General features: G+C 52.0%; 59 protein-coding genes, 1 pseudogene and 1 riboswitch (2 of these 61 only partly in view). Of the genes and pseudogenes, 17 read left to right on the top strand and 43 right to left on the bottom strand.

What is annotated here, in order from left to right:
• The 11 genes and pseudogenes from RAC89_RS17405 to RAC89_RS17350 all read right to left on the bottom strand — a co-directional run.
• A protein-coding gene (locus RAC89_RS17405) for an IS110 family RNA-guided transposase (protein WP_306612462.1) crosses the window boundary here: on the bottom strand, positions 1-710 show its 5' portion. 418 nt of this gene lie to the left of the window's left edge; 710 of the gene's 1,128 nt are visible here — the first part of the coding sequence; the start codon lies at positions 708-710; its stop codon lies off the left edge, out of view.
• 178 nt (positions 711-888) lie between these two features.
• Positions 889-2,033, bottom strand: a pseudogene (locus RAC89_RS17400) (IS3 family transposase).
• 413 nt (positions 2,034-2,446) lie between these two features.
• Complete coding sequence (locus tag RAC89_RS17390) at positions 2,447-3,346, bottom strand: glycoside hydrolase family 43 protein (protein WP_306614968.1); 900 nt, start codon at positions 3,344-3,346, stop codon at positions 2,447-2,449.
• Between the two features lie 19 nt (positions 3,347-3,365).
• On the bottom strand, positions 3,366-5,024 hold the full coding sequence (locus RAC89_RS17385) for an MGH1-like glycoside hydrolase domain-containing protein (RefSeq protein WP_306614966.1): 1,659 nt from the start codon (positions 5,022-5,024) through the stop codon (positions 3,366-3,368).
• Positions 5,025-5,085: 61 nt separating this feature from the next.
• On the bottom strand, positions 5,086-6,417 hold the full coding sequence (locus RAC89_RS17380) for an ABC transporter substrate-binding protein (protein ID WP_306614965.1): 1,332 nt from the start codon (positions 6,415-6,417) through the stop codon (positions 5,086-5,088).
• A 119-nt stretch (positions 6,418-6,536) separates the two neighbouring features.
• Positions 6,537-7,376, bottom strand: coding sequence for a carbohydrate ABC transporter permease (locus tag RAC89_RS17375; RefSeq protein ID WP_284644706.1), 840 nt, complete (start codon positions 7,374-7,376; stop codon positions 6,537-6,539).
• 7 nt (positions 7,377-7,383) lie between these two features.
• The gene (locus RAC89_RS17370; RefSeq protein WP_306614963.1) at positions 7,384-8,301 is read right to left on the bottom strand and encodes a carbohydrate ABC transporter permease; all 918 of its coding nucleotides are present in this window, start codon (positions 8,299-8,301) and stop codon (positions 7,384-7,386) included.
• A 99-nt stretch (positions 8,302-8,400) separates the two neighbouring features.
• Positions 8,401-9,960: a response regulator transcription factor gene (locus RAC89_RS17365; protein WP_306614962.1), complete on the bottom strand. Its 1,560-nt coding sequence runs from the start codon at positions 9,958-9,960 to the stop codon at positions 8,401-8,403.
• A complete protein-coding gene (locus RAC89_RS17360; RefSeq protein WP_306614961.1) occupies positions 9,932-11,755 on the bottom strand; it encodes a cache domain-containing sensor histidine kinase in 1,824 nt (607 codons plus the stop codon). The genes RAC89_RS17365 and RAC89_RS17360 overlap by 29 nt, the downstream gene beginning before the upstream one ends.
• Before the next feature lie 415 nt (positions 11,756-12,170).
• A complete protein-coding gene (locus tag RAC89_RS17355; protein WP_284644702.1) occupies positions 12,171-12,731 on the bottom strand; it encodes a PadR family transcriptional regulator in 561 nt (186 codons plus the stop codon).
• A gap of 14 nt (positions 12,732-12,745) precedes the next feature.
• A complete protein-coding gene (locus RAC89_RS17350) occupies positions 12,746-14,320 on the bottom strand; it encodes an MDR family MFS transporter (protein ID WP_306614960.1) in 1,575 nt (524 codons plus the stop codon).
• A 194-nt stretch (positions 14,321-14,514) separates the two neighbouring features.
• Here RAC89_RS17350 and RAC89_RS17345 point away from each other — a divergent pair, with 194 nt between their 5' ends.
• From RAC89_RS17345 to RAC89_RS17335, 3 genes are all read left to right on the top strand, one after another.
• Positions 14,515-14,838, top strand: a complete 324-nt coding sequence (locus RAC89_RS17345) for a zinc ribbon domain-containing protein (protein WP_306614958.1) — start codon at positions 14,515-14,517, stop codon at positions 14,836-14,838.
• A gap of 150 nt (positions 14,839-14,988) precedes the next feature.
• Positions 14,989-15,891: a LysR family transcriptional regulator gene (locus RAC89_RS17340; RefSeq protein WP_284644699.1), complete on the top strand. Its 903-nt coding sequence runs from the start codon at positions 14,989-14,991 to the stop codon at positions 15,889-15,891.
• Positions 15,892-15,916: 25 nt separating this feature from the next.
• Positions 15,917-16,726 carry a histidinol-phosphatase gene (locus RAC89_RS17335; protein WP_306614956.1) on the top strand — a complete coding sequence of 270 codons (810 nt, stop codon included), beginning with the start codon at positions 15,917-15,919 and terminating at the stop codon, positions 16,724-16,726.
• A gap of 58 nt (positions 16,727-16,784) precedes the next feature.
• On the opposite strand, the gene RAC89_RS17330 is transcribed toward RAC89_RS17335, so the two are convergent.
• The 3 genes from RAC89_RS17330 to RAC89_RS17320 all read right to left on the bottom strand — a co-directional run bounded on the left by RAC89_RS17330 (position 16,785) and on the right by RAC89_RS17320 (position 18,136).
• Positions 16,785-16,970, bottom strand: a complete 186-nt coding sequence (locus tag RAC89_RS17330) for a hypothetical protein (protein WP_306614955.1) — start codon at positions 16,968-16,970, stop codon at positions 16,785-16,787.
• A gap of 268 nt (positions 16,971-17,238) precedes the next feature.
• On the bottom strand, positions 17,239-17,484 hold the full coding sequence (locus tag RAC89_RS17325) for a YkuS family protein (protein WP_306614954.1): 246 nt from the start codon (positions 17,482-17,484) through the stop codon (positions 17,239-17,241).
• 55 nt (positions 17,485-17,539) lie between these two features.
• Positions 17,540-18,136, bottom strand: a complete 597-nt coding sequence (locus RAC89_RS17320) for a spore coat protein (protein WP_306614953.1) — start codon at positions 18,134-18,136, stop codon at positions 17,540-17,542.
• 156 nt (positions 18,137-18,292) lie between these two features.
• On the opposite strand from RAC89_RS17320, the gene RAC89_RS17315 reads away from it, so the two are divergent.
• A complete protein-coding gene (locus RAC89_RS17315) occupies positions 18,293-18,457 on the top strand; it encodes a hypothetical protein (protein ID WP_284644694.1) in 165 nt (54 codons plus the stop codon).
• A 29-nt stretch (positions 18,458-18,486) separates the two neighbouring features.
• On the opposite strand, the gene RAC89_RS17310 is transcribed toward RAC89_RS17315, so the two are convergent.
• The 3 genes from RAC89_RS17310 to RAC89_RS17300 all read right to left on the bottom strand — a co-directional run bounded on the left by RAC89_RS17310 (position 18,487) and on the right by RAC89_RS17300 (position 19,979).
• Positions 18,487-19,014, bottom strand: a complete 528-nt coding sequence (locus RAC89_RS17310) for a hypothetical protein (RefSeq protein WP_306614951.1) — start codon at positions 19,012-19,014, stop codon at positions 18,487-18,489.
• Positions 18,986-19,483, bottom strand: a complete 498-nt coding sequence (locus tag RAC89_RS17305; RefSeq protein WP_306614950.1) for a hypothetical protein — start codon at positions 19,481-19,483, stop codon at positions 18,986-18,988. Before RAC89_RS17305 ends, RAC89_RS17310 begins: the two co-directional genes overlap by 29 nt.
• 133 nt (positions 19,484-19,616) lie before the next feature.
• Positions 19,617-19,979, bottom strand: coding sequence for a response regulator (locus RAC89_RS17300; protein WP_284644691.1), 363 nt, complete (start codon positions 19,977-19,979; stop codon positions 19,617-19,619).
• 539 nt (positions 19,980-20,518) lie between these two features.
• Between RAC89_RS17300 and RAC89_RS17295 the strand changes: the two genes are divergently transcribed.
• Positions 20,519-21,466, top strand: a complete 948-nt coding sequence (locus RAC89_RS17295) for a cation diffusion facilitator family transporter (RefSeq protein ID WP_306614949.1) — start codon at positions 20,519-20,521, stop codon at positions 21,464-21,466.
• Positions 21,467-21,542: 76 nt separating this feature from the next.
• Here RAC89_RS17295 and RAC89_RS17290 read toward each other — a convergent pair whose 3' ends face one another.
• The 5 genes from RAC89_RS17290 to RAC89_RS17270 all read right to left on the bottom strand — a co-directional run bounded on the left by RAC89_RS17290 (position 21,543) and on the right by RAC89_RS17270 (position 27,154).
• Positions 21,543-22,679 (bottom strand): glycoside hydrolase family 88 protein, encoded by a 1,137-nt coding sequence (locus tag RAC89_RS17290; RefSeq protein ID WP_306614948.1) that lies wholly within the window; start codon positions 22,677-22,679, stop codon positions 21,543-21,545.
• 57 nt (positions 22,680-22,736) lie between these two features.
• Positions 22,737-23,798, bottom strand: a complete 1,062-nt coding sequence (locus RAC89_RS17285) for a LacI family DNA-binding transcriptional regulator (protein WP_306614947.1) — start codon at positions 23,796-23,798, stop codon at positions 22,737-22,739.
• A gap of 155 nt (positions 23,799-23,953) precedes the next feature.
• Positions 23,954-24,718: a succinate dehydrogenase iron-sulfur subunit gene (gene sdhB / locus RAC89_RS17280; RefSeq protein ID WP_284644687.1), complete on the bottom strand. Its 765-nt coding sequence runs from the start codon at positions 24,716-24,718 to the stop codon at positions 23,954-23,956.
• 2 nt (positions 24,719-24,720) lie between these two features.
• Positions 24,721-26,481, bottom strand: coding sequence for a succinate dehydrogenase flavoprotein subunit (gene sdhA / locus RAC89_RS17275; protein ID WP_284644686.1), 1,761 nt, complete (start codon positions 26,479-26,481; stop codon positions 24,721-24,723).
• Positions 26,482-26,497: 16 nt separating this feature from the next.
• The gene (locus RAC89_RS17270) at positions 26,498-27,154 is read right to left on the bottom strand and encodes a succinate dehydrogenase cytochrome b558 subunit (RefSeq protein ID WP_306614945.1); all 657 of its coding nucleotides are present in this window, start codon (positions 27,152-27,154) and stop codon (positions 26,498-26,500) included.
• 260 nt (positions 27,155-27,414) lie between these two features.
• Between RAC89_RS17270 and RAC89_RS17265 the strand changes: the two genes are divergently transcribed.
• Positions 27,415-28,305 carry a LysR family transcriptional regulator gene (locus tag RAC89_RS17265; RefSeq protein WP_306614944.1) on the top strand — a complete coding sequence of 297 codons (891 nt, stop codon included), beginning with the start codon at positions 27,415-27,417 and terminating at the stop codon, positions 28,303-28,305.
• A gap of 6 nt (positions 28,306-28,311) precedes the next feature.
• Here RAC89_RS17265 and RAC89_RS17260 read toward each other — a convergent pair whose 3' ends face one another.
• Genes RAC89_RS17260 through RAC89_RS17250 form a run of 3 tightly spaced genes read right to left on the bottom strand, consistent with a single transcriptional unit; the run spans position 28,312 to position 31,566 of the window.
• On the bottom strand, positions 28,312-29,532 hold the full coding sequence (locus tag RAC89_RS17260) for a cation:proton antiporter (RefSeq protein WP_306614943.1): 1,221 nt from the start codon (positions 29,530-29,532) through the stop codon (positions 28,312-28,314).
• A 4-nt stretch (positions 29,533-29,536) separates the two neighbouring features.
• Positions 29,537-30,199 (bottom strand): potassium channel family protein, encoded by a 663-nt coding sequence (locus tag RAC89_RS17255; protein WP_306614942.1) that lies wholly within the window; start codon positions 30,197-30,199, stop codon positions 29,537-29,539.
• Between the two features lie 14 nt (positions 30,200-30,213).
• A complete protein-coding gene (locus tag RAC89_RS17250; RefSeq protein ID WP_306614941.1) occupies positions 30,214-31,566 on the bottom strand; it encodes a TrkH family potassium uptake protein in 1,353 nt (450 codons plus the stop codon).
• 69 nt (positions 31,567-31,635) lie between these two features.
• Positions 31,636-31,775: riboswitch (cyclic di-AMP (ydaO/yuaA leader) on the bottom strand.
• 253 nt (positions 31,776-32,028) lie between these two features.
• Between RAC89_RS17250 and RAC89_RS17245 the strand changes: the two genes are divergently transcribed.
• A complete protein-coding gene (locus RAC89_RS17245) occupies positions 32,029-33,702 on the top strand; it encodes a CPBP family intramembrane glutamic endopeptidase (protein WP_306614939.1) in 1,674 nt (557 codons plus the stop codon).
• Here RAC89_RS17245 and uvrC read toward each other — a convergent pair.
• Positions 33,617-35,581 (bottom strand): excinuclease ABC subunit UvrC, encoded by a 1,965-nt coding sequence (gene uvrC / locus RAC89_RS17240; RefSeq protein WP_306614938.1) that lies wholly within the window; start codon positions 35,579-35,581, stop codon positions 33,617-33,619. The two genes, RAC89_RS17245 and uvrC, sit on opposite strands and share 86 nt — an antisense overlap.
• A gap of 102 nt (positions 35,582-35,683) precedes the next feature.
• Positions 35,684-36,001, bottom strand: coding sequence for a thioredoxin (gene trxA / locus RAC89_RS17235; protein WP_284644678.1), 318 nt, complete (start codon positions 35,999-36,001; stop codon positions 35,684-35,686).
• A 261-nt stretch (positions 36,002-36,262) separates the two neighbouring features.
• On the opposite strand from trxA, the gene RAC89_RS17230 reads away from it, so the two are divergent.
• On the top strand, positions 36,263-36,400 hold the full coding sequence (locus RAC89_RS17230; RefSeq protein ID WP_284644677.1) for a YqzM family protein: 138 nt from the start codon (positions 36,263-36,265) through the stop codon (positions 36,398-36,400).
• A 105-nt stretch (positions 36,401-36,505) separates the two neighbouring features.
• Entirely contained in the window at positions 36,506-37,012 is a 507-nt protein-coding gene (locus tag RAC89_RS17225; RefSeq protein WP_306614937.1) for a Uma2 family endonuclease, read from the top strand.
• Between the two features lie 59 nt (positions 37,013-37,071).
• On the opposite strand, the gene dnaI is transcribed toward RAC89_RS17225, so the two are convergent.
• From dnaI to RAC89_RS17205, 4 genes are all read right to left on the bottom strand, one after another.
• Positions 37,072-38,028: a primosomal protein DnaI gene (dnaI, locus tag RAC89_RS17220; RefSeq protein WP_306616119.1), complete on the bottom strand. Its 957-nt coding sequence runs from the start codon at positions 38,026-38,028 to the stop codon at positions 37,072-37,074.
• 18 nt (positions 38,029-38,046) lie between these two features.
• Positions 38,047-39,543, bottom strand: coding sequence for a replication initiation and membrane attachment family protein (locus RAC89_RS17215; RefSeq protein ID WP_373430026.1), 1,497 nt, complete (start codon positions 39,541-39,543; stop codon positions 38,047-38,049).
• A 126-nt stretch (positions 39,544-39,669) separates the two neighbouring features.
• On the bottom strand, positions 39,670-40,263 hold the full coding sequence (locus RAC89_RS17210; RefSeq protein WP_306614934.1) for an SOS response-associated peptidase: 594 nt from the start codon (positions 40,261-40,263) through the stop codon (positions 39,670-39,672).
• A 150-nt stretch (positions 40,264-40,413) separates the two neighbouring features.
• Positions 40,414-40,698 carry a YuiB family protein gene (locus tag RAC89_RS17205; protein WP_284644675.1) on the bottom strand — a complete coding sequence of 95 codons (285 nt, stop codon included), beginning with the start codon at positions 40,696-40,698 and terminating at the stop codon, positions 40,414-40,416.
• Positions 40,699-40,880: 182 nt separating this feature from the next.
• On the opposite strand from RAC89_RS17205, the gene hemQ reads away from it, so the two are divergent.
• A complete protein-coding gene (hemQ, locus tag RAC89_RS17200; RefSeq protein ID WP_306614933.1) occupies positions 40,881-41,627 on the top strand; it encodes a hydrogen peroxide-dependent heme synthase in 747 nt (248 codons plus the stop codon).
• 269 nt (positions 41,628-41,896) lie between these two features.
• On the opposite strand, the gene RAC89_RS17195 is transcribed toward hemQ, so the two are convergent.
• The 3 genes from RAC89_RS17195 to sda all read right to left on the bottom strand — a co-directional run bounded on the left by RAC89_RS17195 (position 41,897) and on the right by sda (position 43,858).
• Entirely contained in the window at positions 41,897-42,166 is a 270-nt protein-coding gene (locus RAC89_RS17195; RefSeq protein WP_284644673.1) for a hypothetical protein, read from the bottom strand.
• A gap of 3 nt (positions 42,167-42,169) precedes the next feature.
• Positions 42,170-43,360 carry an NAD(P)/FAD-dependent oxidoreductase gene (locus RAC89_RS17190; protein ID WP_284644672.1) on the bottom strand — a complete coding sequence of 397 codons (1,191 nt, stop codon included), beginning with the start codon at positions 43,358-43,360 and terminating at the stop codon, positions 42,170-42,172.
• A gap of 345 nt (positions 43,361-43,705) precedes the next feature.
• The gene (gene sda, locus RAC89_RS17185) at positions 43,706-43,858 is read right to left on the bottom strand and encodes a sporulation histidine kinase inhibitor Sda (RefSeq protein WP_284644671.1); all 153 of its coding nucleotides are present in this window, start codon (positions 43,856-43,858) and stop codon (positions 43,706-43,708) included.
• A gap of 228 nt (positions 43,859-44,086) precedes the next feature.
• Here sda and RAC89_RS17180 point away from each other — a divergent pair, with 228 nt between their 5' ends.
• Positions 44,087-44,260 carry a DUF1427 family protein gene (locus RAC89_RS17180; RefSeq protein WP_348651716.1) on the top strand — a complete coding sequence of 58 codons (174 nt, stop codon included), beginning with the start codon at positions 44,087-44,089 and terminating at the stop codon, positions 44,258-44,260.
• Positions 44,261-44,267: 7 nt separating this feature from the next.
• Here the strand turns inward: RAC89_RS17180 and RAC89_RS17175 are convergent, their stop codons facing one another.
• A complete protein-coding gene (locus RAC89_RS17175) occupies positions 44,268-45,575 on the bottom strand; it encodes a S8 family peptidase (RefSeq protein WP_306614932.1) in 1,308 nt (435 codons plus the stop codon).
• 449 nt (positions 45,576-46,024) lie between these two features.
• Here RAC89_RS17175 and RAC89_RS17170 point away from each other — a divergent pair, with 449 nt between their 5' ends.
• Positions 46,025-46,192: a hypothetical protein gene (locus tag RAC89_RS17170; protein WP_306614930.1), complete on the top strand. Its 168-nt coding sequence runs from the start codon at positions 46,025-46,027 to the stop codon at positions 46,190-46,192.
• A 305-nt stretch (positions 46,193-46,497) separates the two neighbouring features.
• Here the strand turns inward: RAC89_RS17170 and erpA are convergent, their stop codons facing one another.
• Both erpA and RAC89_RS17160 read right to left on the bottom strand, forming a co-directional pair.
• Entirely contained in the window at positions 46,498-46,860 is a 363-nt protein-coding gene (erpA, locus tag RAC89_RS17165; protein WP_306614928.1) for an iron-sulfur cluster insertion protein ErpA, read from the bottom strand.
• A gap of 54 nt (positions 46,861-46,914) precedes the next feature.
• Positions 46,915-47,163, bottom strand: coding sequence for an aspartyl-phosphate phosphatase Spo0E family protein (locus RAC89_RS17160; protein ID WP_284644668.1), 249 nt, complete (start codon positions 47,161-47,163; stop codon positions 46,915-46,917).
• 371 nt (positions 47,164-47,534) lie between these two features.
• On the opposite strand from RAC89_RS17160, the gene mqnE reads away from it, so the two are divergent.
• Positions 47,535-48,602: an aminofutalosine synthase MqnE gene (gene mqnE / locus RAC89_RS17155; RefSeq protein WP_372516732.1), complete on the top strand. Its 1,068-nt coding sequence runs from the start codon at positions 47,535-47,537 to the stop codon at positions 48,600-48,602.
• A gap of 40 nt (positions 48,603-48,642) precedes the next feature.
• Positions 48,643-49,707, top strand: coding sequence for an NAD(P)/FAD-dependent oxidoreductase (locus tag RAC89_RS17150; RefSeq protein WP_306614926.1), 1,065 nt, complete (start codon positions 48,643-48,645; stop codon positions 49,705-49,707).
• Here RAC89_RS17150 and RAC89_RS17145 read toward each other — a convergent pair.
• Positions 49,704-49,958: a YuzB family protein gene (locus RAC89_RS17145; RefSeq protein ID WP_306614925.1), complete on the bottom strand. Its 255-nt coding sequence runs from the start codon at positions 49,956-49,958 to the stop codon at positions 49,704-49,706. The genes RAC89_RS17150 and RAC89_RS17145 overlap by 4 nt on opposite strands.
• Before the next feature lie 79 nt (positions 49,959-50,037).
• Here RAC89_RS17145 and RAC89_RS17140 point away from each other — a divergent pair, with 79 nt between their 5' ends.
• The gene (locus RAC89_RS17140) at positions 50,038-50,286 is read left to right on the top strand and encodes a NifU family protein (RefSeq protein ID WP_284644664.1); all 249 of its coding nucleotides are present in this window, start codon (positions 50,038-50,040) and stop codon (positions 50,284-50,286) included.
• Between the two features lie 37 nt (positions 50,287-50,323).
• On the opposite strand, the gene RAC89_RS17135 is transcribed toward RAC89_RS17140, so the two are convergent.
• The 5 genes from RAC89_RS17135 to RAC89_RS17115 all read right to left on the bottom strand — a co-directional run bounded on the left by RAC89_RS17135 (position 50,324) and on the right by RAC89_RS17115 (position 54,440).
• A complete protein-coding gene (locus RAC89_RS17135) occupies positions 50,324-51,118 on the bottom strand; it encodes an SDR family oxidoreductase (RefSeq protein ID WP_306614923.1) in 795 nt (264 codons plus the stop codon).
• 66 nt (positions 51,119-51,184) lie between these two features.
• Positions 51,185-51,901: a Cthe_2314 family HEPN domain-containing protein gene (locus tag RAC89_RS17130; protein ID WP_306614922.1), complete on the bottom strand. Its 717-nt coding sequence runs from the start codon at positions 51,899-51,901 to the stop codon at positions 51,185-51,187.
• Positions 51,902-51,922: 21 nt separating this feature from the next.
• Positions 51,923-52,921, bottom strand: coding sequence for a DMT family transporter (locus RAC89_RS17125; protein ID WP_306614921.1), 999 nt, complete (start codon positions 52,919-52,921; stop codon positions 51,923-51,925).
• Positions 52,922-52,968: 47 nt separating this feature from the next.
• Positions 52,969-53,904: a COX15/CtaA family protein gene (locus RAC89_RS17120; protein ID WP_306614919.1), complete on the bottom strand. Its 936-nt coding sequence runs from the start codon at positions 53,902-53,904 to the stop codon at positions 52,969-52,971.
• 191 nt (positions 53,905-54,095) lie between these two features.
• Positions 54,096-54,440: a thioredoxin family protein gene (locus RAC89_RS17115; protein WP_306614918.1), complete on the bottom strand. Its 345-nt coding sequence runs from the start codon at positions 54,438-54,440 to the stop codon at positions 54,096-54,098.
• A gap of 187 nt (positions 54,441-54,627) precedes the next feature.
• On the opposite strand from RAC89_RS17115, the gene RAC89_RS17110 reads away from it, so the two are divergent.
• Together RAC89_RS17110 and RAC89_RS17105 are read left to right on the top strand one after the other, a co-directional pair.
• Positions 54,628-55,482 carry an SPFH domain-containing protein gene (locus RAC89_RS17110; protein WP_306614917.1) on the top strand — a complete coding sequence of 285 codons (855 nt, stop codon included), beginning with the start codon at positions 54,628-54,630 and terminating at the stop codon, positions 55,480-55,482.
• Between the two features lie 21 nt (positions 55,483-55,503).
• A protein-coding gene (locus tag RAC89_RS17105; protein ID WP_284644657.1) for a type II toxin-antitoxin system antitoxin crosses the window boundary here: on the top strand, positions 55,504-55,656 show its 5' portion. The gene runs 36 nt beyond the window's last position; the window shows 153 of its 189 coding nt (coding positions 1-153); it begins with the start codon at positions 55,504-55,506; its stop codon lies off the right edge, out of view.

Raw genomic sequence — 55,656 nt, 5'->3', positions numbered from 1 at the left:
GCTGTAATTAGGGCAACGCCATGGAGCCCCTGCAATGCTTGGATCATGGTCGCTTGGCATCCTTCACTCGTTTGCTTCTCCATCTCCGCTTCATATCTTCGGATCCGGTTCGTAGCTTCTTGGATGCTGTTTCGGTATTCTTGGAATACCATATCCTCACAACACCGAGAAAACCGTAAAGTATCTAACCAATTTTCATATGGCTGAGTCCACACTCGAACGCCCTTGGGCGGGTGGATCTGATGGCGAAGCAGAAACTTGGTTAAACGCTGTTTATGCCGATTCCTGTCTTGTACGGCATCTTCCCTGGCCCGAACCAAATCTCGCAAGGCTTCATCCTCGGGACGTGGTACATAGATCTCTGTCAATTCATTTGCTCTCCAGAGCTGCGCTAGACGTACAGCATCTCTCTTATCTGTTTTTATTCGAGTATTCCCCTCTAAGTCTGTTGGTGCGATGACGCTGCATTCCACATACATCTCCAAAAGCCATCGATACAAGACGAACCCCGTAGGGCCAGCCTCATAGCATATACTTAACTTTACGTCATCATCTTTCATTAACTGATTAACTAGTTTACGAACAGCCTCCTTCGTATGCGAGATGACACCATGGAACCTGACGGGTTCATTTCTATTTTCGGGGGCGATGGCTACAGCTATTTTTTCTTTGGATACGTCTAGACCAACATATTTTATGGTTATACTCATTACTAAACCGACTCCTTTTGTTTGTAGCTCTGTTTTGGAATATTGATTTGATTGCTCAATCAATTGATTTCCAAATTCACCCTACGTAATGCAAAATGGTAGTCGGTTTCGTTCATTTTAACTTACTGTACCCAAAATGTGTTCATCTGGACCTCTGTCAAGAAAGTAGACACAGAAACTATGAAACCTGGTGTTGTTCATAGTACCTCTTCTCGCACTGATGCGGGGTGAGATAACCAATCGTCGAGTGGATGCGGATCCGGTTGTAGTCGAACTCAATGTACCGGTAAATTGCATCATACGCCTGTTTTCGGGTGTGAAACTTTGTTTGGTACACGAGCTCTTTCTTCATTACGCTGTGGAAGGACTCGATACATGCATTGTCGTAGCAGTTGCCCTTACGACTCATGCTGCCAATCATCTCATGCTTCGTCAGCCGCTCGCGGTATTCGTTTGAGGCATACTGTGAGCCTCGATCAGAATGGTGAATTAGACCTGGAGGAGGCTTTTGCCGTTCACAAGCCTGGTCAAACGCTTCCAACACTAGTTCTTTGGTCATTCGCTCCCCAAGCGCCCAACCGACGATTTTGCGAGAGTACAGGTCCATCACGCTCGCTAGGTAAACCCAGCCCTTAGATGTCCCAATGTACGTAATATCTGTTACCCATACCTTGTTCGGTGCAAGTACGGTAAAGCCGCGGTTTAACACATTGTCATACACCGGTTGATTATGTTTCGAGTTGGTGGTTGCTTTGTATTTCTTCACTGTGCAAGAGCGCAGCCCCATCTCTTTCATCAGGCGAGCCACTGTTTTCGTCGAGATGGTATCGCCTTCTTCACGCAATTTGGCTGCAATCTTATCACTGCCGTAACGACGCTTGTAGGCATAGAAATGATGCTGGATTCGCTTCATCCGTTTCTTGCGAAGCTTTTCCTGTTCGCTTGGCTTTCGGTTCAGCCACTTGTAGTAACCGCTTCGGGAAACGCCCATCACAGAGCACATCTTCTCAACACGAAACTGGAAGCGGAATTTACGGATAAACGCGTAAATCAGTCTCGGTTTTTCGTGAAGAAGTGCATCGCCTTTTTTAGAATCTCGTTCTCCTCTTGAAGTTCTCGATTCATCTCTTCGAGCTTTTTGAGTCGTTCGTAATCGACAAACAGTTGCGACTTTTCACCCGTGTTGGTAAACTGCTTTCTCCACGCTCGAATGCTGCTTACAGGGATATCCAATTCTTTGGACACTTCGGCTGGGGTTTTCCCACTCTCTTGCATATGTTTTACGGTTTGACGCTTGAACTCTTCATCAAAATGCTGACGAATATCTCCCATGACACACCTCGACCTTTTAGTTTATTTTATTGTACCAGGTCGCTGATAGAGTGTGTCTACTTTCTAGTCTAGCTCCAATCTGCAACTGTAAGATGAAAAAATCGCGTTACAATGCGTCTGGTGCTTAACACGGCCCGGTTACGCTCCTTGTAACGTTATGAAATCACCTTACTGTACCAAATATGTTTTTATCTTCCAATGTAAGATGAAAAAATCGCGTTACAGGGCGTCTGTCTCACACGGACAATACCTGACCTACCTTGAGCAAGGGCAGGAGAGGGTATCGCATCCGCAATGCTGTTCCAATAGCTTTCGTGCTGTTACAAACCATCAAAAAAAGCAGGCAGCCCCAAGCTGCCCGCTCCCTTATTCCATTATCCCGCCGGCACTCATCCGGCGCGGCATTACTCCTGCTCCTTCACCCGCAGCCTCCCGTCCCGCTCCTCCACCTCGAGGAACAGCGGACGTTCATTCGGCGTCTTGTTCGGCGTGTGGATTGCGAGCATGAGCCGACCGTCGAAGGCGCGGAACAGCATCGCATGGCCGCCGTCGCTTTCGAAGAGCGCCTTCTCGTCCTGCACCCATGGCCCGAGGACAGTGCCGGACACGGATCGGGCCACGCCGAGCGCATAGGTGTTGTTAATGAAGCTTGCCCACAGCAGCAGCAGCTCTCCGTTCTCCGCACGGTACATATAGGTCCCGTCGGTCACATAATTGTTCTGCCCGGGGAAGCGCGGGTGCTGGAACGAGGTCGTCCACGGCGCCTCTGAAGCGGTGAACAGCACGCGGGGTTCTCCGCTCGCCGCCTTCAGATCCTCCGTCAGCCGGACAGCGCATACCTGCCCGTCGCCAACCTGCTGCCATTCGCGGCAGAAGACCATCCACGGCTGCCCCTCATCGTCGACGAAAAGCGTTCCGTCCAGCGAGCACCAGTCCTTGGGCGTTACCGGACCGTCACTGTACGGCACGAACGGCCCCTTCAGCGAGTCGCTTACGAGCACGGCGGTGCCCAGCAAGTCATTATCTTTCCTCCGGAATGTCGCGAACATATAGTAGCGCCCTTCATACAAGTGAACCTCCGGTGCCCAGAAGTTATTTTCCGCATAGAAGCCTTCTTCCGGCCGGAAGGCCGTATAAGGCCCTTCCCACTCGCGCAAATCCTCGCCCACATAGTAATCGAACCCGATCCCCTTGCCCCAAATATTCGGGTCCGTGCTTCCGAACAAGTAATATACACCCTCCTCCCGAACCGGAACCACGAACGGATCCCGAATCTGCAACTCTCCATTACTCACCTTCCCCATAGCTCCTAACCTCCTTTGCTTAGCTATACGTCGGATAAATCACACCGATATCACGCACACTCACCAATCGTTCTCCTTGCAGGTCCACCTGCTCATTCCCCTTCACCGTCACCGGTAGCTGCTGCCCCTCATACGCGACACTGCCTTCCACTGTCCGCACCGTCATCCCTATCAACGACAGCAAGCGTCCGCTGCAATCGCACACCGCCCGCGTACCGAAGGGAATGCGCAGATGCTCTGCTCCGTCCCGATAGACGATGCCTCCGGCTTCGCGTGTCACCACAAATTCGTAGGTTACCCCATCGACCGTACGGCTGTAGCCGATCTCCGGGGCCATATTCTCGCCGTGATCCTGAGGATACGGAAGCAGCGCCGTGAACCACAGCTCGCCGTTCGGCCTAGGCAAAATCCCGGACAGCCGCTCCACGAAATCGAGCAGACATAACACGGCCGGCGAATACGTCTCGGTGAAGCCTTCCTGCCCGTTCCAAGGGCTGAGCGTTTGCGCGAACCGCTCCATTTGGGCCATCGCCGTAATAATGGGGTTCAGCACCCACGTCAGCTCCACATACCGGTGATGATGCTCGAAGGCGTGCGGCGTCCGAATCATCGTCAGGAAGTTCGAGGTTCCTGCCCAGGTATTGTAGCTGGAGAACGGATCGAAGCGCGGGTCATCCATCGCGATGGACGTGAACGGGTATTTCGCAAAAAACTTCCGCGTATTCAGCAAATATCGGCGCAGCGCCCGATCGAAGAACTCCCGGTCTCCTACCTCGCAGGCAAGCACCCGGAGCAGCACATCGGACTGGACCCTCACGAACTCCCCGTTCCGATCCAAGTCGTAGAAGAATGCGTCCGGCTCGTCGTAGCAGTACTTAAACAAGCTATCCAAGCTTCTTTGCGCTTTCGCTTCCCAATCCGCAGCGGCATCCGGATCCCCCAGCTCCCGCGCCATCCGGGCCAAATACCCGCGCTGGCAGTACACATTCGCCGTCAAATCCGGCGCCAGGAAAGGCAATATCGGCGAGTCCGGATTATACTGCCGGGCATCGTCCAGATGCCCCGTGTCCGGCACATGCCAGAAGCGCGGCGACAGATCGTGCCCCGTATCGAACGTACAAAACGCCTCCACGCAGCCGGTTCCCCTTGTATCCCGATAACGGACCAGCCATTCATCATAGCGTGCCATCGCCTCATACATGGTTCTAAGGAAGTCCTTGCTTCTTCCGTTCAACTCATAATGATTCCAGACACAGCGCGCCAGCGGAGTCACCGTCTGGATCTGCCGGTAGGCCGGCCCTTGCTGCGTCAGCTTGTAGGGCAGCTGTCCGTCGTCCTTCTGATGGTCCGCGAACAGCCGGTACGTATCCTCCGACACCGTAGGCAGAAAGCGCGACATCAGCTCGTTGTTGATCGTCCCGGTGCTCTCCATCCAGCAGCCGTAGTAAATGCCGCCCTCATGCAGCGCCGGAGCTTCGCCCAGCGTAGGCTTGATGCAGTCCAGAAGCTTGCTGAGCGCAACATAGTAGGTATCCTCCAACCGGCCGCCCTCCGATACGAATTTCACTCCCGACCGAAGCCATTCCTGCAGTACAGGCGCATCCGAGGCTTTCTTCAACTCCCCCAGTCGCTCCTCGACCGATAGTCCCCTTAACCGTTCCAGTACCTTTCCGCTCATCCGCTTCTCCTCCTGTGAACAGAAACGGACTGCCACAGGCAGCCCATTCCTCCTACATAAATTATTTATTGTTGTTAAAGATCTTCACCGTACCGTTATAGAAATCCTCTACGCCCTTCTTGATGTCCTTCTTGCCGAAGCCGATTTCCTGCACCGTAGTTTCCGCTAGCTTATTGAACTCATTCTGCCCCGGAGGGTTGTAGCTGATCTTGAACGGCTCCTTCTTTGTCGCTTCGGATACGCGGCTGGTGTAATCATAGATGATTTGCTCGACCTCGTTGGCATCCTTCTTCAGCAGCTCCCGCATCTTGGAGGTTACAGGAACGCCGCGGTCATTACCCAGAATCTTGGCTGCATCCGGGTCATTGATCCAGAAGTTCATCAGCATCGCGACTTCCTTCGGATGCTTGGTCTTCGCATAGCCCGACATCCCTTGGCTCGACTCGAAGACTACGCCCGTTCCTTTAGGACCGCGCGGTACTTGAACCAGTGTCAGCTTATCCTTCGTCAGGTTCTGGTGAGCGACCAGCTGGTTGGAGGCTGTCAGGCCCATGGCCACCTTTCCGGTAACGATAAGTGACTTGCTCGTATCCGCAGGCGGGTTCGATACCTGCAGCTCCGGCGTCACCAAGCCCCCAGCCTTGGCGGTTTCGCCCCAATAGTTGAACCACGGCTCAACATCCTTCTGCTCGAAGCCAAGCTTCCCATTGTCCATATCGTACAGCTGCTTGCCGTTTTGCTTCAGGAATATATCCATGCCATCGACTGTGTAGTTATACGTGCCGAAAACATCCTTGCCGAGCTTGGCGGATATTTCTTTGGCTGTGCGGGCGTAATCCTCCCAGCTCCACCCGTCCTTCGGCACCTCCATGCCGGCCTTCTTGAAGAGCTCCGTATTGACAATGATCCCCCGTGCGTTCGCTCCTACCGAGACATGCACCAGCTTGCCCTTATAAGTACCGTAATCGATCATCGTCTTATCCATGTCGGTCAAATTCAGATCCTTGCCAACGTAAGGGTCCAGCTCCAGCAGCACACCTTTATTCGCATAGTCCACCATGTTGCCGCCGAGGAAAAATACGTCCGGAGCCGTCCCGGAGGCCAGCTGGGTATTCAGCTTGTCGAAGTAGCCGGAGCTTGGAGCGAATTCGCCGATTACCTTGATGTTCGGGTTTTTCTCTTCGAACTTGCGAAGCGCCTGGTTGGTCATATCCGCACGCTTCTGGTCTCCCCACCACATGACGCGCAGCTCGACCTTCTCCCCGCCCGCTGCATTCCCGCCGCCGTTCGCTTGAGGAGCCGCCTGCTGAGGTCCGCCCCCCGTACCACCTGCGCAAGCGGTTGTTACCGCTACCATAGCCGCCAACGTTGAGGCCAGCATTTTTTTCTTCATAAAGCTCATCCCCCTGGTCATTGGATTCAGTACCTTGATACTTGTATCGTAAAACAAACGGATCAACCGGTGAATTGGATTTCTTCGGCACTTCGCTATCAATAATTTCGGGTGCCCCGTTATTTGATGCCTGTGGTAGCGATCCCGTCGACGAAGTAGCGCTGGAAGCTTAAGAAGATAGTCATGATCGGCACAAGCGACAGGACGGACATGGCCAGCAGAGCGCCCCAGTCGGATTCGCCCGAAGGATCGAACAAGGAGCGGATGCCGAGCTGTACGGTGAACAGCTTGATATTGTTCAAATAAATCATCTGGCTGAAGAAATCATCCCACGTCCAGATAAAAGTGAAGATCGCAGTCGTGATCAGCGCCGGCACCAGCAGAGGGAGAATGATGCGCCAGTAAATTTGACCGTAGCCGCAGCCGTCGATCGTAGCGCTCTCATCCAATTCTCTCGGAAGTCCCCGGATAAATTGCACCATGAGCAGCACGAAGAACGAGTCGTGGGCGAGCCATTTTGGAATAATCAACGGGTAATACGTGTTAATCCATTGGAAGTAGTTGTACATCGTATACTGCGGCACCAGCGTGACATGATACGGAATCATGATCGTGACCAGCATCAGGCTGAACCACAGCTTCTTGAAACGGAACTCCAGCCGGGCGAAGGCAAAGGCCGCCAGCGAGCAAGTAACTACGTTGCCGAGCACCGACAGGATAGAGATTTGGGCCGAATTTGCAAAGAACCTCCCGAAGGAAATGCCCTGAAGCCCCTTCCAGCCGTTGATATAATTTTGCAGCGTCCATACCTTCGGCCATAGGCTCGTATCGGAGAAAATCAGCTGGTTCGGCTTAAACGAGCTGAAGAGCAGCCAGAGTACGGGATACATCATGAGCAGTCCAAGCGCAATAATTACAGCGTGCTTGCTTCCTCGAGCCCATATCGCTTTGGTCAACATTGTATCATCACCCCTTTCCGGCTTTCTCGTCCCCGTAGAACACCCAGTACTTGGAGGTCACGAAGACGATGGCTGTGAACACGCCGATGATCAACACCATAATCCACGCTAATGCGGAGGCATAACCCATATCGAAGAACGAGAAGCCCTTCAAGTACAAATACAGCGTGTAAAATAAGGTCGAATCGATCGGACCGCCTCTCCCGTCTCCGATCACATATCCGGGAGTGAACACCTGGAAGGAGTTGATGATGCTCATGATCAGGTTGAAAAAAATAACCGGCGAAAGTAGCGGCAGTGTGATGTTCCAGAAGCGTCTCGCCGGGCCGGCTCCGTCCACCTCGGCCGCCTCATACAAATCGGATGGAATCTGCTTCAAGCCGGCGAGGAAGATGACCATGGCCGATCCGAACTGCCAAACCGCAAGCGTGACGATCGTAGAGAGCACGTAGTCCGGGTGGGAGATCCACGCAGGCCCTTTGATCCCGAACCATCCGAGGAAATGATTGACCAGCCCTTCGCCGTCGAACAGCTTGCGCCACACGATCGCAATCGCTACGCTGCCGCCCAGCAGAGACGGGATGTAATATACTGTCCGGTATAAGCCGAGAGCGCGGATTCCTTTGTTAAGCGCCATGGCCACCAGCAGGGCAAAGGCCAAGCGAAGCGGTACGGAGTAGAACACGTATTGGAACGTCAGTCCGAGAGAGCTTAAGAACGATTGGTCCTCGAGGAAAATATGCTTGTAGTTATCCAGCCCCAGCCATGTAGGAGCCGTCAGCAGGTTGAACTTCGTAAACGATAAATATAAGGACCCCAGCATGGGACCGAGCGTCAATGCAAAGAAGCCGATCAGCCATGGGAGCAAAAACAAATAGGCGGTCCGATTTTGCCGTAAATAGTTTGCTTTGCGTGCCTTGGACATTCGCGTCCACCTCCCATTCGGTACTTGATATACTCTTATCTTACCGATGGGAGGCTTCCGCTTGAATGCTATTTCTTCGGCACTTCGCTTATAATTTTTTCAGGTGGCTTTGGAGCGGAATTCGGAAGGGGTGACGCCGTGCATCTTCTTAAACTTGGAGCTGAAATAGCTGGCGTTGGAGAAGCCGGTTAACTCGGCGATATCCCATAGGTTCAGAGAGGTGTCCTCCAGCAGCCGAACGGCCTTAGCCATGCGCACCTCGGTCAAATATTGGATGAACGTCTTGCCCACCTTGGCCTTGAACAGCTCGGAGAAGTAGGACGGGTTGTAGCGGAACCTCTCGGCCAGCAGCGTCAAATTCAAATCATACATGTAATTCTCATCGATAAATTGCCGGACGGATTGGATCAAGGAATGCTCCGCGTCCTCCGGATCGGTCAGCTTGATTCCTTGGGCCAGCCGCAGCAGGTATTCCACGGCCTTCCCTACGGTATCCAGTCCCCAGACCAGATCGGGGCGAAGCCATAGCGGCTCTCCCTTCGGAAGCGCAGCCCTAGCTGCATGGGCAGCGGCCTCCAGCAGCAGATACAGCTGGAAGATCAGCTTCACGAAGCGGACTCTGGATTCGGCGTAGGCCGCCTCCAGCTCTTGCCGCGCGGCTTTGCCGAACGCATCGAGCTCCCCGCGTGACAAATACCGCTCAATGACCTTGACCGTCTCTTCCGATAGCGCATCCCCGGTATCCTGGAGATGCTGCCCTTCCCCGCCTGCAGCCATGCTCCAGGCTAGCAAGGAAGAAGAATAGCCTTCCTTCCACTGCGGGAGACCTGTCACGGTTTGACCCGAGCCTACCGCCGGCTCGAAGCCGAGGAGCTTGGCAACGCAACCCCGAAGCTCGGTGCAGAAGGAATCGTCGGCATCAGCGACAACAAAATGGACGAGCCCCGGGTAGCTTGGGTCGCGGAATGCAACGGGGCGGGGCTCTGACGATGCATACGTCTCTGCGAACTCTTGCGCGAGCATCTCGAAGGGCACCCGCATGCTTTCGGGGGTTCGTTCCTTGCTCCCGCCGGTCCCTGTTCTGACGAGTCCGGCGGTTACGAAACGAACCGCTGTTTGCCCTAAGGTGTCCAGCTCGAATAGCTTAGCGCGCTCCCGCAAGGCACCGTCGCTAACTAATCCTTCTTTGACCAGGTGCACAAGGAAATTCTCTTTGTTCTCCCGGTAGTATTGGGACAGCTTCCACTGCACCGTCGCCTGCTCATCCCGCTGATTCCGCTCCCTTTCCAGCTCCCGAACCACCTTGCCGAGGGATTCGTTCAACTCGTCTTGAGCGACCGGTTTGAGCAGGTAGTCTCTGGCTTGATGCTTGATCGCCGCTTTTGCATAATGGAAGTCTTCATAGCCCGTGATGACAAGGAGGCGCAAGGAAGGATAGTGCTTCTGGCAAGCGTCCAGAAACGATACCCCGTCCATCACCGGCATGTTCATATCCGTAATGACGATGTCGATCGGTTCGCCGCCAAGTCGCTCCAGCGCCTCCGCCCCGTTCGAAGCCTCTCCGACAACTGTCAGCTGCAGCCGTTCCCAATCCGCCTTCAGCCGCAGCCCCATCCGGATCTCCGGCTCGTCATCCACGATCAGTACCCGGTACATCATGCTTCCCCTCCTGTATAGGCAAGTGTAGTTCAATTCTTGTTCCGTTCCCCTGCTCCGATCGGATCGCATAGGTGAAGCCCCTGCCGTAATACAGCCGGCAGCGTGCCAACACATTGCGCAGGCCGATATGACGGGAGCCGCTGCTTAGTACCTGATCCAGCTGCAGCGCCGACGATTCCGCCGTCAGCTGCTCAATCGCCTCGGGAGTGATCCCCGGACCGTTATCCTCAACGGCCAGACGAACCAAATCTTTTCCGGTGTACACGGTGATGCGTACCTGAGCAACGCTTTCCTTGCGGAAGCTGTATTTGACCGCGTTCTCAATAAGCGGCTGCAAAATAAACTTCACAATTTCCCTGGTATCGGTCGCTCCGCCGTCTTCCTCTATCGAGACGGCCAGCCGATCGCCGAAACGGATCTGCAGTATCGCCGCATAATGCCTTACATACTTGATTTCCTCCTGAAGCGGCACCAGATCACTGGTGATGTGCAGGGAAAAGCGCAGCATTTTGCCTAACGATTCAATGACCTTGACCGTGTCCTCCGTTCGACGCTGCAGCGCCAGACTGCTCAGCAGCTCTAAAGTATTGAACAGAAAATGCGGATTGATCTGCATCAGCAGAGCCTTATATTCCGCCTGCTGCCGCAGCAGCTTCAGCTCGAATTCGGTTTTGATGTGATCCCTTAGCCGCGCCACCATGTTGCGGAAGGTCGCCGTAACATACTCGACCTCGCTGCGTATAGTGCCCGCTGCAGGAATATGACTCTCCGCCTTCTCGAAATCCCCCTTCTGTACATATTTCATTGCTGTGGTCAGCCTTGAAAGCGGTCTTGAAATGCCGTAGGACAGCCAAGTCGATACCATCACAACACAGATCAGCAGCAGACAGCTAAACACAATAATCGTCGTCCGCAGCTTATATAGCTTCGCGTACAAATCGGTCTCGGGCACGATGCTCACGAGCGTCCAGCGGTTTCGTTTCAGCTTTTTGTAAACGAGAATTTCGGTATCTCCCTTCTCGTTCTTCACATAAACCACGCCCTGCTCGGTCCGGTCGTTGCGCAGCTTTTCCACTTGCCGTACCGCCTCGGTATGGTCGCTGTAGCCCTCTTGGGGGAGAATCTGACTGCCGTTTTGATCCAGCAGAAAAATGGTACCGCTTTCGCCTAAATGAATCCGGTTGAGCGGCTCCAGGAAAAAGTCCGTGCTCATATTGACCTTGATGACGTTGCGCGATTGCAAAGGCTCGAAGGTGCCGATCGGAAGCAGCAGGCTGACTACCTGATACGGGCGCAGCTGCGCGGTTTCTACCTGATCCCAGTGGGAGGACACCCACTGCTCGCCGCGGTTCACGAAATTGCGGTACCACGATTCGTTGATGATCGAGGCATCTGTGACCACCCCGTTATCCTGGCTTACACGAACACCCTCGCGACGGTATAAGGAAATCGAGGATATTCCCGAATAATTATTCGTCGCCGTCGTAAGAAATTTGCTCATGCTGATATTGGCCAGCATTTTCTCCCCAGCCGGGAGGTCGGGGTCGGACAGCGCGCTATCCCAATTTTTCGTTTCGGTGCTGTTAAACACCAGAGAGGACGCATCGTACATCTGGAGCAGCGCCATATCGATGTACGAGCCGTACTCATCCATTTTCTCGAGTGCCGAGGATTCGATATAGGAGCGGATAATCGAGCGGGACTCGTTGAACAGGAAATAAGACATCGTCCCGAAGGAGAACACCAGCAGCACCACGAAAAAAGCGATCAACCGGTTCCTGAGCGAGTAAAACATGATTACAGCCCCCACCCTATGAGAATGGACTGGCCTCCAGTCCGTATGGTTCATTATATAGACTGTTCGCCCGATTCGGCAATCATCACGTGCTGAGAGGTATTACCAGCGACCGGGCCTGCTCCTCTTGGATTGAAAAGCAGATTTCTGCTAAAGCGCACCTTTCTTCCGTGATTTGTATCAAAACCAAGAGGATTTCGGCGTAAATACAACATTCAAAGGCCATATGCCTTGTTTTCAGCCACTGTCCCGCTCCGAAAGATGCCGATTCTCACAAATCTCGTTCTAAACCTCGTTTGGGAACGTGGATTTCTGCCGTTTAGCACCTTTGCTCCCTCGAAGGCGGCCTCCGGCTACGACCGGAATGTAAGCGAAAAACCGCCGGGATACAGCATCCCGACGGTCCTTCACCTCACTACAGCTCCAGCGGCACTCCCCGCTCCTTCAGTCTCCCGGCCTGCACATCCCGCAGCAGCCGCTCCATCCATCGGAGCTCCGTTTCCGCATGCTCGCAGAAGCCGATCATCACATGCATCGAGCCGCGCGGCACGAACGTCTTGCGTTCCTCATAGACGCTGCGCATATGACGCACGTGCTCCCGCTGCTTCTCCACCTTTGCCTGCAGAATGTCCTGAACCCGTTCCGGGTCCGCATACCTGGCAAAGGCCAGCGCCGCATACATCGGATGGTACACCTTTTCCTCGGTGGCGAACTTCTCCAGCAGCAGCTCTTGAAAAATCGCTTTCCCCTTCTCGGTGATCGTATAGATCGTCCTGTCCGGCCTGCCGCCGGTGCTGACCGTCTCCACTATGGCTACGCTCCCGTCCTTGTGCAGCTGCTCAATAGCATAATACAGCGAGCCTTCCTGCATTTTAACGTAATGGAGCATCGCCCGCTCCTTCATACGTTGGCGCATCTCATAGGGATGGCTGTTCCCTTCCATCAAAAGCCCCAAGATCACGAGCTTCATGGACATGGATTTTTCACCTCCTACAAGTGTCCCGGTGTCGGTGAAGCATCAGGCTCTTCTCGCGAGCCATCCTTCTGCGGCTTGCCGGCTCCCGCTCCCCGGGCTCCTACCTCCAGCTTGGCATTCCCCATCATGAGCACAATGAGGAACGCGAGCACTGCCATGACGATGCTGCATTGAAAGACGAACGCAATGGAATCCGCGAGTCCGGCGATCATTTGGTCCAGCACCGGCTTCGGCAAGGCGGCACGGAATTGGGGCTGGAGCAGCACCTGCGGATTCGGCGGCTCCTGCGCCGCGCCATTGGGCAGCAGCTCCGCCAAACTCTTCTTCATCGCATGGGCCTGAAGCGCTCCGAGTACGGTGACGCCAAGGGCTGTACCGATCGTACGGAAGAACGATACCATCGAAGTGACCACGCCCCTCTGATGCATCGACACACCGTGCAGCGAAGAAATGGAGATCACGGGGAACGAGACTCCGATGCCAAGCCCCATCAAAATCATATAAACGGTAATCAGCCAGCGTTCGGTACCCAGGGAAATGGTGCTCAGAAGCACTGTCGCAACGATCAGCAAGCTGCTGGATACGATCAGAATATTACGGTAAGACAGCTTGCCGATGAATCGTCCTCCCAGCACCGAGCTGACCACAACCCCCAGCATCATCGGCGTCAGTACCTGCCCGGCGCTCGTAGCGGAGCCCTCGAACACCCCCTGGATAAAGAGCGGGATATACGAAGCGGCGGAGATCATCACGGCTCCAAAGAAGAAGCTCGCCCCCATGCTCGCCGAGAAGAGTCGATGCTTGAACAAGCCAAGCGGTACGACCGGGTCCGATACCTTCGTCTCGATGAACAGGAATAAGGCCGAAAGCAGAACAAAGCCGGCGAACAATCCGATAATCGGCAAGGAGCCCCAAGCATACCCTTCTTTGCCCCCCAGCTCCAAACCGAACATCAAACACAGCACCGCAGCGGCAAAAACAATCGTCCCCGCCCAATCGATCTTCTGATTCGGATTCGTCGGCAGCGAAGGGCGGTAGAACACCGAGATCAGAATCAGTGAAACCACGCCTAACGGCAAGTTGATGTAGAATATCCAGGTCCAGTCAATGTTATCGGTAAAATAAGCCCCGGCCAGCGGGCCCAGCACACTGGAGATGCCGAATACGGCACCGAACAGGCCCTGCATTTTTCCCCGCTTCTCGGGCGGGAACAGGTCGAATACAATCGTGAAGGTAATCGGCATCAGCGCGCCGCCGCCGATCCCCTGTACCGCTCGGTAAATAATCAGCTCCAGCATCGTGGACGCTGTCCCGCAAAGCGCAGAGCCGATCATGAACACGATGAGTCCAAGCAGGAAGAACAGCTTCCGGCCGTACATATCGCTTAATTTGCCGAAGATCGGCATCGACACTACGTTCGCAATCAGATAGGCTGAAAACACCCATACAAACTGTTCAAGTCCTCCCAGCTCTCCGACAATGGTCGGCATCGCCGTGGATACGATCGTTTGGTCAAGAGACGCCAGCAGCAATGCGAGCATCAATCCGACAATCGTCCAGCGGACGTTTGATTTTTTGGTCTCCGTCATGGTACCTCTCCTTCAATCGTACAAATTAAATAGGCTGAAAGCCTATCGTTATTATACTCAAATTTGAGTATGATTCAATGCAATTAGACAACTTTTTACATAAATTTAACAACAGACTGCCCGTAACATGGTAAAATAAGAAAAACTTTTATCAAAGCCCTCTCTTAAAAAACCTATATAAAGGAGGACTGCCTATGGGAGCCTTACTGTCTCTCCTCTTGTTTGCCGTCGTCGTGATTGTTATCATGCTGATTTTGCATTATGTCATCTACTCCGCGATTAACGACTCCAAGCTTACCCGTTCCGTTCAAGAAATGCAGGTGACGATCGAAAAAATGCAGCAGGCGCTCGAACGCCTAAGCCCGCCGCCTCAGGCCTCTCCTCAAACGCGAGACGATTCTCCTCAGCAATGGCCCGACCGGGAGACTTGTCCGGCATGCTTCACGCCGATATCCGCTGAAGATAAAGAATGCCCGGATTGCGGATTAAGTCTACGGGAAAACACGGAATCTCCTTAGAAAGTTTGCCCAAAGGAACCAAGTATCATATAATAGGTTTTGTTTATAACAAATTGTATTTATATTTATTGCCTTGCTGATAAATTATTATTATTTATCCAGCTATGGTAGGCGAACGTTTCATCCCAATTCCGGGAGAGGAGGAACGACGTGAATCTTAACCAATTGGAAACCCTCATTACCATCTCCAAGACGATGAGCTTCCGTAAGGCCGGTGAACTTCTGAACCTGACCCAGCCTGCGGTATCCGCGCAAATTAAGAGCCTGGAAGATGAATTCAAGACCACACTGATCGACCGCAACCAGCCTGTGACGCTGACGGACAGCGGCCGCGTCTTTCTGGAGCATGCCGAGATCATTCTCCAAACCGTCGAGGAGCTGAAGCAGCGGTTATCCGACTTGAACCAGACTCCGCAGGGCCATATCCATTTGGGAACGACGACTTCGATCGCCATCCAAATCCTGCCGCGAGTGCTTTCTTATTTTCAAAATCAGTTCCCGTTGATCAAAACGACGATACACTCGATGACATCCTCACAGATTATGGCCAGTGTCGAGAACGGCTCGATCGATATCGGGATTACTTATTTGTTCGACAAGCAGCCAACCCTAGAGAGCTCAGTGCTATACTACGATACGTTCGAGCTGGTCGTCTCCCCTGAGCATCCGCTCAGCAAATACAGCCATGTGCCCATTGAGCGGCTTCATGAGCTTCCCCTCATCATGTTGTCTCCTGAAACCGCAGGACGCCGGTTTGTCGACCAAATATTCAAACAGCTGTACATTACACCGCAGGTCGTCATGGAGCTTCCCAGCAGTGAAGAGGTCAAACGTATGGTGGAGCTGAATCTCGGCGCAGCCATTATTTCGAAGCTGTCGATTGCGAGCGAACTTAAATTGGGTACACTGAAGATGATCCGGGTGAACGAGCTGGAAATCAGCCATCCGGTGGGCGTCGTTTATAAAACGGGCCGCTATTTGAGCTCCGCGCTGAATCAATTCCTTATTGATCTTAAGGGGATGCAGGAGATCCAATTCATCGGCTCAGAGTAAGATACGGAGAGGAGCAGTAGATCCCATGGTAAAATTCGATTTACATACGCACCATGAAAGGTGCGGACACGCTACTGGCACGATTCGCCTTTATATTGAGGCGGCAATCAACAACGGGCTGCAGGTGATCGGTATCTCCGATCATTCCCCCTATTTTGCCCACGAGAAGGACCATCCGGAGCCCGGCATTGCGATGGCCAAGAGCGAATTTGCCAAATATGTAGAAGAAGTGCTTAAGCTGAAGGCCGAATATGAGGGCCGTATCGATGTTCTCCTGGGTGTGGAATCGGACTTTTACGCGGAGCATGCGGAGATTTACCGCTCCGTCTATGAGAAGTATCCGTTCGATTATATTATCGGCTCGATTCATCAGGTCGGCGGGGTTAGCATCTTTAACCGGAAACGCTGGAACGGATTGAACGAGAAGCAGAAGGTCGCTCAAAAGGAACAGTACTACGAGCTGATTGAGCATTCGGCGCGCAGCGGCATGTTCCAGATTCTCGGACATATCGACGCCATGCGCGGTTATTACCCGGAGTTCGCGAACATTAAGACCGATGCGGTAGACCGATGCTTAAAGGTGATCGCCGAGAGCGATGTAGCTATCGAGATCAATACCTCCGGTAAAACGAAGGATTGCGGCGGCTGGTATCCGACCGACGAAATTCTGGAGCGCGCTCACCATCACGGCGTCCGCGTCACGTTCGGCTCCGATGCCCATGTTCCGGAGCGGGTCGGCGACGAGTGGGATGCAGTTGCGAAGCGGCTGAAGGAAATCGGCTTCCGTGAATGGGTGTATTTCAAACAGAAGCAGCGCCAGGTCGTACCGCTTTAGCATATATAAAAGAAAAGCTGCCTCCCTCACAGGAGTGCAGCTTTTTTGAGTTACGGGATTATCTCGACATCATCGAACGGATTCCATGATAGATGTAAGCCCCAGCAAAAACGATCATGGTTGCTACTCCAAGTAAATCAAGGACGGGGTCTAAACTGGATAATACGGTTCCGTCAACTGGTACTTTCACCAGCGCGTACCCACCAAGAAGTCCACCTAAGTTTGTCAGGAATTTATCCAACATGTCCACCTCCTATCATTGGATACTACACAATATGCAGCTTGAGTGCAGAGTGTTCCAATAATAGGATGGGTGAACAAGCATTTTTTCCTATGTGTGGCCAGACCAACATTTGGCGGTAGACCCTAAAGGCAATCTTCGTGTAGAGTAATACTTGCCATGAGATAGGTACCTTTCAGTATGATGATATCCATTCTGAGGAGCCTATCTTTTTTGTATACAAAAAAATCTGCCCACCATTGGAGTAGGAAGGCAGATTTCTTATTCCCGCTTATACTAATTCGCAGCGCTGGCTTACCTGCTTTACTACCTCAGACTCGGACATCCCCTGAGCGTTAATAACGGATGCACGAGTGACCGTTTCCGTCATGCCCATGACATTCTTGTCTTGTCCGGAGATGACGCAGCAGTCGCAGTTCTGGATGCTGCTGTTATCGAGCGACACCACATCATAACCGTTTTGCTTCAACGCGTCCTTCACGTTATTCAAGCTGTCTTCTACAGCGATTTTGGCCATTTGTTTTCGCCTCCTTTACCCTCATGTAGTTTGAGCATCTCGCACGAAAATATTCTTATTGGTGCTGCATATAAGAACTATTCGGAACGAAGCCCTGTCCGCCTTGCGCCGGCTGGTAGCTATGGAGGAATGTTTTAGCGGTATGGTCGTTCATCGTAGGAACCTGATACTGTCCTTGCTGGTTCATCATCAGGAATACCTCATAGGCTTGCTCTGCGCATGTAATAGAGCCTTGAATGAGCATCTGGCGAACGTTCGGGTCGGCACATTCCAGAGCTGCCTGCATATGTACCTTCGCACTGCTCTTATGACAGATCAGCATGGCGCTGACAATTTGCTGATCGTTCAATGAGCCCTGCATTTGCGGAGCTATCGGCATAGGGTTGTGCAGGCCGTATTGGATTTGCTGAGGCTGAATGTTTATTGTCATCCCCTGATAAGTCGGAGGCTGCTGATTCGCCGCAGCATAATCATGAGTATACGTTACCAGCCGATCATAGGACATCATAGCCGATTGCATATGGCGAGTAAGCATGGAGCGAATTTGCTCGTTTTGTGTCATTTGTGCATACAAGCCGAAATGGCTGATCAGATTCAGCTTTTCATTCAAAATTTCATGGACTTCCATTGTTTCGTGAGCGCCGAATGGCATAGCTTTCACATCTCCTTTGTGGTGGTCCTGTTTGGGCAGGGTTTTTTTGCCAAGTTTAAGGTAACCATCCCGGAAAAAAATTATTCGTATAGCCGCCCCCGACTTCAGTGATAATAACATCTGTATTCACCACTTATCTTAGGGGGAAAGCCTACTATGTCTTACGAGCCTCTGGACGCCCGTCTTGAATACCGCATTTGGTACGATAACGGTGACGGAGATGCCGGTATAGCTGAATTTGAAAGCCTGGAGGAAGCGGAACAATTCAGCAGCAGCAACAAGACCCATCAACGCGAGCATTTCGTATGGAATAGGGAATAGGAAGTACGAAAAACGACATGCTTTCCTTCTTAGGAGGCATGTCGTTCCTTTTCAACCCCTATTTTGTGAAAAATCAATCGATACAATACCAGGTGCAAGCTCTGCACAAAGAGATAGATCGGAATCGAAAACAAGATGGTAAACCCATGCTTGTAATGAAATAGCCCCATCTTAACCCCAATCCATTCTACAGCGATGGCGAACACGGTCCATCCGATGATGTACAGCAGCACTCCTGTATGCTTTATCCGAAGCCACTCGCAGCCGTATATGAAAAAATAACCGAACGGCGCATACATAAAGTAGGAAAATAGATCGAAAAGCTGGTACTTCGCTTGATCTCCGACATCGTAAAGATCGAAGGGCTCTACAGCGATCGTATGATCGAACATGAGTCCCATAAACACGCCGAACAGTAAATTGAATAGGGTCTCCATAGGTGTGAACCTTTTGGGGAGCATCAGAACACCTGCCATTCCAACAACAATCAGACCGATGGCAAACCATTCATTTCCATTGAATCCATAGTCATAAATGAGGTTGCTTTTCTCTCCCATCGTGCGCCCTCCTTCTCTGTTCAAGCTTAAGCAGCCATTTGGCGGTCAGTAAGGATAATCCCATAAGAATAAGGATTATGGCCATATTGCAAAAGATGATTCGCATTTCCGTTTCAATAATTCCTAGCGAACGCATCAATATCAAATCGGCAATGCAGAAAACGAACGTGTAAAGGGTCATTCCCCACTTTATTTTGGCGGAACGGGCGGTCAATACGACATTGGCGAAGATCAGCAGCGAAAGGGTAAATATAATATCCCGGTGCAGAATAACCGAGAGAAACTTCGGAATCTCGTGACTGATTCTTACAAATTGCAACGTATGCGTGCAATACGTAAACTTATTGATATCGACAATGGAAAGGATCATATAAGTCAGTACATTCACAGCAAGCGGGAGCTTACGCGGCAGGGCCATCATTAGCTGTAATGTATACCACGAAAGAATCGTATAAATGGTCAGCTCCATAGTCTCCCCTACCTTCGACAGCAATGGTTGCGGTTATTTTTCCATAGGGGAGTTCCAGTTATACCGGAATAGGCAAAAAACCTTCCCGACATGTCGGGAAGGTCTCTATAGCTATCGGGAAGCTTACAGCTGATTAGGATTTCAAATGCTTCTCTATCGCTTCCACTACCCGTTCCTTCTGCAGCGGCTTGACCATAAAGTCCAAAGCTCCGTTTCGTATGGCATCCACGACCATTGCCTTTTGACCCATGGCTGAGCACATGATCACCTTCGCAGCGGAATCAAAGGCGCGAATTTCCTTCAATGCATAAATCCCGTCCGCATCAGGCATCGTGATATCCATCGTCACCAAGTCCGGCTTGCACTGCTTATATACGGCTACCGCTTCGATTCCCGTAGTGCCTTCCCCGGCTATCTCGTGTCCCATTCCTATCAAGATGTCCTTTAGCATGGCCCGCATAAATGCGGCATCGTCGACTACCATGATTCTCGCCATTCTCCCACCTCGTGCTTTCAATTTGTATTGAGCTTCCACTTGCTGAATGCTTCGTCCGCATAGGAAATAAGAAGCTTGCATTCAAGAATTGCCGGGGGGCGGCAGGTCGTCACGCCCAGGCTTATCGTCACTTGATGTTAAATGTCTATATGCTTATGAGTCCCACACTCGCTAAGAACGGGTTCATCGCTTTGAAGTTGTCGTACATAGACTCCATCCCCTAAATTATAGCAAAATGTGTCGAATAGGAACTTTAAATATTTTTACATCAAATTTTTGAAAGCTTCCAGCTATGCCGAATTCCGGACAAAAAAAAGAGACCCTCCCAACGGGGGAGAGTCTTTCAAGTAGTTTATATTAAAAAGGGGGTCTTGGTTAGTATAATACACGGAAAACATGTTAAACACATAACAGGAATATTTCAGTTGTGTAACAATTTTGAAAACGCATTTATGTAAATTCCCTCCATTTGCCAAAAATTGCTTCCATCGCTTATAATCCAAGGAATACACCGTGTTATTAAAAAGGAGTTGATCGTCATGTATGATTACCATCACCTCCACCATGTGAAGGAGCAGTCACGCTCCAAACGAACATTGTGGTTCACGCTTATTTTAACGGCTTTCTTCACGATAGTCGAAATTATCGGCGGCCTGCTGTCCAACTCGCTGGCTCTGCTGTCCGACTCCATGCACATGATATCGGACGTGATCGCGCTCGGTCTCAGCATGGTGGCGATCTATCTTGCGACGAAGCAGCCGAACGCCCGCTTCACCTTCGGGTATTTGCGCTTTGAGATCATCGCCTCGTTCTTGAACGGCTTGGCGCTGGCCATTATCGCCGTCGGAATTTTCATTGAAGGAATTCGCCGCTTCATTACACCGGAGCCCATCGATTTCAAGCTGATGCTGATCATCGCTTCCATTGGCCTTATCGTAAACCTTGTCTTGACGCTCGTTTTAAAGCACAGTATGGAAGAAGAGGAAAACTTGAATGTTCAGAGCGCCCTGTGGCACTTTATCGGGGACCTGCTCAGCTCGGTAGGGGTTATCATTTCGGCGATCATCATTTACTTCACAAGCATTGCTTGGGTAGACCCGCTTATTAGTATGGTGATTGGCGGTATTATCTTTGCGGGCGGGGGACGCATCATTAAAGAATCGTATCTTATCCTCATGGAATCCGTACCCGGCAAATTCAATCTCGATGAGATTCGTGAAGCGATTGCACAGGTGGAGGGCGTCGAGGACGTACATGAAATGCACCTATGGGCTATTTCGTCGGATCATTACTCGCTAACGGCACATGTTTTCATCGATGAGAAAATTCAGCCGTTCTGCATCATTCTCGCCATCAACGAGACGCTCAAGGAGAAATACGGCATCGAGCATTCTACGATTCAGATGGAGCATGCCAATATTCATCCTCACGGAGAATACGGCAAGGAATTCCTTCGGACGCGCGAGGAAGAACGAGAGCACGAATAATACGATGCTTCACTTACTATAGAAGGCCTGCACCGCCGCTTGCTTGCAGCGGCCGCAGGCCTTTTATCTAAACAGCTTATCTTTCGTACCAGTAGCCCTTGATGTTCTTCTCCATCCGGACCAGCGCCTCCAGATAGTAATAATCTCCCCAGATCATAAAGTCATCCGGAGCCGCACCGCCGCGAACGCTGTAAGAGCCATGCTCGATGAAGCCCTCGGCATCCGGCTTACCTATGGTTGCATAGCCCCTCACCAGTCCCTCCATCGAACGCTTCAGACCGTCCTCCAGGAAGGCTCGTTCCGGATGATTCGCATCAAGGTGCGAGAGCAGCTCGAGAATACCGGCCGAAGTAATGGCCGAAGCGGAGCTATCCCGCTCGGTTGTCGCCGTGATCGGCACATTAAAGTCCCAGTACACCACGTTATCCTCAGGCAAGCGCTCCAGGAAGTAGCGAGCCATGCGAAGGGAGGTCTCAAGATACAGCGGGTTTTTCGTATAATGATAAGAAAGCGCGAAGCCGTAAATTCCCCAAGCCTGGCCCCGAGTCCACGTCGAACCGTCCATAAAGCCTTGATGTGTGCCGCCGCGAATGGATTCGCCCGTCTCCTGGTCGAAATAGAACGTGTGATAAGACGAATCGTCACCGCGGACGAGGAAGCGACGGGATTTGTCGGCATGGATGACGGCCACTTCCTTGTATTTTTCGTTACCTGTTTGCTCATATGCCCAGTATAACAGCGGAAGGTTCATCATGCAGTCGATGATAATGCGCCCGCCATTGACGGGGTCGCCCTCCGGTCCCCAGGCTTGAATGTATTGGCCCTTCTCTCTCCAGCGCTTCATCAACACGTCAGCCGCCTGAATCGTAAGCTGCTTCGCCGCTTCATCCCCTTCGATCATCCATTGTGCCTTGGAGGATAGCGAATAAAGGAAGCCGATATCATGATGGTCCAGATGGCTGTGCTGTTCCAGACGCACTCGGAAGCTGTCCACCGTACGGCGAGCGGCTTGTGCAAAAGCCTCGTCTTTGGAGTACTCATAGCAGAGCCATAAAATCCCGGACCAGAAGCCGTCCGTCCAGTCCGTATTCGGGTTCAGCATGTTCGAGTACTTCCCGCCTTCTCCTACGTGCGGGAATAAGTCGCCGTAACGCTCGATGTTCTTTCTTGTTTTCTCTACCGCATCCTCAATTGCCTGCTGCCAAAGACCCATAACTTCACACTCTCCCATACTATGTATAATGAATGAAAAACCGCGGTTTAACTTGCATCAAATCTCCGAAGACAAACGAGGTATCAGGTGCAGCGGAATTTTTACCTCATGCCCTTCCTCCGATACGTCCCCAGGCAGCTCGGCTAAGCTCCCTTGCTTCAGCCGCTCGGTTTCACCCAAATGATGCAGCATTCTCCGAAGCACAATTCCCGCTTGAAGATGATAAGGGATATCAACCGAAGTAAGGGACGGATAGCTGTATCTGGCAATCGGTTCGTTATTGATCCCGACCACCTTCCAATCGCGAGGAACATGGTAGCCCTTCTCCAGCAGCAGTGACATGAACCCTACCGAAACCAAATCATCGAAGCCGACCACCCCTACCGCCCCATCCTGCCGGGGAACGGTTAACGCTTCCTCGAGTAATGGCTCCATGCCTCGGGATCCATCGATATTGATGATTGCGCTTGTGGCATCCGACAGTCGACTGAGCGCCCTCTCGAATCCGATGCGCCTCTGCTGATCGATCGCATGCGAGCCCGGTCTGGAGAGATACAGCATCGTTCGGCATCCCTGCTCATATAAATGCGCAACCGCCTGTTCGGCCCCACCTGCAAAATCCAAGTTCACCGCGGCGAGTGCCAGGTCCTCCGGCCAGTCCCAACCGTTAAACAACACTAGAGGCGTTCCGTCTCCGACCAGCGTCCGGGTCGCTTCCTTCGACATCGCCAAGCCGTGACTGACCAGACCATCCACCCGGCGCTGCAGCAGTAAGTCCAAATGCCGCTTCTCAATATCGGGGTTAAACCCTCCGGCTGAGAATACCGACAAATGATAGCCGTACTCATGGGCAACGCGCTGCATCTCCTCCGCAAACCGCCCATAATATCCCCCGAAGCTTGGCACCAGCAGTCCCAGCTCATAGGAGCGACGCCTGCTGAGATTGGCAGCCATCACATTCCGCCGGTACCCCAGCTCCTCGGCCGCCTTCTCCACCTTGCGAATGGTCTCCTCCGACATAGGAACGTTCCGACGGTTCAGCACATTGGAGACCGTGGCAATGGAAACCCCCGCGGCTTCTGCGATATCTACGATGGTGACCTGGCGGTTCTTGCTCATGCTTGCCAACAGCTCCTACTCTTTTTGTTATTTAAACGTTTCAATTACATTGTAAACGCTGTTACCGTCTTCGTCAACTATCAGTTGATCGGCACCTTTCTTTAAAAAAAACCTCCAGCCGCCCATCCATCGGGCAGCCGGAGGCTTCCAAACCTTTATACGCTAAGCCATTTCTTAAACAGATGCTTCGTCGTTTCTTTGTTCATCTCCGCGATCGAGGTCGTCAGCGGAATGCCCTTCGGACAGGAACGCACACAGTTCTGCGAGTTACCGCAGCCCTCGATGCCGCCATCCGTCATCAGAGCGTCGATCCGCTCGTGAGCGTTCATCTCGCCTGTCGGGTGAGCATTAAACAGACGCGCTTGAGAGATCGCCGCAGGACCGATGAAGTCCGTACGATCGTTCACGTTCGGGCAAGACTCCAGGCATACGCCGCAGGTCATGCACTTGGACAGCTCATAAGCCCATTGACGCTTGGCTTCCGCCATCCGAGGTCCAGGACCGAGATCATACGTACCGTCGATCGGAATCCATGCCTTTACCTTCTTCAAGGCGGTGAACATCCGCTCACGGTTGATGACAAGGTCGCGAACGACGGGGAATGTCGACATCGGAGCGAGTCGGATCGGCTGTTCCAGCTTATCGACGAGTGCCGTACAAGCTTGGCGCGGCTTGCCGTTGATCACCATCGAACAAGCGCCGCACACTTCCTCCAAGCAGTTCGACTCCCAACACACAGGGGTCGTCTTCTTGCCGTCGGCATTCAACGGGTTCCGTTGAACCTCCATCAGTGCGCTGATGACGTTCATGTTCGGACGGTACGGAATCTCGAACTCTTCCGTATAAGGCTTCGTTTCCGGAGAGTCCTGACGAGTGACGATAAACTTCACTTTTTTGTTCGAAGCAGTCGCTTCAGCCATGATTAAGCTCCTCCCTTCTTCTTATCTGTCGTATAGTCACGCTTCCGCGGCGCAATCAGCGATACGTCAATATCTTCCCACTCAATGGATGGGCCGTCCGGCGTCCACTTCGCCTTGGTCGTCTTCATGAATTCTTCGTCGTTACGTTCAGGGAATTCCGGCTTGTAATGCGCGCCGCGGCTCTCGTTACGCAGCAGGCCGCCCAGCGTCATGACATGAGCCAGCTCCAGCATGTTCCACAGCTGACGCGTGAACGCTACACCCGGGTTGTTGAAACGCGCCGAGTCGTTGATGTTGATGTTGTGCCAACGCTGCTTCAGCTCTTGGATCTTCGCGATCGTCTCTTCCAGACGCTTGTTATAGCGAACGACCGTCATGTTGTCGAGCATCCACTCGCCAAGCTCCTTATGCAGCACGTAGGCGTTCTCCGTACCGTTCATCTTCAGGATGCTCTCGTACTTGTCCGTGTGCTGCTTGACAGCGCGGTCGTATACCGTGGACGAGATGTCCTCCGCCGATTTGTCGAGACCCTTGATGTACTCGATGGCCTTCGGACCGGCAACCATACCGCCGAAGATGGCGGACAGCAAGGAATTCGCGCCCAGACGGTTAGCACCGTGGTATTGATACTCGCACTCGCCGGCTGCGAACAGACCGGGAATGTTCGTCATTTGGTTGTAATCTACCCACATACCGCCCATCGAATAGTGAACGGCAGGGAAAATCTTCATCGGAATCTTGCGCGGATCGTCGCCCATGAATTTCTCATAGATTTCGATGATACCGCCAAGCTTGACGTCAAGCTCCTTCGGATCCTTGTGGGACAAGTCAAGGTAAACCATGTTCTCGCCGTTAATACCGAGCTTCTGGTCTACGCAGACCGAGAAGATTTCGCGTGTCGCGATATCGCGGGGAACGAGGTTGCCGTACGCAGGGTACTTTTCTTCAAGGAAGTACCAAGGCTTACCGTCCTTGTAAGTCCAGATCCGGCCGCCCTCACCGCGTGCGGATTCGGACATGAGGCGAAGCTTGTCATCCCCTGGAATGGCCGTCGGGTGGATCTGAATGAACTCGCCGTTTGCGTAGTACACACCTTGCTGGTATACGGCACTTGCAGCTGTACCTGTATTGATAACCGAGTTCGTCGACTTACCGAAAATAATACCGGGACCGCCTGTCGCCAAAATAACCGCATCGGCACGGAACGTCACAACGTCCATGCTGCGCAGGTCTTGGCCGGCAATGCCTCGGCATACGCCGTCGTCATCCAGCACGGCGCCGAGGAACTCCCAGTGCTCGTACTTCTTCACAAGGCCTGCGGTTTCCCAGCGGCGTACTTGCTCATCCAGAGCGTACAGCAGCTGCTGTCCCGTTGTAGCGCCCGCGAACGCCGTACGGGAATGCTTCGTGCCGCCGAAGCGGCGGAAGTCAAGCAGACCTTCAGGCGTACGGTTAAACATAACGCCCATCCGGTCCATCAAGTGGATAATGCCAGGCGCCGCATCGCACATGGCCTTAACCGGCGGCTGGTTCGCCAAGAAGTCGCCGCCGTATACCGTATCGTCGAAGTGCTCCCAAGGGGAGTCCCCTTCACCCTTCGTATTAACCGCTCCGTTGATGCCCCCTTGAGCACAAACGGAGTGAGAACGTTTCACCGGTACCAAAGAAAACAGGTCGACGTGAACGCCGGCTTCAGCAGCTTTGATGGTTGCCATGAGGCCAGCCAGACCGCCGCCGACTACGATGATTTTACTATTCGCCATTGTCGCTCACTCCCCCTTAATGTGTTCCTGTCGCTGCCGGCAGCTTACTGAATTCCGGATCTGTAAATGCCGTCAGAGACATAATAAACATAATGCTCATTACTACGAAAACGCCCATCCAAATATAAGTCGATACTTTCTGTGCGCGAGGACCGACAGTGATTCCCCAGCTGACCAGGAACGACCACATGCCGTTGCTGAAGTGGAATACGGCAGCTACGACACCGATGACATAGAATACATAGTTGACCGGGTTTGTAGCGATTTCATGCATCCGCACGCCGATATCTCCCTGAGGAAGACCCAGCGTAATCGCAAACCGGGTTTGGAAAAAGTGCCATGCGACAAAAAGAAACGTAATGACGCCCGTCACACGCTGCCACAAGAACATTTGATTGCGGAAATAGCCATAGTTCGTTACATTATGGCGTGCCGTATAAGCAACGTACAAACCGTAGATCGCATGGTACGCCAAAGGTATCCAAATACCGAAGATCTCAAGGAACAGTACGAGCGGCAGCTCATGCAGCCAATTGACCTGATCCAAGAATGCCGCGTGTCCGCCGCTGTGCGCTTTGTAGTTGGTCAGCAAATGCTCGATCAAAAAGAAGCCGACCGGAATAACGCCCAGCAGGGAATGCAGCTTGCGAGAATAATACGAATTCTTAAACATTACCCTTCGTTCCCCCCTAGAAATGTGAAACTTGTCACTGCAAACATAAAAACCATTAAACATTGTACTCCTGCTTACCAAGGAGCGTCAACCAAATTCGATACGCCTATTTTCCATGAATCGACAATCTTTTATGCAAGCACCGCTGGAAAATGTGAACACTGCGTGACAACTACCATACTACTCCTTTATCGCTTATAATGGAAGTGCCGATTTTTTATAATCGCTTATTCGGATTATGCATATGCAAGGAGATACCCATGGAGAACCTTGATATTTTCGCCGTTGTTGTGGAACAGCAGAGCCTCAATCGGGCCTCCCAGCTGTTAAATATCTCACAGCCGGCGCTTTCCCGCAAAATCATGCGTCTGGAAGAGGAGCTCGGCGTCGAGCTGTTTCTCCGAAAAGGCAAACGGCTGGAGCTTACAAGAGCCGGCCAGATCTGCTACGAATATGCTCAGGAGCAGCTGCAGCGGGAGCGTAAGCTGCATAAAGAGCTGAAAGCCTTCCGGTCCGGTGAGAAGCCGCAATCCCTGACGATCGGAGCAAGTCTGACTACGCTTCAATCGACGTTGCCTGACCTAATTACTATTTATACCCGAGAATACCCGAATACAGACATTAAGGCCATTACCGGCAAAACCCACGAGATCGTTCCGCTGGTCAAGGAGCGCAAGGTGGACATCGGCCTGGTCGCCTCACGGATCGAACATGCCGGCCTCACCTGTCTCCCCCTGTTCGACGATCATTTGTGCCTCGTGCTCCCGGAGGATCACCCGAGCAGCGATAAGCCCGAATGGGAGGCCGGTGATCTCGACCGCCTGCCGATGATTTTGTTTTCCCGGGGTACCTGGTACCGGATTCTCATGGATGATCTGTTTCAGCGGTATGGCATCCATCCCGATGTAAAGATGGAGATCGACTCCTTCGAGGCAATCATTCGGCTCGTGTCGACCTGCAAAACGGCAACTTTGCTGCCGGAATCGTATTTGCGCCGGAACCTCATTCAAGATAACGAGCTCATCATTCGGCATATTCCTGCGCTCGAGCAAACGAAAAGAACGACCTCCCTGCTGTTTACAGAAGAGGCCGCCCTGGAGCCGTCGATCAAACGCTTCATCGATCAGACCGTGCGTCATTTTCACGTATAAAACCGTCTATCTTTCCTCCAAGCGGAGCCACTTGGCAACCAGACCGGTGGTTCCCGCCTGCACGATAATCGTCAGCAGCACAGCCATGAAGGTGACAGAGGAGATGATGTCCGCGTATTTTACCCCCATGCCTGCCACCATCCCGCAAAGTGCAGCCGGAATGACTCCGGTTTCCCGGACCCAGAACATGAATGCAATTTCATTCGGTTTCCAATCCGCCCTGGAATCGGGCAAGGTGCACGCGAGCACGGTCAGCGGACGCGCAACCAGCATGAAGATCGCAATAACTAGCAAGCTTGGCCCTAAATAAAGAAGAATGACTTCCAAATTCACCTGGCTTCCGAGCAAAAAAAAGATCAACATCCGCATAAGCACGGTCATATTTTCCGTAAAATGCTCCATTTCCTTCAGCTTGTCGTTCAGGTCAAGCCCGAAGGACGGGGCATTCCCCCAGATCAGGCCGGCTACGAAGGTGGCCATGAAGCCGCTGACCTGCAGCGATTCACCCAGCCAATACGTACCCAGCGCAGTAACCACCAGAGCGATCGTGGCGTAATCCCGAAGCCAGCCGAGCCTCAAGTGTCCTGTAACGAAGGCAAGCGCCAAGCCTACCATAATACCTACGCCAATCCCGCCAAGCGCGGTAAAGCCGAACCTCTCGATGCTGGAGAGCAGCGACACCTCTTGTCCGCTGGTGATCATCGCCAGCACCGTGAACGTCAAGATCGAACCGGTCGCATCGTTGAAGGCTGATTCGCTTTCCACGGTTTCCCGTACCTTGGTCCTGATTTTTACCTGCTTAAAGACCGGAATTAGGGTTGCCGGGTCGGTCGACGAGATAATCGCTCCTAAGAGCACAGCGTAAGCAAAAGGCAAATCCAGCAAATAATGCGCGGCAAACGCTACCACCGCACAGGTGATTAATACGCCCGGGATACTGAGCAGCGTAATCGTCACCCACACCTTGCGCAGCCCCCGAAAACGGATGTTGCGCCCGCCGTCGAACAGAATCAAAGCCGAACCGACTGTCAAAATGAACTGGTTCGTAAACGAGCTGCTTGCTTCATGAATGAGATGCAATCCTTGTCCTACAATCATTCCCGCAATCAGGAATAGAGCTACATCCGGCAATCTCAGCAACGCGGCCAATCGACCGGAAACCATCCCTATACCCAATATGAAAATCAGCAGGAACAGCACATGATGGATCAGCAGTTGATTTTCCATTCCGCTACCCGATCACTTCCTCCTCGAACGTCTCGATTTGCTGGTTCGTTCCGATAATGACCATAACATCGTTTTCTTCCACCGTATCCGTTGCAGCCGGCGCAATAATGACACCCTGCTTCTTATTAATCGCTACTACACTGCAGCCGTACCTCGCCCGCGGATCAAGGTCCTTCAGCGAGTAGCCGCACAATCGCTTCGGTACGGACAACTCTACAATCGTGTAATCCTTCGACAGCTCAATGAAATCGAGCAGGTTCGGCGAAGCCAGCTGGTGCGCAACGCGAATGCCCATATCCCGCTCGGGGAAAATCACTCTGTCCACACCGAGCTTCTCCAGCACTTTGCCGTGCAGATCGGACAGCGCCTTGGCCACGACCTTCTTCACGCCGATATCCTTCAATAGAATGGCGGCAAGAATACTTGCCTGGATGTCGTCTCCGATGGCTACGACCACACAATCAAAATTCCGGATGCCGAGTGAGCGCAGCACATCCTCATCCGTAGCGTCGGCGACGACGACGTGCGTCAGCACGTCGCTCATTTCATCAACGGATTCTTCATCCTTGTCGATTCCAAGCACCTCGAACCCAAGCTTTACCAATTCCTTGGCGATGCTGGAGCCGAAGCGGCCCAGTCCGATGACAGCGTATTGACTTCTCTTCATTTGCGGTTGTTCCCCTATCCGATAGTAATTTTCCCTTCCGGGTATCTATATAGCTCTTTTTCCGTTTTCGGGCCGAGCGCATAAGCGAGCGTCAGCGGGCCGAGACGGCCGATAAACATCATGAGGCAAATCATCACCTTGCCGAAATCCGTCAAATCCGGTGTGAGGCCCATCGTCAAGCCTACGGTAGCGAAGGCCGACGTCACCTCAAATAAAATCATCAAGAAGTGGTGATCCTCTGTAGTGGACAGCAGCATCGACGCGAAGACGACCAGGAATAGCGCAAACAAGGTCAGCGTGATCGCCTTGAGGATCCGGTCCTTGCCTAAGCGATGCCGGAACATAACGATGTCCTCCTTGCCCCGGATCATGGCAATAACAGCCCCAATCAGAATCGTAAAGGTCGTCGTTTTGATCCCGCCCCCCGTCGAGCCCGGAGAAGCCCCGATGAACATCAGGATGATGATAAAAAATTGAGTGGCCTGCCGCAGGCCCGCGAGATCCACCGTGTTCGGTCCCGCCGTTCGAGGGGCAACCGACTGGAATAGGGAGCTGAGGATTTTACCTGATAAATCCAGGGACCCTAGTGTTCTCGTATTCGTGAACTCAAACAGGAAGATAACAACCGCTCCTAATCCTATGAGAAAAGCGGACATGCTTAGAACTACCTTTGAATGAAGAGACAGCTTTCTCAACTTGCGGTAATCGAGCAGATCCGATAAAACCACAAACCCGAGGCCCCCAAGCACGATCAGCGCGCAAGAGACAAGGTTGATCATCCAATCGTCGACGTAGCTCGTAAAGCTGGAGAATGGACCTGTGATCGGCCCGAAAATATCAAACCCCGCATTATTAAAGAAAGAAATTCCGTGAAAAATTCCAAACCAGATCGCCTGGCCCGGCTCCATGTCCATAGAAAACCGGATGGCATACAATACGGCACCCATAAACTCTATCGTAAGAGAATAATAAAGCACCTTGCGGATTAAGCGGACGATTCCTTCCATACTGCCTTGATTCATCGCTTCCTGCAAAATAAGCCGTTCTTTTAAGGAGATACGTTTACGAAGAGCAAACGCGAACAGCGTCGACATCGTCATAAACCCTAAGCCGCCTACCTGAATCAATGCAAGGATAACGATTTTGCCGAAGATGGTAAACGATGTCCCGGTGTCCACCACTACAAGACCGGTTACACAGGTGGCCGAGGTAGCCGTGAACAAAGCATTCAGGAATGACAGCGGCTTGCCCGTTGCCGAAGCGATAGGCAGAGTCAGCAAAATCGCTCCCGTCACAATAATCGCGGCGAAGCCCAGTACGAGTATTTGCGGCGGCGTCAGCTCAAATTTTTTCTTTAAACGTTCCACATATTGCACCTTCCGTCCGTTTTTTGAACAACAAAAAAGACACTGGAAGCCCAATGCCGTTTGTATTGGTTCCTGTAACACGCAAGCCTACGAGGTTAGCTGTCGGATTCGGATGTACAGGCACCCGTTCAGTATGCGGCCGCAGACTGAATTCACCCCTAATATCATGGTTCCCCCGTTTTCCATAGGAAATTCGGCTCTATGCAATTGATTTGAATTATAATCCTCCGTCTGTCGGAATACAAACCCCATTTTGCAGCGATTATTCGGCATATTCGGTGAACTTGGCGCTTCGTGTCGACCCAGCAGGGGCGTACGCTAGCTTTACATGCATTTACCGTCCCTTATCTCCGTCAATCATTGGATTTCCAAGATGAATGTATGCTACCTTAAGAGAATAAGATGTTTAGTAACGCATGCAGGGGAATTCATTATATATCATTCGATTTCAAGGAGAAGCCGATGCCCAAACGTTATCAAGATCCTTCGCTTTTGTGGTTAGCTGTAGTCGGTCTGGTATTGTATCTCGGAGTTACGTTTCTTACGCCCTTCATGGAACAGGACAAGCAGATGGAGGAGCAGCCGCAGGCTCCCACTCTAAGCAAGCAGCAGGCCGCGGAAACAGCCGCAGCCTTCGCTAAGAAAATGCTGTCCTTGACGGAGCCATACGACACGTCTACTTATTATCAGTCTCACACGGTAAGAAGCGGTTATTTGCAGAAGGAAAAGCTGACGGAAGCGTATGAGAAGCAGTTCGGGGACCGCCTTCCGATTGATTATTACGAGGTGGAAATCGGGGAGCAGGCAACGGGTACTACCTACTTTGTGGATGTGGATTATCACAAGGGGAATATACTGGCATGGCAAACCGTAAGGACCGCTTCTTCTAAAAGCAAAACGGTCAGCGCCGCTGCAGCCCCCCCCGACCAATTCATCGGTTCGACATTTGCGGAACAGGGGTATGTATTTAGTGATTTCACGCTGAAGGATGGCAAGCCCGCTGCCTCAGGAGAGCTGGTGTACGAGCACAAGCAATGGCGGATTGGAGAAGCACCGTTCCGTATTGCCGTGAAAGCCTCCGGAGAGCTCGTATCGCACTTCAAGCCGGGCTTTGCCGTACCGGATACGTTCATCGCCTGGCAGGAAGCGGAGGACCGGCAATCCGGATGGATGACCTGGATCAGCATGGGCGTATCCAGTCTGATGACGCTGGCTTCCTTGATTGTGATCATAAAATATCGGCGCGAAATCACTTTATCACGCGGACTGACCATGTCGATTGCTTTCGCAGCCATCTACATCACGAACAACTTCAACATGATCCCGGCCGTGCGCTCACAGCACGGAGCCGCCCCTTCGGGCGACGGAATCGGCTTTTATCTATGGATTATCAATATTTTCGTTGTGCTTGTCGCGCTGTCGGCTTATTTCGCCTTCGTTGCCGGCCACCGCTTATGGGTTTGGAAGGGCTGGAACCCTTGGCCAACCTGGCGGGATGCGGAGTTCGGGGGCCATGTTCACAGAGCCATGGTTCGCGGCTATCTGATTTGTCTTTTCATCTTGGGCGTTCAGCAGGTGTTGTTCTTCGTAGCTATGGAGGGCTTCGATGTGTGGGCCGTCAGCGATCCGGCCGACTCCGTCTTTAACATGACATATCCGGCTTTGTTTCCCCTGATGGCATGGGCGGCGGCGATCTCGGAGGAGGCAGTCTATCGTTTATTCGGTATCGCTCTGTTCTGGAAGCTCACCCGAAGCAAATTCCTTGCCGTCTTGATCCCCAGCATGATTTGGGCGATGAGCCATACGCAATACCCGATTTATCCCGTCTACACCCGTTTTGTTGAAGTGACGATTATCGGTCTTATTTTCGGTTATATGTTCCTGAAATACGGCTTCCTTACCGCCATGTTCGCGCATGCTGCCATGGACAGCATCCTGATGGGCTTATCGCTTATGTACATGGGCCAGCCGACCCAAGTGCTGGCAGGCGCAGCCTACTTGCTCGTTCCTGCACTCGTAGGCTGGCTGCTTTCTTGGCTTCACCGGCGCTTTAAGCGTCGGCCCCCTGCTCCAGGGAACCCGGCTGCTCCTCTTCAGGACCCGAATCCGGATTCTGACCGTTTAGCGCCTGTATAATTTGCGCTGCCAGCTTTTCTCCAATGCCTAGAGGCTTGAAGTCGCCGACTTCGGCCTCTTTGATTTTCTTCAGCGAGCCAAAATGCTTCAGCAGCGCCTTGCGCCGCTTCTCCCCTATGCCCGGAATCGCGTCCAGCTGGGACACGATCATCGACTTCGCCCGCGTCTCGCGATGGAAGGTGATTGCGAAGCGGTGCACCTCCTCCTGGATCCGCTGAAGGAGGTAGAACTCCTGGCTGTCGCGAGGCAGCGGCACGACCTCCGCCGGATCGCCGATGAGCAGCTGCGCCGTCTTATGCTTCACGTCCTTGACCAGGCCGCAGACGGGGATATACAGCCCGAGCTCGTTCTCCAGCACGTCGATAGCGGCTGACATCTGCCCGCGCCCGCCGTCGATGACGATCAGATCCGGCATTTGCAGGTTATCCTTCAGCACGCGCTCGTACCGTCTGCGCACGACCTCCCGCATCGTCTCGTAATCGTCCGGCCCTTGGACCGTGCGGATTTTGTACTTGCGGTATTCTTTGCGGTCCGGCTTGCCGTCCGTGAAAACGACCATGGCGGAAACCGGATCCGACCCTTGGATGTTGGAGTTGTCGAACGCCTCGATCCGATGCACCTTGCCGATGCCAAGCCACTCGCCCAAATTCTCAACGGCCTTCGTTGTCCGAGACTCATCCCGCTCCGCTAAGCGGAACTTTTCGTCGAGCGCAACCTTGGCGTTCTCGCAGGCCATGGCGACCATTTTGCGCTTCAGTCCGCGCTGGGGAACGTGCACCTTGACCTTCAGCCAGCTCTCCAGCGCCTCCTTCACATCCGTCTTCGGCTCTTGAGCCGGATCGGATGCTTCCTCTTCCGCCGCTGCAGCCGTATCGGGAGCAGCGCTGGCAGCGTCAGCAGCACCTTCCTCCGCCTCTTCCGACGGGAGGAAGATTTCCCTTGGGAGGGCCGGATTCTCGCTGTAATACTGCGTTACGAACGACATGAAATCCTCGTACGCCTCGCCGTAATACGGAAAAAGCGTCGCACGCCGCTCGATCATTTTGCCTTGGCGCATGTACATGATCTGCACGCACATCCAGCCCTTGCTGACCGAGAAGCCGAAAATATCGCGGTCCACCGAATCGGTCGTCGTAATCTTCTGCTTCTCCATCACCGCGTCGATGTGGATAATGTGATCGCGCAGTTCCTTCGCCCGCTCGAAATTCAGCTCCTCCGCGGCCTCGTTCATTTTGCGCGTCAGATCCTGCTTAATCTCGTCATGACCCCCGTTTAAGAAACGCGCAATCTCCCCCACCATCTTGTCATAAGTAGCTTGGTCGACCTCATACTCGCAAGGGGCGATACATTGACCGATATGATAGTAAAGGCACACCTTGTCCGGCAGCGTATTGCATTTGCGAAGCGGATAGAGCCGGTCCAGCAGCTTTTTTGTTTGCTGGGCGGCGAAGGCATTCGGATACGGTCCGAAGTATTTCGCCTTGTCCTTCAGCACTCTCCGCGTCACCTCCAGCCTTGGGTGCGTTTCATGTGTGATTTTAATATAAGGGAACGACTTATCGTCCTTTAGCAGGACATTATAACGCGGATGATACTTCTTGATCAGGTTGCACTCCAGAATGAGCGCCTCCATATTGCTGCCTGTTACGATATATTCAAAGTCGACGATTTCGCCCACCAGCACCTGCGTCTTGGCGCTATGGCTTCCGGTAAAATACGACCGCACCCGGTTGCGCAGCACCTTCGCCTTGCCGACGTAGATGATCGTGCCCTCCCGGTTCTTCATCAGATAGCAGCCCGGCTTTTCCGGAAGCAGCGCCAGCTTGTGCCTAATGGCCTCCATCGTCTTCTGCCGGTCTTCCCCACCGTTCAGAGACATTCCTCCAGCACTCCTCTCCAACATCCCCTGTAAAAATAAAAAGCTCTTTTTCCAGAATACCAGAAAAAGAGCTTTTTCTCATCCGTTTCGACGGCTGCCAAATTATTGGTGACGGCTAATGACGTTCTTCAGCGCATCCTTGGATTGGAAGCCTACTACCTTGTCAACCGGCTGGCCATCCTTGAACACGATCAGCGTAGGGATACTCATCACGCCGAAACGGGAAGCGGACTCCGGATTGTCATCCACGTTCACCTTAGCGATCTTTACGCTGTCGCCGATTTCTTTATCGAGCTCTTCGAGCACCGGAGCGATCATTTTGCAAGGTCCGCACCAAGGAGCCCAAAAATCAACAAGAACCGTACCGGAGCCTTCCACTTCGCCGGTGAACGATTGATCAGTAACATTTACAATTGCCATTGCATAAAACTCCCTTCAAGCGAAAATGTCAACATGTAAAGTATACCACATTAAGACCTATTTTCAACCGCGCCAGCCGGTGGCGGAATGCTGGTAATGCAGGAACACTCCCCCGTTTCCGCCAAAACGTTTGCATAATTGTCACTTTCGCATCCTTTACCTAATTTAAAAAGTTGGGTATACTAAGCATAAATATGCAGTTTCACGTACGATGCTTGCGCAGCCGTCCGGCAGCGCAATCCTATTGAAGGGGGACTTACCATGAACGATCCAAGACAGCATATCATTGAAGAGCCAAGCAACGACTTTATCGATACAGCCTTGGGCTTCGGCGTATTCTTCGGCGTTCTGCTGCTGATCGCTGTTGCGGCTACTGTGGTTCAGATCATGACCCGCTAATATCCTTCAGCTCTCTAAGAGCCTCTCTTGCGACTAACGCGAGGGGGGCTTTTTTAATGCGGCAGAGACATCCTATGGTAAAATAAGTAGCAAGGTGGTGATACGATGTCCTTGTATCCATTAGAATCGGATGACCGATATGAGATTTGGGGTGGAGTAAAATTGATGATAACACCCAGTAATACAGATCATGGATATGTAAAAATTAATCTAAGTACGATTGTAAGTACTTTTGTAAAAAACAATAAACTCGGTAAAGTGTATGATGCAAAAGTCCCCATCTATCTTCACGGTGACGTTGCCCGTAATGACTTCCGTCTAGCCGATTTTTTTGTCGCTGAAGACCGACTCGATATGGTACAGTTCAAAGGCATCTATGGCGCACCTGATTTGCTTGTCGAAATCCTATCCCCCGGCAAAATCAACGTTCACAGAGACCGTGTTGAGAAGTACCGGTTATACGAGCACTACAAAGTGAGAGAATACTGGATTGTTTCTCCGTGGGATGAGACCATTGAGATTTATCACCATAATGGCTCACACTACGAAAAGGTAGAACAGTCCCGGCTGCTCCAAGGAATCGAGCTGCTTCATGAGGATATATTCGAATAACCTGCACAAATAAGCCCAGACGCTGAGTTCCTGCTCAGTCAGTCTGGGCTTTCCTGTAGCTAGCCGCGGCTTCCCCGCTTGTTATAGCCTTTCACATGCACCGGCTCCACGAACGGCCGAATGCGGTCCATAATTCGGCGCCCCTTATACTCCTCGTCTCCGTCCTTGCTCGTAAAGCTGAAATGCTTCTCCAGCGCATCGAGATCGTGATTCGAGGTGAAGAACGTCGGCTTGCGGTTCATCCGATAGTTCAGGATCGAGCCCATGACATGATCGCGCAGCCAAGGGTTCAAATTCTCCGCCCCGATATCGTCGAAGACGAGCAGGTCCGTCTCCTTCAGCATCTCGATCGTTTCCTTGAGCCGCTGCGGGTCGTCGAACATCGATTTCAAATCCTCGGCGAAATCGGGCATATACACAATCGCTCCCGTAAAGCCATCCTTCGCCAGCTCGTGCAGCATGTAACACATGAGGAACGTCTTGCCGGTACCGAAGTACCCCGCAAGGTACATCCCGTGCTTCTGCAGGCCCTGCTCCTTCGTATTCATAATATAGCGAAGCACCTGATGTACGGCGTCCTCCCGCTCCTCGTCCTTATCGACAATCTCCAGAGGAGAGTAGCCCTGCGACAAAGCACGCTCGTCCACATAAAAGCTGCGAATCCGGCTCCGTACCGCATCCTGCGACTGCTTAGCTATAAACTTCTTGCAGGCTACCTTCTGATCGTAGACACGCGTACGGTCATCGGCTGTTTCTACGGTTATCATCGTGTAATGCCCTTCCATATCATTCGGGCACTGCTCTAGCCCTGGGCAATTCGAGCAGTTCTTGTATTCCACGGTATATTGGTGAAGCTTGTTTAAATTCAGCTTCATCGTGGCCGCATCCAGCTGCGGATATTTGGCGCGAAGCTTCACGATCAGCGGGTCCTCCGCGACGAGGCGAAGCTTCTCCTCCGCCTGCTTCAATAAGGCGCGGCCTTGGCCTCCTTTTAACAATTCCCCAAGCGACTCCATCATCCGTCCCTCGCTTTCCTACTTCCTCTCATCGAGCAGTCGCGCCATACGGCGCAGCTCCTCCCGTTCCGCCTCCGACAGCTTCTTGCCGGGAGCGTCCTCCACTACCGGAAGCACCGGCTTCTGTCTCGTGCCGCGATTGCGGCTGCCGTATCCTGCCTTTCCTCCGGTGCCGGAGCCGGTTCCGCCGCCCGACGCGGCTTTGCTGTTCTTCCGCTCCTGGTACTTCGCCTGCTCACGTATATATTCGACCGCTTGCTCGAAGCTTCCTACCTGCTTGGCCAGCATATCCGTAACGCTGTACTCGATCGAGGATCTGGCCCATGACCTTTTGTTCACATAGAAGAAATGAATCAGCACATTCAGAACCGCATCCGGCAAGCCGTATTCCAGATTCATCACATTCAGCGTATCCAGCAGCCCCGACGGAATCGCTCCCTTGGAGAAGATCATCTCGAGTAAGGTACGGTAAGGCTCATTACGCAAAATAAAATTGTACTGGTGCTGCGTACACTGCCCTTGGAAAATGTCCGGCACCTCAAGATAAAATTCCATCTCCACCGGCTGTTCCTTGGTTTTTGCCGGAGCCTCCGCCGTCTCCGACAGCTTGCCGATCAGCTTCGTCCGCTCTTCACTGCGCTTGCGGTCCTGTCGGAAGATCATGCTCGCCTTATGCTGCAGCAGATCCATATCTACGCCGCCTTCGGGGCTGAATACCCCCTCTTCATCAAGCAGCTTGCATACATCGGTCAAATACAAATTGAACTTTTTGGCGACAAAATTAATTTGTGCCATATGCTCAGGCTCATATTTCAGGTTCTCAACAAAATCCCGGTTCATCGAGCTTCTCGGAAAATGGGATATGATCTCCGCATACTGGTAGCCTTTATATGTAACCTCAGGCTTGCTTTCGGTCGGTACGGCGGCAGCGGACTCGAAGAAGGCTTGCTCCAGCTCGAAATCGATCACCTGGCTGTTCAGCGTGAATAGCTCATAGAACGGCACCGACAAATTCTCGCTGTTCGCTTCGGCCAGCTCCTCGGAGGCACCGAGCACAAGCTCGTCCCGCAGGGCAAACACCATGTATTTGCCGACCTTGTCCCGCAGCAGCAGTGTCAGATGCTGGTTCTTAAAAAACTCTCCCGGCGTTTGCGGCTGCAGCAGCGTATATTCATACACGTAATCCTCCGACGCTTCGGCGAACCGGCGCGATGTTTTGAGCAGCCCGACAGCCTCCAGCTTGGAGGTCTGTTCAATAAAAAACTTCCGACCCCGCTCCCCGGATTCGAGCTCCAAGGCAAGGAACAGCTTGCGCTGCTGTTCGACCGGAGAGTACCCCGACTTATCAGCGGGAAGCTGATGAAATAACGTATGATAGATGCTGACGGCGTACGCACCGATCATCGGCTGATACACGCTGGACAGCATCTTGTAATCCAGGCTGCTCAGGGCAAAATCGCGAACCACATAAAAGCGATGATACTCTGAAAAGTGCAGCAAATTCGTAATTCGCATTCGCTCAAGCTCCATCCGTTGTTTCAAGTCTTACTCTCCATTTTACCACACATATCGACATCAGGGTCTATGAAATTCGAATGAAAAAATCCCCTTTTCCGTAGAAAAGAGGATTCCGTCGCATTGCTATATGGTACTCACTTCCATTTGGTCCGGGTCGTAAGGCTTTAACAGGTGCTGCAGATAATCCGGGTCTCTTCGGCTGTCATCTAGCCATTCCTCCATCTCGTCTTGACCCAGAATAACCGGCATATACTCCTCGTATTCGTGTACGAGACGGTTCGGCCTTGTGGTCATGACCGTGCAAGTCCGATATTCCCCGCCTCGGCTGTCCAGCCAAATCTCATAAAGCCCTGCGATACCGAAGGTACCCTGCTCCTTGAGGGCTACCCGCAGAGGGGTTTGCTTCTTCCCTTCCCGCTTCACGACCTCATAACCGTTGCACGGAATGATACAGCGCTGCTTGGCGAACATGCGGCGATAGGCGGGTTTCTCGTGGACGAGGCTGCTGTCGGCGTAGACCGCATCTTTAGCCCAGAACGGCACCAAGCCCCAACGAAATTGTTCCAGACGCTGCTCTTGATGATGACGGACGACCACCGGAAGCTCCTGGGTGGGTTCGACGGTAGCACAGGGAGTGTAGGAAAATCCGACCTCCTGAATACGAAACTGGCTGGATAAGCTCGAAAGCTCCGTGGTGATGCTGATGCGTTTGCACATGGCAGCTTGACCCTCTCATGTTGTGTGTTTTTTACAGTATCTTTCAAAGCTGGACTTTTCATGTGCAGAAATATGTAAAATTTATTATCACTATGGTAAACAAAAAACCCCCCGGTATCCGGGAGGCTCTTATTGTTGTTGCTAACGTTATTAAAACATCTTATATCCCTTTTCCCGGAGCGACTTGATCGTCTGCCCGCTCAGCGCTGCTCCGATTAAGCCTCCGACGGCCGGAATGTAGTCCACAATGGAATATTCTGCAAGGTTCGAGCCTAGCGAGCCGCTGCCCCATCCCCAATAGATGACCATACCGATGACTAGGGCAATATAACCGTAGATTGGAAACCAGGTCGTTTTCATCAGCATGTTTAATATAAAGCCGAGTCCGAAGAACAGCACGAACAGCAGCACCGTAACAATGACAAGTTGCAGCATTGCGAGCAGAAGCCTCCCTTTCACTATCTCTATCTTTCTATTTTAGACGAATTCGTGACGCGGGTAAAGCTGTTCACAAAATAGTACCGACTCCCTGTCCGCGTTGAATTTGCCCTTTCGTGTCGATTTCGATACAATTGAACAAGCTATGGACGATTATACTTACATAAGGAGTGTTATAGATGAGTGAAGCGGTACAAACGCTGGAGGGCTGGTATTGTCTCCATGATTTTCGCGCGATCGACTGGAATGCCTGGAAGAGCCTGACGAAGCAGGAGCAGCAGCGTGCGGAAGAAGAGCTTTACAGCTTGCTGAAGCAGTATCAAGCGACGGAGGACGAGAAGAAAGGCAGCACTGCTTTCTACTCCATCGTTGGACAGAAGGCGGATTTCGTATTCATGCACCTGCGTGAAACACTGGAGGAGCTGAATGAGCTCGAAACCGAATTCAACAAGACGATTTTTGCCGGGGTAACCGTTCCTACCTACTCTTATGTATCCATCGTGGAGCTTAGCAGCTACATGGCGAAGCCGGGCGTTGACCCTATGGAGGATCCGGACATCCTTGCCCGTCTGAAGCCGGCACTGCCGAAGGCGAAGCATGTATGCTTCTACCCGATGAACAAGAAGCGCGAAGGAAACGACAACTGGTACATGCTGACGATGGAGGAGCGCCGCAATTTCATGCGCAGCCACGGCATGATCGGACGCAACTACGCGGGCAAGATCAAGCAGATCATTACCGGCTCCGTAGGTCTGGATGATTGGGAGTGGGGCGTGACGCTGTTCTCCGAGGATCCGCTGCAATTCAAGAAAATCGTATACGAAATGCGCTTCGATGAAGCGAGCGCGCGCTTCGGCGAGTTCGGCGATTTCTACGTCGGCAACCTCCTGAATCAGGAGAAAATGGCCGCCATGCTGAAGCTGTAAGCAAGCATCAACGACTGTCGTTACCGGCTGTAAAGTGATTTGATCACCTTACAGCCGCTTTTTTTCCTCAACAAGGCTCATTAACGTTATAAAATCACCCTACATCCAACCAAACCCCTCGCTTCGAGCCACAAGGTCACTTGTAACGTGATAAATTCATCTTACTGCTCCGGCTTCCGATAGCATTGTGACTTTAGCGTTAAGAAATCACCTAAAATGGGCAAAAAACCTTACTCCGTGCTATACGCATCGGAGTAAGGTTATTTATTTTAATCCTCATCGTCCTCGTCATCCAGACTGAAGCGAGGGTCCTCTTTGCCTTTCAAATACTCCTCGGTATCCCGGTCCCGTTGACGCGACTTCTCCTTCAGCCGCTCGATCGCGGGAAGAATCAGTGTGTCAATCTCCTTCTGGACCGTATACACAAGATCGTACCGGTTCTGCTCCTCCAGGAAGTGTCCTACGTCCATTAAGGCATTGTAGCGATCGAGCTCGTCCCTTGTCAGTAATCCGCGGACTTGAACGCTGCAGTGACGCACGGCTTAGAACTTTCCTTTCTTCAGAACGAGCGGAATCCCGCCGATGATGTAAAGGTAGCGCAGGTCGATGATTTTCTTCATGATCGCTGCCGTACCGCCCTTGATTTTCTTCGAGCCTACGATACCGATCGCTTCGCCGCGGCCAAGAGAGGCAACTGTACCCTTCGGCTTGTATTCAAATGCCTTCAATGTGGAATTGCGAATCTGCGCCACCAGGTTGTGCGCACAGACGTCAGCTTGCTGCATCGAGATCTGTGCTGTCGGAGGATACGGACGACCCTCAGGATTGAATACGAGCGAGCAATCGCCAAGCACGTACACATTCTCGTGTCCAGGGATGCGGAGCGTTTCATCTACCTTAATACGACCGCGCATCGTTTCGAAGCCGGCTTCCTCCAGCATGTGGTTACCGCGGATACCGCCGGTCCAGATCACGGTCGAGGACTTGATTTCTTCGCCTGTAGCGAGAATTACACCCTCAGGAGTACACTCCTTGATCGCCGTAGCGATTTTGAAGGTAACGCCTTTATTTGCAAGCACGTTCATGGCATACTCAACCAGCTCCGGATCGAAGCCAGGCAGCGCCGTAGGAGCCGCTTCAATGTTATAGATCTTAACGAGGGACGGATCCACGTCGAATTCCTTGCACAGCTCAGGGATGCGGTCAGCCAGCTCGCCGACAAATTCAATACCGGTGAAGCCCGCACCGCCAACCACGAAGGTCAGGTAATCCGTGCGGTTCGGCTCGCGCTTGAATTTGGCGAATTGATATTCAATATGCTCGCGAATGAAGCGAACGCTGTTAATGCTTCGAATATTCATGGCATATTCCTTCAGACCAGGGATGCCGAATGTTTCCGGCTCGCCGCCGAGGCCGATGACGAGATAGTCGTACGACAAGGTCCCCTCTTCGAGAATAACCTTTTTCTCTTGCGGGCGAATTTGAACAACCGTCGATTTCACGAAATCAATTTTAAACTCATCGATCAGCTTCAAAATGTTCACGCGTGCATTTTCAGGATTATCCGTTCCGGCTGCAGGCATATGCAAATGAGTCGTGATATAGTGGTAATCGTGCTTGTTCACCAGCGTTACATCAGCCTCATTATAATTTAATTCTTTCTGCAAACGAATAGCCGTAACGATCCCGCCATATCCTGCTCCCAAAATGACTATTCTAGGAATTCGACTCATGATTTAGATCCCTTCCATCCACGTTTTTTCTGTATTGTATGGTTCTCCAAAACCGATTGTGAAATTTTACACAAGCCACGCCGAAAAATAGTTTTTCCCTATTTTTCACGAAAAGCCCCGAAAATATTAGCAGCCTCATGCACAAATTCGACAAAACAGTTTTAACCAATTCAAAAGAATAATATAATGCCGGGGGACAAATAGCAAGCTTTATTTTGATTAAAAATCAAGGAAATCCCGCACAATAAATGTGGCTTTGCTAAATAAATCCGGTGATATCATTTGGGCCGGTTGCGTATACAATAAGGATAATCCTTCCTTTTTAACAAAAAAAAAAGCCCGGTCTTAGCTGACCTGGGCTTCGCCATTATAATAATCCAAATTGATCTGTCTGCGTTTGATCTCCTCAAGTAAAAGATCTACAAATTCCTGCTCCAGCTTCAAATCAATCGCCTTAAAATAAGAATCAACCAAAATCTCATTACTGATCAGTTTCATAAGCGAAACCCCTTACTCCTTAATGTAAAATTATATTACCATGCCCGGAAAAATAGAACAATCGTTCTGTTATCCACACAAAAATGTGTATATCCTGTGTGTAGTGTGTTGATAAGTGTAGAAATATGCCTGTTTGTGCGGTGGGTAATGTGGACAAAGTTATGCACACTTGTCCACAGGAAAATCCGATAAAAAACTTCGATCAGTCATAGGAGGATATACTTATATATGAATCATTTTATTTTTCAGAGTTTGGCCTCTTTAGGCACAGGTCTCATCGTCGGCGTCATCTTCGCCATGCTTCGCCTTCCCATCCCCGCCCCGCCGGCGATACCCGCCGTCTGCGGCATTTTCGGCATCACGCTCGGGTATCTGCTCTGGCAATTTTGGACGGGACGTTAGGTTCAGCTCAGCAGCTTCGATGCATTGAGGTAGCCGCGCCCCTGAACATTAGCTGGCAAGCCCAGGCTGTCCGTGTGTTCAGCAGCCGCTCCTTCACCTGATCCGGGGTAAGCGCGGGATTCTTTTGCAGCAGCTGGGCAACTATGCCCGCGCAGATCGGCGTCGCCATGGAAGTGCCTGATTCCGTAAAGTAGCTGCTGCCGATGCGGTTGCCTTTATAGGAAGTATCGAGATAGGAGTTCGGAGCTCGGAGGGAAATGATATTAACGCCAGGACATAATAGATCGGGTTTCGCCAGACTGTCTATTGTCGGACCACGGCTGGAGAAAGGTGCGATCTGATCATCGGTTCGACTCGGACTGTTAAGATCATTAACAGCCCCTACCGTAATAACTCGAGGACTGATGCCGGGGCTTGAAATCGTTCCGGGATCCGGTCCTTCGTTGCCGGCCGCAACACAAACCACCATTCCTTGATTCCAAGCGGCCTCTGTAACCCGAACGAGAGGATCGGAAGCGGCCGATTGTGAGGCTGGGGCCCCGAGAGACATCGAGAGCACGTTAATGCCATACCTTGTTCTGTTGTTGATGCACCATTCAATCCCCGCAATTATCGTCGATAACGAACCGGAGCCCCCTCGGTCCAGCACCTTCACCCCGACCACGTCGGCATCGGGAGCCGGTCCCCTATATTGCCCGTTTGAGGAGTAGCCGTCGCCCGCAGCATCGCCGGCGCAATGCGTGCCGTGCCCATTGTCGTCATAAGGGGCCGTCCGATTATTGATGAAATCGCGGAAGGCAACGATTCGATTACGCCTTGCCGTTAAATCGGAATGGGGATAAACCCCCGTATCAATTACCGCGATCGTTATCCCCCGCCCCGTCAATCCGTTCTGCTGCAGCACATCAGCTCGGACGGAGGGGGTCGCTACATTGAGCAGGGCTTTGACCTCCCGGTCAAAATGCACACGTTTGACATGCTTACAGTGTGTCAACATATGCTGTATCGCCTGCACGGACATCCGCGCCGAACAGCTTCCGATGGTTTGATGCTCATGATGGAACTTGCAGCGCTTATGGGAGGTCAGGCAATCCTTTACCTCGGAGAGCCCTTCTATATAAGACTTCTCCCCTTCGTGAAACTCAATGATGACCGGGAAAGCGCGAAAGCGTTTCAACACATTTTCGATCGGCCGATGCAGAAAGCATGGAATCCAGCGCATCGGTTTATATACCGATACCAGCTTGCCGCGAAGCTCACGATCGATCTGGCTCGCCATTTGGCGAACCCATCCAAGTAGCGGAGATTTGACCATCCTACTCACATCCCTCTCTTTTGATGTTTGCCAGACAAGATAGAGTATGATGTTCTTTTGCAATGGGTCGCGGCGGATTCCTTAGAAGAACGGCGCCTATTTTTCCAGAGAAAAGAAATAAGCCGAGCCTCCTGGAAGGAAACTCGGCATTTTATTACGACAATGAAATTACAGAAGGAAAAATAAAAAGGCCAAGCCGGGGAGAGGTTCGGCTTGACCGTCTGAGCGCCACCGTGGGGAAGCGGTGACGACTCGCTACTAAGTAGTATGACCCGATGCGGAACTTCATAAACATGGAAGCGAAAAAATTAATCGACTGGTCTCGGTGACGTGCCTAATGCGGTCGTGCCGGCGTAATCCTCCTCCGGTTTCGTCCGCTTTCTTTTATTGTTTTAGTCCAAGCACTTCTCCTTTTTCAAAATATAATAAAAGTAGAGGAGGTGATAGTCATGGCGATCAAAAAGGTGAAAAAAGTAACTAAAGTATCCCCTAAAAAGCGTACTATTCGCCCTACTCAGGAAAATGAACTTCGGGACGCACTCGATGACTTGAGAGATGCACGGCGGGAAATCCGTAGAGCAGAACGCTCTATCCGGGAAGCTTTACGCGAATTATAATTTAATGCGGTCGACCAATGTGGTCGGCCGCTTATTTATGTATTATCATCTCTCGCGTTTTTTTTAGCGTGGACAAAATAAAATACCTCCTAACGTTTATTCCGAAGAACAATGTCAGGAGGTACATAATCCGCAACCCCAAAACGGTCATTTTAGGGTTGTTATCGTACATCATTCAGGGTGGTTAATCCGCCGTTTTACCGGTACAATCCGCAACCCGCCGAGTCGCTACCGCTTTGGCCTATGCTACAGGTCACCGTCAGCATTTACTGGAAGGGTAAACTGCCCGAGAAACCGCGTCACTCTTAATCCTCGCAAGGCTGCGCCAGCGCCGCGTCCTCTTCCTTCGTACGGAAGCTGGAGCCGCAGCCGCAGGTAGCTACCGCGTTCGGATTGTTGATGGTGAACCCGCCGCCCATGCCGGTGTCCTTGAAGTCGATTTCGACTCCGTACAAGTATTTGGCGCTTTCCTCGTCTACAACCACCTTCAGACCTTTCATTTCGAACGACTTGTCGTCCGCAGCCTGATTGTCGTCGAAGCCCATGCCGTAGGAGAAGCCGCTGCAGCCGCCGGACTTTACGCCTACGCGCAGGAACAGGTTCGGCGTCTCTTCGGCCGCCAGCATTTCTTTGATTTTATCAATAGCCGTATCGCTAATTTTAATCATTCGGATTCCCTCCTTATTGCTTCAAGCAAAATAAAAAAGCATACTGATTAGAGCTTACTCCTTCAGTATACTCCTTCTTGGCATGCTCCTCAAGGGTCGCTGAACCGCTTCGCCTCGAAGCTTACGAATTCTATGTATTTCATAATACCGCAGCAGCAGCTCATCCAATTGTTTACTGCATCTTTGAACATCGGGATGCATCAGCCCGAGCACACTGCCCAGCTCTACCATATGAGCCCGTAACGTCTCGATCTCACAGGACAGCTCCGCATCCTCGTCCATCCAATTCACTACCGGCAACATAAGACACCGCCTTGATTCCATTCTCACAAGAACACAGTATACTAGATTCTGGAATAAAAGAAAATATCATACTTAGACAAAATGTTACAAATTTTAAGCAAAATTCGCGCTTTCCTTTTCCTTCCACGATGGAAATGAATAACATATTGCCGCTCCATCAAAGGAGGTTTATAATAGAGGGTATTGTTCTTAACCTGTTACGCGGCTTAGATCATGATTTTGGGTCATGAAGGCCGATAGGATAACCGTCCGACTAACTGCCGGACAAGTAATGCAGGCTGTACAGCGGGACTCTTTACATAGCTAGGGCTCCCGCACCATTAACGGAGGTGGAGAGTGTGAACATCGCTATAAGCAATCCAGAGAAACGGATGACGGAAATAGCGGAGAAGGTAGAACACGGAGAAAGACTCAGTCTGGAGGACGGGGTCTTTTTGTACGAATCGGACGATTTACTCACGATCGGACAATTAGCGAATAAAGTGAACCTGCGTAAGAACGGGAAAAAGGTATATTTTATTGAAAATATGAGCCTTTATTTCACTAACGTGTGCGAGGCGCACTGCGCGTTCTGTCATTTCCGGCGCGACGAGGGCGAGGAAGGCGCTTATACGCTCACACCGGAGCAGATGTTCGAATATATCGATGAGCATTTCCATCCCGGCATGCGCGAGTTCCATATTACCGGGGGCCACAATCCGAATGTGCCTTTCGATTATTATGTGAATTATGTACGCGCCTTGAAGAAGCGTTACCCGGATGTAACGATAAAAGCACATACTGCGGCGGAGATTGAGTTTTTTTCGAGGATAAGCGGGTTAAGCTATAAAGAGGTACTGCAAACGTTAGTCGATGCGGGACTCAGCACCCTGACCGGCGGCGGTGCCGAGATCCTATCGGAACGATACCGCCAGAAGATGGGTGTCGGCAAAGCGACAACCGATCAATGGCTTGAAGTGCAGCGCGTAGCGCACAGCATTGGACTGAAGACGCATGCGACGATGCTGTACGGCTCCATCGAAACTTTGGAGGAGCGCATTCAGCACATGATCTATCTGCGGGAAATTCAGGATGATACGAACGGCTTCCTCGTGTTTATTCCGAATGCCGTGCAGCCGGCCAGCGTGAGTGCAGGCATTAAGCGCCGGGTTGCCGCGTTCGACGATCTGAAGACGATCGCGATCAGCCGTCTGATGCTGGATAACATTCCGCATATCAAGGCCTACTTCATCAACCTTGGAACGCAGCTGGCTCAGCTGGCCTTCACCTTCGGCGCATCCGATGCGCACGGTACGATCATTAAGGAACGCATCTCGCATGCTGCGGGCGCATTGTCTCCTGAGGGACTGACCCGCGACGAGCTGGTGTGGCTGATCAAGGGAGCAGGTCGCATTCCTGTGGAACGCGATACCTTCTATAACGAGATTAAGGTTTACTAAAATACAGTCTGCAAGACCATAGAAAGGGTTTGTGTAAGGTATGAAGAAACTAGTGATACTCGGCGGAGGATACGGAGGTCTTACGATCGCCACAACGCTGCTGGGCATGGATCTGCCTTCGGATACGGTCATGATTATGGTGGATCGGATGCCCTTCCAGGGGTTAAAAACGGAATACTACGCACTAGCCGCGGGTACGGTGTCGGATAAGGATATCCGCACGCCGTTCCCGGTCGATCCGCGCCTGATACTGAAGTACGGCGAGGTTACGGCTGTGGATTTGGAGCAGAAGCTCATTCGCTTCGAGAACGATGATCCGCTTTCGTACGATTGGCTCGTATTGGGGCTTGGCTGCGTGGACCGTTACCACAACATTCAGGGAGCGGAGGAATTCTCTCATAGCATCCAATCTCTCTCCTCTACGCGTAAAACCTACCAGGCCGTCAATGACTGCAAGCCGTTCGGTCAAGTAACGATTGTCGGCGGAGGCTTAAGCGGTGTAGAGATGGCGGCGGAGCTTCGGGAAAGCCGGCCGGATCTGAACATCCGAATTCTTGACCGGGGCGCCAGCATCTTGTCTCCATTCCCGGATAGGCTGAAGGCATATGTCCGCGAATGGATGCTGGAGCACGATATCGAGCTAAGATCCCACATATCACTATCTCGCTTAGAGGGCGGGATGCTGTACAATCAGCAGGAAATCATTCATACCGATGTCACGGTTTGGACCGCCGGCATTCAGCCTAGCCCTATCGTGCAGAACTTGAACCTTTCGAAGGATAATCAAGGACGACTGACCATCGACCAATACCACCGACTTCCGGACTATCCTGAAGTCTTCGTCGTAGGCGACTGCGCGGCGCTGCCGTTCTCTCCGAGCGGCCAGGCGGCCGAAGCCCAAGGCAAGCAAATTGCCGAGGTACTGAGAGCTACTTGGAAAAACGAAAACCCCCGGCTTGGAAGAATCAAGCTCAAAGGGGTTCTCGGGTCGCTTGGCAAAAAGGCCGGCTTCGGCCTGATGGGCAAGCGGACGGTGATGCTGGGTATGGTGCCCCGCGCGATCAAGAGCGGCGTCCTATGGATGTCCAAGCATCACCTGGGTTAATCGCCTAAGAGATCGAGCATGTCCTCGATCTCTTTTATTTTGTCCTCAATCGCTTGTTCCAGTTCTTCCGCCGTGGAGGCGGCAACGATCTCCCCGTTCACCAAGGCAAAGGGCAGGATGTAACACTCCCCGCAATTGCCCAGGCAGCCGTATTCGATTACATCCAGGTCAGGCCGCTGCTCCAGCTGCTTCATGAGCTTCTCGGTCCCGTGATGCATATTGTTCGTACAAAATTCAATAATCGGTCTCATGAATGGACTCCCCTTTAGCGGACCATTTTATTTTTCTCCACGTTGTAATATAATAAGCATATGAAGGGAGATGAATCAAATGAGCGACAACGTACAACAAAGCACCATGTATGATGAAGTGCTTGAGGTTCTAGATAAGCTTCGTCCTTTCCTGCAGCGTGACGGCGGTGACGTAGAGCTGGTGGACGTCGAGGATGGCATCGTGAAGCTTCGTCTGGTAGGCGCATGCGGAAGCTGCCCAAGCTCGACGATTACACTGAAGGCCGGTATCGAGCGTGCCTTGCTGGAGGAAGTTGAAGGCGTGCAAGAGGTTGTTCAAGTATTCTAATATACCTGCATGCGAAGAGAGACCCTGAAACTTGATTTCAGGGTCTTTTGGTCATTCCGTTCCCGGTGATCGAGCGAATGGGATCAAGGCCGCCTGATACATCCATAATGTTCCCCGTTATGAAATCCGAATGATTCTCGCACAGGAAGGCGATGACTCGGGCTACATCCTCTCCCGTCCCCGGCCGGCCGCGCGGCGCTTCATCATCGGGGACGTCCTCTACGTCACTAATGGCCATTTCCTTGTATGCCCCCCGGATATCCCCGGGGCAGATCATATTGACCGTGATGCCGTTAGAAGCTTCCTCAACGGCCAGCGTCTTCGTGAAGGAGACAAGCCCTACCTTCGCCGCGGCATACACCGCTCGATGCGGCCACCCTCGGGCCTCCGCCGCGTGACCGAAGCCGAAGTGGAGTATACGTCCCCACCGGTTCTGTCTCATGTAAGGCAGGACTAGATGGTCAAGATGAATGACTCCGGTCAGGTTTCCATTCAGAAGGTAATTGATTTCTTCACGATCGTAGTCGCTGAAAAGCCGGCGCTCGCGAATAAAGGGGCCAGCGTTATTTACCAAAATATCAATGGCGCCGAATTCGCGGATGGCTTGCAGTACAAGCTCCTGCATCTCCTCCATCCGGCTTACATCCCCGCGGTAGGCGCTGCAGCGAACGCCCTTCTGCCGAATTTGCTCCTCCAGCTCCAGCGCTTCCCGCTCACTGTGTACATAGTTCAAGATGATGTCGCAGCCTTGGTCTGCAAGCTGGAGGGCCGTTCGTTTCCCCAGCCCTTTGGCACTGCCCGTGATCAAGGCTACCTTCCGTTCCCGAGCCATGCTCCTACCTCCCGAAAATTTCCATATGAGTTCCTTCTCAAAGTATAGTGGAACGCCGGGAGCAGTTCAACCCTTCCGTTTGCTGGCATGGGAAGCGGCATACCTGAAAACGGTAGCTGCAGCCCGAAAGGTCATATCGATGCCCTGCTCCAGATCACGGAGATTTTCGCGAATATCTTCAATCTGCAGTCTTGCCCTTTGTCCGTACTTCAGCTCCGCCACCTTCATCAGATCGTCGTACAGATCCGCGTTAATCGAATGAATCTCCAGATTCCGCTGATTTCGTAAGCGCTCTACAGGAGTCTTGTATTGAACCTTGAGGTCGAAGAGCTTCTGCTCCAGGTCCGTGTATTTCTTGTTTTGATGCATATTGCGCAGCACCGTAAAGTACGAGAAACGCGCCTTGATCCGCTCCGTTTGCAGTCCCCAGTGCTCATTCATGAAATTGCCGAGCTTATCGAGCAAGGCGAAGAGACGGATCAGTGCATTTTTATAAAAGTATAAATGGAGATGGTACGCATCTCTTTCCTCCAATGTCATCTCATCCAAGTAGAGCTTCATAACCCTCTTGCTATATTGCTGCGCAGCATACTCGCTTTGCTCGAGCTCGTCCAGCGCACGAAGGAAGCCCTCCGACAAAATGGCGAATCTCCGTTCTGCCATCGTACGCTTCTCGGGAGGAATCTGCGTAAGCTTATGAATAAACGATCGGATGGCCTCATTGGCCTCCTTAAGGTAGCCTTCGTCCTGACGACGGGGCTCGCCGAAGATGGATCTTAGCATCCGTGCCGGTTCCCCCTTTACTTATTGGGATACGTTTCTAGTCGTACCCGTTATATCCGCCGCTCCAGCTGCCGGTGACGGATCCGCCTTCTGCTTCATCAGCTGCATGCGGTCCTTCTGCACGAGATACATGGCTGCAAGCACGCCTGCTCCGCCGAGATATTGATTCATGGATAAGCTTTCGTTCAAAATCACATATCCTGCCGCAGCGGCCGTTAGCGGGAGCAAATAGCCGTACACCGAGGACTTGAACGGTCCCAGCTTGGACAAGCTCCAATTGTGGACGGAGAAGCCAGCGATGGTGGCAAGCAGGGCCGTGTAGCCTAGAATAAGCCAGCCTTGCGAGCTGCGCTCAAGCAAATAAGCCATATCGGCCCGCAGAAGCAGGAACGGCAGCAGGGCAAGCGCCCCTGCCGTCATTTCGAGCGAAACCAGCAGTGTAAGCGGGTATTTGCCTACGAGACGATTCATGCCGATCAGGTAAAATGCCCCCAGGAAGCTCCGCGCCAGCAGCAGCGCGTCCCCCTTCAGCGTCTCCGGACCAAGGTGAAAGCCGTGCGGCCCTCCGGCTACAATCACAATGACGCTGATGAAAGCCAACGGGATGCCGACAAGGACGCGCCAAGTGAGGCGGATATCCTTTAGAATCACAGCAATAACAGCCGTGATGACAGGCATGAAGCCGCGTCCGAGGACAGCGCCGTTAGCCGAATTACTGAACTGCAGCGCATATTGCAGGAGCGCTTCCATGCCAAGTGCGGATACGGACCCAAGCACGGCGATCAGTGCCAGATCCTTACCAGGTAAACGCCAGTTCAGCTCTTGACGGTGCTTTCGGTAGTAAACGTAAGTATACGCCCATAAAAAAGGAATAATACTCAAATACCGAAGCCCATTAAATACCAGAGGATCCCATTCCTGGCCGCCAAGCTTCATGGCGGAAATATTGATTCCCCATAGAATATAAACTAGTACGAATCCGGCGTGAGGCAGAAATTTGCGGCTCCACGATTCATTCATGGTCGTTTTCCCCGTTTCCCTCTAGGTGAACAGAAGGCTTACGACAGCTAGGGAGCTGCGTAAGCCTGATTGACGGACTCCGACGGCTGCAGAGTCAATATCGCTAGATAGCTTAAAATACCATACAAGCAGGAAATCAATACCGTGTGCGTGAGGCTGGCAAGCAAGTACCAGTCGTAGCCCATGGAAAGCGTAACGAAAGCTCCGCTAAAAATCTGCAGGACTACGAAAATAACCGCGTACCTCGCTGCAGCAACCGCTGCGCTTCCGGCTGGGGCTTGTGCCTTTATCACGAAGTATAAACCCGCGATGAGCAGCCCAAGAACGGCAGCTGCAACCCTATGAGTAAACATGATGCCGGTTGCCCCGGACAGGTCCGGTATCACTTCCCCATTGCACAGAGGCCATCCGATACAGCCCCCGGAGGATTCGGTGTGATGAACGTAAGCGCCCAAATATACAACACCGTAGGTATAGATCATGATCACCCAAACCATAAGCTTCGCTGCTGGGGAAAGCACGGTTCCTTCTCGATGCAGGAGAGCTTCTCCCCATTTCGTATAGACGAGATACAAAAGTAAGGTAAAGGCAAAGGCCAATAGCGAGAAGCCAAAATGCAGGGCAAGCGCCGGAGCATTTTGCGGCCATACGACCGTCATCGCCCCAAGAATCGCTTGCAACACGGTGAAGAACATGGCGCCTCCGACAAACCATTTGGCATCTTTTCTTTGACTATAAATCAGCACCAGTATGGTTGTTGCAAGCAAAACCAAACCCACAATCCCCACGACAAAGCGATGGCTGTACTCAATCATCGATTCGATTGTATAGGCAGGTATGAATTTCCCGTGACACAGCGGCCAATCGTCACCACAACCCCGGCCCGATTCCGTTTTGGTTACAAGGGCACCCATGACCAGAATCAGGAACATGCCGAGCATGCTGGCAAGCGACAACCGACGAAGCCATGTTTCTATTTTCATTTGATTTGACTCACCCGTTCGTTTAAAAATCGTTTGCCGTAGACAAGACTACGATCCAATCTTCATTATATCGGTTCTGCCAAGGTAAATCCATGTCGAAATGTTACAAACCGATGAAAGCAGGAAAGCCGCCAAGTCCGGGCCTATCTTACGGGACTGGCGGCTTTCTTTCAGCCGGGGGGGGGGTAGATTTACTTATTCAGGCTGCCTGCAACCTCTACGGCCCGATCCAGGAATTGCTCGATTTCTTCGCGGCTCTTGCGCAGCTTGCTGACGAAACGGATCAGTTCTTGACCATCCCGAAATGCAATAAAGCTTGGAATACCGAGAATGTTCAGCTCCGAGCAGAGGTCCGGCAGGTCGTCTCTGTCAATTTCGATGAAATTGAGCTTATCCTGATACGATTGCTCCACCTCAGGCATGAACGGCTCAATGAAATGGCAATCCTTGCACCAGGTCGTTTTAAACACGGCAATCGTAGGCTTAGTACCTCCTACTGCTTCTCTAAAGCGCGCTTCCGTTGTTACCTTCTCCATGATGGCTGCACCGTCCTAACGAATAGTAAGTTCAAATCTATAACCAACTTATAGCATTTCCCTCATGTAGTGTCAATTCATGCGACGGGATACTGGGCATCTGTACCAGTTTACAATTTTTCCTAAAAGTGATATCATATAAATATCAAAAAAATATTAAATTGAATTCAAATAAGGAGCTGATTCCATGAAAGAAAAAAAAGCCTGGGTCATCAACGGATTTTTGGGACTACTCTTCATTTTGCTGGTAGCGGCGTTCGGCTTATTCGCTATCGCGTCTTCCGATAGTAACGGCGGCCGCGCAGCAGGCGTTGTACTCATAGCGGCAGCTGCCCTGCTCTCCTCCTCCATCACGGCACTGCAGCCGAATCAAGCCGTTGTCGTGACCTTCTTCGGGAGCTATGTCGGTACCATTCGCGAGAGCGGCTTATGGCTCACGATTCCCCTCGCGGTCCGCAAGAAGATCTCTCTTCGCGTTCGAAATTTCAACAGCGTGAAGCTGAAGGTTAACGATGTGCTTGGCAACCCGATTGAAATTGCGGCAGTTGTCGTGTTTCGTGTCGTAGACTCGGCTAAGGCCACCTTCGACGTAGATAATTATGAGCAATTCGTGGAGATTCAAAGTGAAACCGCGCTTCGCCATGTAGCGAGCAAATATCCTTATGATGTTTTCGACGAGGACGGCAAATCTTTGCGGGGCAATGCGGATGAGGTAGCGCTGGAGCTGGCCCGCGAGCTTCAGGATCGACTGTCGGTAGCCGGGGTGGAGGTTATGGAGGCGCGCCTGACGCATCTGGCCTATTCTACCGAGATTGCCAGCGCTATGCTGCAGCGCCAGCAGGCTACGGCGATTCTTGCCGCGCGGCAGAAGATCGTGGAAGGCGCTGTCGGTATGGTTCAGCTTGCCATCGAGCAGCTGCAGCGGGACGGCGTAGTCGAGCTGGATGAGGAACGGAAAGCGGCCATGATCAACAATCTGCTTGTCTCGATCGTCTCGGATCGATCCGCCAGCCCGGTCATCAATACAGGAAGCCTTTACTAGGGCCGAGAGCGGGCACCTGTTATGGCCAGTAAAAAGAGCTTTCCTCTCCGGCTTGATCCGAAGCTGTATGAGATACTCGAGCGGTGGGCTGCAGATGAATTCCGAAGCGTGAACGGGCACATCGAATACCTGCTTCGGGATGCGGCGGCCCGGGCGAATCGTCTTCCCGGGCCT

It is taken from the genome of Paenibacillus sp. GD4 (genome assembly GCF_030846225.1).
Lineage (GTDB): Bacteria > Bacillota > Bacilli > Paenibacillales > NBRC-103111 > Paenibacillus_G > Paenibacillus_G silviterrae.
The sequence above is the reverse complement of the archived record's forward strand: the minus strand, read 5'-3'. Positions and strand labels throughout refer to the sequence as shown.

What these genes read in the sequence shown, in the direction of transcription:
- RAC89_RS17335 (WP_306614956.1), top strand. Translation starts at nt 15,917, where the DNA reads ATGGTAAAATTCGATTTACATACGCACCATGAAAGGTGCGGACACGCT.
- RAC89_RS17310 (WP_306614951.1), bottom strand. Translation starts at nt 19,014, where the DNA reads ATGGGAGAGAAAAGCAACCTCATTTATGACTATGGATTCAATGGAAAT.
- RAC89_RS17270 (WP_306614945.1), bottom strand. Translation starts at nt 27,154, where the DNA reads ATGTTTAAGAATTCGTATTATTCTCGCAAGCTGCATTCCCTGCTGGGC.
- dnaI (WP_306616119.1), bottom strand. Translation starts at nt 38,028, where the DNA reads ATGGAGTCGCTTGGGGAATTGTTAAAAGGAGGCCAAGGCCGCGCCTTA.
- RAC89_RS17325 (WP_306614954.1), bottom strand. Translation starts at nt 17,484, where the DNA reads ATGGCCAAAATCGCTGTAGAAGACAGCTTGAATAACGTGAAGGACGCG.
- RAC89_RS17355 (WP_284644702.1), bottom strand. Translation starts at nt 12,731, where the DNA reads ATGTCCATGAAGCTCGTGATCTTGGGGCTTTTGATGGAAGGGAACAGC.
- RAC89_RS17285 (WP_306614947.1), bottom strand. Translation starts at nt 23,798, where the DNA reads ATGAGCAAGAACCGCCAGGTCACCATCGTAGATATCGCAGAAGCCGCG.
- RAC89_RS17320 (WP_306614953.1), bottom strand. Translation starts at nt 18,136, where the DNA reads ATGCCATTCGGCGCTCACGAAACAATGGAAGTCCATGAAATTTTGAAT.
- RAC89_RS17265 (WP_306614944.1), top strand. Translation starts at nt 27,415, where the DNA reads ATGGAGAACCTTGATATTTTCGCCGTTGTTGTGGAACAGCAGAGCCTC.
- RAC89_RS17130 (WP_306614922.1), bottom strand. Translation starts at nt 51,901, where the DNA reads ATGCTAAGATCCATCTTCGGCGAGCCCCGTCGTCAGGACGAAGGCTAC.
- RAC89_RS17380 (WP_306614965.1), bottom strand. Translation starts at nt 6,417, where the DNA reads ATGAAGAAAAAAATGCTGGCCTCAACGTTGGCGGCTATGGTAGCGGTA.
- RAC89_RS17360 (WP_306614961.1), bottom strand. Translation starts at nt 11,755, where the DNA reads ATGTTTTACTCGCTCAGGAACCGGTTGATCGCTTTTTTCGTGGTGCTG.
- mqnE (WP_372516732.1), top strand. Translation starts at nt 47,535, where the DNA reads ATGACGGAAATAGCGGAGAAGGTAGAACACGGAGAAAGACTCAGTCTG.
- RAC89_RS17210 (WP_306614934.1), bottom strand. Translation starts at nt 40,263, where the DNA reads ATGTGCAAACGCATCAGCATCACCACGGAGCTTTCGAGCTTATCCAGC.
- sda (WP_284644671.1), bottom strand. Translation starts at nt 43,858, where the DNA reads ATGAAACTGATCAGTAATGAGATTTTGGTTGATTCTTATTTTAAGGCG.
- RAC89_RS17150 (WP_306614926.1), top strand. Translation starts at nt 48,643, where the DNA reads ATGAAGAAACTAGTGATACTCGGCGGAGGATACGGAGGTCTTACGATC.
- trxA (WP_284644678.1), bottom strand. Translation starts at nt 36,001, where the DNA reads ATGGCAATTGTAAATGTTACTGATCAATCGTTCACCGGCGAAGTGGAA.
- RAC89_RS17170 (WP_306614930.1), top strand. Translation starts at nt 46,025, where the DNA reads ATGGCGATCAAAAAGGTGAAAAAAGTAACTAAAGTATCCCCTAAAAAG.
- uvrC (WP_306614938.1), bottom strand. Translation starts at nt 35,581, where the DNA reads ATGTCTCTGAACGGTGGGGAAGACCGGCAGAAGACGATGGAGGCCATT.
- RAC89_RS17370 (WP_306614963.1), bottom strand. Translation starts at nt 8,301, where the DNA reads ATGTCCAAGGCACGCAAAGCAAACTATTTACGGCAAAATCGGACCGCC.
- RAC89_RS17110 (WP_306614917.1), top strand. Translation starts at nt 54,628, where the DNA reads ATGAAAGAAAAAAAAGCCTGGGTCATCAACGGATTTTTGGGACTACTC.
- sdhA (WP_284644686.1), bottom strand. Translation starts at nt 26,481, where the DNA reads ATGGCGAATAGTAAAATCATCGTAGTCGGCGGCGGTCTGGCTGGCCTC.
- RAC89_RS17390 (WP_306614968.1), bottom strand. Translation starts at nt 3,346, where the DNA reads ATGGGGAAGGTGAGTAATGGAGAGTTGCAGATTCGGGATCCGTTCGTG.
- RAC89_RS17255 (WP_306614942.1), bottom strand. Translation starts at nt 30,199, where the DNA reads ATGAAGAGAAGTCAATACGCTGTCATCGGACTGGGCCGCTTCGGCTCC.
- RAC89_RS17305 (WP_306614950.1), bottom strand. Translation starts at nt 19,483, where the DNA reads ATGGAGCTGACCATTTATACGATTCTTTCGTGGTATACATTACAGCTA.
- RAC89_RS17145 (WP_306614925.1), bottom strand. Translation starts at nt 49,958, where the DNA reads ATGAGACCGATTATTGAATTTTGTACGAACAATATGCATCACGGGACC.
- RAC89_RS17245 (WP_306614939.1), top strand. Translation starts at nt 32,029, where the DNA reads ATGCCCAAACGTTATCAAGATCCTTCGCTTTTGTGGTTAGCTGTAGTC.
- RAC89_RS17225 (WP_306614937.1), top strand. Translation starts at nt 36,506, where the DNA reads ATGTCCTTGTATCCATTAGAATCGGATGACCGATATGAGATTTGGGGT.
- RAC89_RS17295 (WP_306614949.1), top strand. Translation starts at nt 20,519, where the DNA reads ATGTATGATTACCATCACCTCCACCATGTGAAGGAGCAGTCACGCTCC.
- erpA (WP_306614928.1), bottom strand. Translation starts at nt 46,860, where the DNA reads ATGATTAAAATTAGCGATACGGCTATTGATAAAATCAAAGAAATGCTG.
- RAC89_RS17330 (WP_306614955.1), bottom strand. Translation starts at nt 16,970, where the DNA reads ATGTTGGATAAATTCCTGACAAACTTAGGTGGACTTCTTGGTGGGTAC.
- RAC89_RS17140 (WP_284644664.1), top strand. Translation starts at nt 50,038, where the DNA reads ATGAGCGACAACGTACAACAAAGCACCATGTATGATGAAGTGCTTGAG.
- RAC89_RS17135 (WP_306614923.1), bottom strand. Translation starts at nt 51,118, where the DNA reads ATGGCTCGGGAACGGAAGGTAGCCTTGATCACGGGCAGTGCCAAAGGG.
- RAC89_RS17180 (WP_348651716.1), top strand. Translation starts at nt 44,087, where the DNA reads ATGAATCATTTTATTTTTCAGAGTTTGGCCTCTTTAGGCACAGGTCTC.
- RAC89_RS17125 (WP_306614921.1), bottom strand. Translation starts at nt 52,921, where the DNA reads ATGAATGAATCGTGGAGCCGCAAATTTCTGCCTCACGCCGGATTCGTA.
- RAC89_RS17205 (WP_284644675.1), bottom strand. Translation starts at nt 40,698, where the DNA reads ATGCTGCAACTTGTCATTGTTACGGTGCTGCTGTTCGTGCTGTTCTTC.
- RAC89_RS17190 (WP_284644672.1), bottom strand. Translation starts at nt 43,360, where the DNA reads ATGAGTCGAATTCCTAGAATAGTCATTTTGGGAGCAGGATATGGCGGG.
- RAC89_RS17215 (WP_373430026.1), bottom strand. Translation starts at nt 39,543, where the DNA reads ATGCGAATTACGAATTTGCTGCACTTTTCAGAGTATCATCGCTTTTAT.
- RAC89_RS17365 (WP_306614962.1), bottom strand. Translation starts at nt 9,960, where the DNA reads ATGATGTACCGGGTACTGATCGTGGATGACGAGCCGGAGATCCGGATG.
- RAC89_RS17175 (WP_306614932.1), bottom strand. Translation starts at nt 45,575, where the DNA reads ATGGTCAAATCTCCGCTACTTGGATGGGTTCGCCAAATGGCGAGCCAG.
- RAC89_RS17260 (WP_306614943.1), bottom strand. Translation starts at nt 29,532, where the DNA reads ATGGAAAATCAACTGCTGATCCATCATGTGCTGTTCCTGCTGATTTTC.
- RAC89_RS17115 (WP_306614918.1), bottom strand. Translation starts at nt 54,440, where the DNA reads ATGGAGAAGGTAACAACGGAAGCGCGCTTTAGAGAAGCAGTAGGAGGT.
- RAC89_RS17385 (WP_306614966.1), bottom strand. Translation starts at nt 5,024, where the DNA reads ATGAGCGGAAAGGTACTGGAACGGTTAAGGGGACTATCGGTCGAGGAG.
- RAC89_RS17300 (WP_284644691.1), bottom strand. Translation starts at nt 19,979, where the DNA reads ATGGCGAGAATCATGGTAGTCGACGATGCCGCATTTATGCGGGCCATG.
- sdhB (WP_284644687.1), bottom strand. Translation starts at nt 24,718, where the DNA reads ATGGCTGAAGCGACTGCTTCGAACAAAAAAGTGAAGTTTATCGTCACT.
- RAC89_RS17350 (WP_306614960.1), bottom strand. Translation starts at nt 14,320, where the DNA reads ATGACGGAGACCAAAAAATCAAACGTCCGCTGGACGATTGTCGGATTG.
- RAC89_RS17290 (WP_306614948.1), bottom strand. Translation starts at nt 22,679, where the DNA reads ATGGGTCTTTGGCAGCAGGCAATTGAGGATGCGGTAGAGAAAACAAGA.
- RAC89_RS17160 (WP_284644668.1), bottom strand. Translation starts at nt 47,163, where the DNA reads ATGTTGCCGGTAGTGAATTGGATGGACGAGGATGCGGAGCTGTCCTGT.
- RAC89_RS17230 (WP_284644677.1), top strand. Translation starts at nt 36,263, where the DNA reads ATGAACGATCCAAGACAGCATATCATTGAAGAGCCAAGCAACGACTTT.
- RAC89_RS17345 (WP_306614958.1), top strand. Translation starts at nt 14,515, where the DNA reads ATGGGAGCCTTACTGTCTCTCCTCTTGTTTGCCGTCGTCGTGATTGTT.
- RAC89_RS17120 (WP_306614919.1), bottom strand. Translation starts at nt 53,904, where the DNA reads ATGAAAATAGAAACATGGCTTCGTCGGTTGTCGCTTGCCAGCATGCTC.
- RAC89_RS17375 (WP_284644706.1), bottom strand. Translation starts at nt 7,376, where the DNA reads ATGTTGACCAAAGCGATATGGGCTCGAGGAAGCAAGCACGCTGTAATT.
- hemQ (WP_306614933.1), top strand. Translation starts at nt 40,881, where the DNA reads ATGAGTGAAGCGGTACAAACGCTGGAGGGCTGGTATTGTCTCCATGAT.
- RAC89_RS17315 (WP_284644694.1), top strand. Translation starts at nt 18,293, where the DNA reads ATGTCTTACGAGCCTCTGGACGCCCGTCTTGAATACCGCATTTGGTAC.